Origin of the sequence: Pseudomonas sp. SORGH_AS_0199, assembly GCF_031453735.1 — a bacterium.
Lineage (GTDB): Bacteria > Pseudomonadota > Gammaproteobacteria > Pseudomonadales > Pseudomonadaceae > Chryseomonas > Chryseomonas aestiva.
Genome location: NZ_JAVJAE010000001.1, coordinates 4,761,683 through 4,819,353 on the forward strand (window position 1 = coordinate 4,761,683; position 57,671 = coordinate 4,819,353).

Sequence of the window (57,671 nt, forward strand, 5' to 3'; positions counted from 1 at the left end):
GCCGTGACCCAGTCGGCCGTCAACGAAGCCGTGAGCGGCGGCGGCAACCAGTTCGCTCCGATCGAGACCAAGTCGGCCCAGGACAAGTGGACCCAGGCCCAGGCGGCCCTGTCCAACGAGAAATACGACGAAGCCAAGCAACTGGCCGAGCAGGCCGAGTGGGATGCCCGTCTGGCGACCCGCAAGACCCAGGCCGCCAAGGCCGCGGCGGCGCTGCAGGATGCCCAGAACAGCATCCAGCAGATCCGTGAGGAAGGTCAGATCAACCTGCAGCTGCAACAGAATCTACAGAAAAAGGTGCAGCAGTAAGGCTGCCCGCTCTCTTGAAGGACGAAACCATGCGTAAACGTTTTCTGCTCCCGCTGATGTCGGCGCTGACCCTGACCCTGGCCGCCTGCGCCACCCCGCCCAACCCCAATCTGGAAAAGGCGCGCAACGACTACGCCGCCCTCGAATCCCAGCCCCAGGCCACCCAGCTGGCGGCACTGGAAACCAAGGATGCCGGCACCTGGCTGGCCAAAACCGACAAGGCCTACAAGGACGGTGAGAACGAGCGCACCGTCGACCAGTTGGCCTACCTGACCCAGCAACGCATCCAGACCGCCATGCAGACCATCAAGCTGCGCATGGCCGAGGCCGAGCTGAAGAAGGTCGACGCCCAGCGCGGCGAAACCCGCCTGAACACCCGCACCGAGCAGCTGCAGCAACTGCAGAAGGCGATCAAGTAAGGTTCAGGGCGCAGGGTTCTTTCGGGAATCCTGCGCCCCCTGCCGTGGTCCTCTACTGACCTGCGAGCGTCCTGCTCGCCACAGTCAGGAGGATCTCTCATGCACGCCATACGCCTACGCAAACCCGGTGGTCTGGACCAGCTGGAAGCCTGCGAACTGCCTGATCCCGGGCAGCCGGGGGCTGGTGAGATCCGGGTGCGGATCAAGGCCAGCTCGCTGAATTTCCATGACCTGGGCGTGGTGCTGGGCAAAATGCCGACCGCCGATGGGCGCATTCCCATGTCCGATGGCGCCGGCGTGGTCGAGGCCGTGGGCGCCGGGGTCAGCGAGTTCGCCGTGGGCGATCACGTGGTCTCGACCTTCTTTCCCCACTGGCTGGATGGCGAGCCGCCCATCGATGACTTTTCCACGACCCCTGGCGATGGCGTCGACGGCTTCGCCTGCGAGGTGGTGGTACGCCCGGCCACGGCCTTCACCCTGGCGCCCAAGGGCTACAGCCATGCCGAGGCGGCGACCCTGACCACCGCCGGACTCACCGCCTGGCGCGCTCTGGTGGTGGATGGCGGACTCAAGGCCGGCGACAGCGTGCTGGTCATGGGGACCGGCGGGGTGTCGATCTTCGCTCTGCAGATGGCCAAGGCCATGGGCGCCACGGTGATTGCCACCTCCTCCTCGGACGAGAAGCTGCAGCGCGCCTATGCCCTGGGCGCCGATCACCTGATCAATTATCGCGACGAACCGGAATGGGGTGCCAAGGTGCAGGCCATCACCGGCGGCCGTGGCGTCGACATCGTGGTGGAAGTGGGCGGCCCGGCGACCCTGGCGCAGTCGATCCAGGCCGCGCGTATCCATGGTCACCTGGCGCTGATCGGGGTGCTCACCGGCGTCGAGGGGCAAGTCCCCACGGCCAATCTGATGCGCCGCCATCAGCGGCTGCAGGGGCTGATCGTCGGCAGCCGTCGCCAGCAGCAGGAGATGATCAAGGCGCTGGAAGGCAACGGCATTAAGCCGGTCATCGATCGCAGTTTTCCGCTAGACGAAATTGCCGCGGCCTTCGCCTTCCAGAAGGACGGCAGCCACTTCGGCAAGATCGTCCTGGAGTTCTAACAATGGTCAGACAAAAGCCGGACTGACGCCGGCAAGGCTCTGCTAGACTTCCGGAATCGTCTCGTCGCGTTCCGGAAGTCTCGATGACCTCGCCAGATCCCCTTCCCTATCTCGTCGTCATCGAAGACAACAGCCTGCTCGCCGAGCTGCTGAGCAACCATCTCGAAGACCGCCTCTGCTGGACCTGTCGGCAGTTCGACAATGCCGACGATGCCCTAGTGCATCTGCTCCAGCAGCAGCAGGCTCCCGGGCTGGTAATCACCGATCACCTGATGCCCGGCCAGCTGCGCGGCGGTGAATTGGCCGAAATGCTGCTCCAGCGCTGGCCCGCGCTGCCCATGGTCATCACCTCGGGCTATGGCTACGAGATCACCACGGCGCTGCCCCCGCAGGTGATCTTCCTGCAGAAGCCCTGGACGCTCGATGAGGTGGATTCGGCGGTACGCCTCGCACGCGCGCGTCAGGCGGGCGGTTAGACGCCCAGCTGGCCGCAGGCCTTCAGCAACTGGTCGATGGTCCAGGGCTTGGGCAGGAACAGCGCCCGGTCTTCGCGTTCGGCGTACTGCTGTCCGGTATAGCCGGACGACACCAGTATCGGCAACTGCGGAAAACGTTGGCGGACCTGTTTGGCCAGCGCGAGACCATCCAGTCGACCGGGCATGCGCACGTCGGTGAAGAGGAGATCAGGCGGCAGCGGGTCGGCTTCGAACCAGCACCAGGCGGCATCGGCGGTGTCGAACGACTGGACGGCATAACCCTCCATCTCGAACACCTCCGTCGCCAGCGATCGCAGTACAGGATCGTCCTCGACCACCAGCACAGTGGTAACGGCTGCGGAAGAAACTACATCGGTCATGGCAACGCTACTTCATTAGTACGACTAAATAGACCGAAATTACTCGAATTGGATCACAACCCTCGGATGGACGGCTGGCCGCTTGGTACCGGCACTTGTCTGATGCCGTAACGGCTACTTAATTCCCTGCCTGTCGGAAAAAGGTGCTGGCAGATCGCTAGCCGGCGCCCGACTCTCTTACTCTAAGGCTCTTGCTGGACGTCATTGGCGTCCGCTTCCGCTGCCCACGCGCTTGAAAGATCCCATGGCTGAATCCGCTCCCTCCTACGCTGAACTCCAGGCCGAAGTCCGCCGCCTCCGCGCCGCGCTCGACCAGTGCACCGCGCTGCCACCCCAGGACGCCCAGCGGCGCCTGGCGATCTTCGATGGCGCCATTGATTTCGCCATGGTCGTACTGGATCCGGCCGGGGTCATCACCGACTGGAACACCGGCGCCGAGCGCCTGCTGGGCTGGACCGCCACGGAGATCCGCGGCGCCCCGGCAGAGTGCTTCTTCACCCCGGAAGACAACCGGAACGGCCGGGCCGCGCTGGAAATGCGGCTGGCGCTGCAGGACGGTCGCGCCGAAGACGAACGCTGGCACCTGCGACGCGACGGCACCCGCTTCTGGGCCAGCGGCGAGATGCATCCGCTGCACGACGACGCCGGCCGCCATACCGGCTTCGTCAAGATCCTGCGCGACCGCACCCCCCAGCATCTGGCCGGCGAGGCCCTGCGTGACAGCCAGCGCCACGTCGGCGAGGTACAGCGGCAACTGGCGGAGAGCGAGCGCTACTGGCGCGGCCTGTTCGAGCAACTGGACGAGGGCTTCATCCTTGGCACCATCCTGCGTGATGACCAGGGCCATGGCCGGGACTGGCGCTACGACCAGGTCAACCGCGCCTGGTGCACCCACTTCGGCCTGAGCGCGGAGCAGACGATCGGCCAGACCGCCCGCACCCTGTTTCCCGAACTCGAAGACCTCTGGGTGGAGGATTTCACCCGGGTGGTAGATACCGGCCAGTCGTTCAGTTACGTGCGGCAATTCCAGTTCAACGGCCGCTGGTACGAAGGCCATGCGCACAAGGCTGGCCCGGACAGCTTTCTGGTGCTGTTCCTGGATGTCACCGAGCGCGAGCAGGCCGCCCAGGCCACCCGTGACGAAGAGCGCTATCGCCGCGCCCTGGCGGAGTTGGGCGAAGGCTTCAGCCAGCTGAACGACATCGAGGCGGTCACCGAACTCGCCTGCACCGCCCTGGGCACCATCCTGAATGCCCATCTGGTGGGCTACGGTCTGGTGGACGCCGAGACCGAGACCATCACCGTGGAACGCGACTGGACGATCCCGGGCGCCCGCAGCCTGATGGGCACGCTGAATTTTCGCGACTACGGCAGCTACAGCGAGGCCTTCAAGCGCGGCGAAACCGTGGTGATCGAGGACGTGCAGCAAGACCCTCGTACCCGTGACAACCTCGCGGCCCTGCAACGCCTGGAGACCCGCGCCCTCGTCAACCTGCCGCTGTTCGAGCACGGCAACCTGGTGGCCCTGCTCTATGTCTGTTCCAGTCAGCCGCGGCGCTGGACGCCGGCCGAGCTGCAGTTCATACGCGAGGTCGCCAATCGCACCCGCTCGGCCACGGCGCGACTGACCGCGGAACGTGCCTTGCGCGACAGCGAACTCAATCTGCGCCTGGTGGCCGACACCCTGCCCTGCCTGATCGCCTTCGTCGATCGCGACCTGATCTATCGCTTCGCCAATATCGAGGCGCCCAAGTGGTTCAGGGACGCGCCGCAGAGCATCCTGGGCCGCAGCATGGCCGAGGTGTTCGCGCCGGAACTGTTCGCCGCCCGGCGTCCGGCCATCCAGGCCGCCCTGGACGGTACCCCGGCGCGACTGGACCTGCCGTGGGCCTGGCCGGATGGCCGCCGGCGCATCGCCGACATCCACTACCGCCCACGGCGCGATGCGCGCGGTGCGGTGGACGGCTTCTATGTCTTCGCCCAGGACGTCACCATCCAGCGCGACGCCCAGGCGCTGATCCAGGCGCAGAATCTCAGCCTCAGCCAGGAGGTCCAGGCCCGTACCGCCGAGCGCGACCGGCTCTGGGCGCTCAGCGAAGACCTGCTGCTCACCGCCGACTTCACCGGGCAGCTCCTGCGGGTGAGTCCGTCCTGGTCGCGCGGCCTGGGCTATTCCGAGGCCGAGTTGCTCAGCCGCCCTTACACCGAACTCATCCATCCCGATGATCTGCCCGGCGTGCTGATGGCGCTGGACGAACTGCGCCGCAGCGGCCTGCCGGCGCGGGTGGAGAATCGCGTCCAGGCGGCGGACGGCAGCTGGCGCTGGCTGTCCTGGACGCTGTCGATGGACACCGAACAGGATCGCCTCACCGGCGCCGGGCGCGACATCACCCGGGAAAAGGACGCCGCGGAAACCCAGGCGCTGCTGGAAGAGCAGTTGCGCCAGTCGCAGAAGATGGAAGCGGTCGGCCAACTCACCGGCGGCCTGGCCCACGACTTCAACAACCTGCTCGCCGGTATCGTCGGCAGTCTGGACCTGCTCACGGTGCGCATCGGCCAGGGTCGGCTGAACAATCTCGAGCGCTACACCACCGCCGCCCAGGGCGCCGCCATTCGCGCCGCCGCCCTGACCCACCGGCTGCTGGCCTTTTCCCGCCGGCAGACGCTGGACCCCAAGCCCACCGACGTCAATCGCCTGGTGGCCGGCATGGAAGACCTGATCCGCCGCACGGTGGGGCCGGCGATCCAGATCGAGGTGGTGGCCAGCAGCGAGCTGTGGTCGACCCTGGTCGATCCGCCGCAGCTGGAAAACGCCCTGCTCAATCTCTGCATCAACGCCCGCGACGCCATGCCCGAGGGCGGCCGGATCTTCATCGAGACCGCCAATCGGGCGCTGGATGCGCGCATGGGCCGGGTCCGCGACCTGGACCCGGGCGAATACATCGCCCTCTCGGTGACCGACAACGGCTGCGGCATGCCGCCCGAGGTGATTGCCAAGGCCTTCGATCCCTTCTTCACCACCAAGCCGATCGGGGTGGGCACCGGGCTCGGCCTGTCGATGATCTACGGCTTCGTGCGCCAGTCCGGCGGCCAGGCACGCATCCATTCCCAGGTCGATCAGGGCACCAGCGTCACCCTCTTCCTGCCGCGCCATCGCGAAGTGGCCACTGGCGTTGACCTCGCCGCCAGCCAGCCGACCCTGCCGCGCCAGGGCCACGGCGAAACGGTGCTGGTGGTGGATGACGAACCCACGGTGCGGATGCTGGTGGTGGAGGTGCTGGAAGAACTGGGCTACGCCGCCCTGGAAGCGGCGGATGCCAGCTCCGGGCTGCGCCTGCTGGAATCCGATGTGCGCATCGACCTGCTGATCAGCGATGTCGGCCTGCCTGGCGGGATGAACGGCCGGCAGATGGCCGATGCCGCCCGCCAGCGCCGCCCCGGACTCAAGGTGCTGTTCATCACCGGCTACGCCGAAAACGCCGTGGTCGGCAACGGCCACCTGGAGCCCGGCATGCACGTGATGACCAAGCCCTTCGCCATGGACGCCCTGGCGGTGCGCATTCGCGATCTGATCGTAGGGACCTGAGGGCCACTTTTGAGTGGGTCCACCCTCACCCCAGCCCTCTCCCGGAGGGAGAGGGGGCGGTTGGGATGCCCTGGGTGGATAAGGGTGCAGCCTTCCACGAATGGAGGCAGGCTTGCCCAGTGGAAAACACTGCGCGGTTTTCCACGCTACCGTGACGCGGCCAAGGTGCACGAGCCACAACCCCGCACCCGACTTAATCGCCCCCTCTCCCTCCGGGAGAGGGTTGGGGTGAGGGCGCTCCAGCACAGAGGCTTCGCCGCGCTCAACCCAACCTACCGGATCTCCGTCGGTACCCGCACCCAGCCTTCCATCAGGCGGCGGGCGCTGCGGCTCATGCTGGCCTTTTCCACCTGCCAGATACCAGCGACCTCGCGGGCCTGGGCGCCGACCGCCACGGTGCCGGCGGTGTGCGCTATCCGTACCTGGCGACCGCCCAGGTCGCCGGTCAGGGCATGAACCAGGGTCCCGGGTAGCGCCGCGGCCACCGCCACGGCGACCGCGCCGGTACCGGGGATGGCGTGATGCAGACTGCCCATGGAGATCATCCGCGCGATGACATCGAGTTCCTCGGCCTGCACCTGCTTGCCCCCGGCCACCCGGTAGGTCTGGGGCGCGGCGACCAGGCACAGCTTGGGCGTATGCGGGCGTTCCGCCGTCGCCTGGGCAGCCGTGGCGGCCAGGCCCATGGCGACCGCGCCCGCAGCGCGCAGGGCTTCCAGGCGCGCCAGCAGCGCCGCATCGCCGTTGATCTGCGCCTGGGTCTCGGTGCCGCTGAGACCCAGGGTCTCCGCCCGCACGAAAATGGTGGGATTGCCGGCATTGAGCAGGGTCACCGGCAGTCGGCCCAGCTCCGGAACATAGAGTTCGTCAACGGCTCGCCCGGTGGGCAGCACGCTGCCATCGGTACCGGTGGGGTCGAGAAAATCGAGCACCACCTCGGCCGCCGGAAAGGCCACGCCGTCGAAGCGAAAATCGCCTTCTTCCTGCACCTCGCCATTGGCCATGGGGACATGGGCGAGGATGCGCTTGCCGAGATTGGCCTGCCAGATGCGTACCCTGGCCATGCCCTCGCGCGGCGCCTCGACCAGCCCCTCGCTGATGGCGAAGGGCCCGACGGCGGCGCTGAGATTGCCGCAGTTGCCCGACCAGTCGATCACCGGGGCCTCGATGGCCGGGGCGCCGAACAGGTAGTCGACGTCACAGTCCGGGCGGCTGGAGGGCGCGATCACCACCACCTTGCTGGTGCTGGAGGTGGCGCCGCCCATGCCGTCGATCTGCTTGCCGTAGGGATCGGGGCTGCCGATCACCCGCAGCAGCAGCGCATCGCGCGCCGGACCGGCCGGCGGCAGGTCGCGGGCATGGAAGAACACGCCCTTGCTGGAACCGCCGCGCATGTAGACGGCGGGAATACGCAGTTGCGGCATCTAAGGTCTCCGTCGGGGTGCCTAGGCGAGATAGCGCCCGAACCAGCCCAGGGTACGGTCCCAGGCCAGGCGCGCGGCGGCTTCGTCGTAGCGCGGGGTGGAATCGTTGTGGAAACCATGGTTGGTGCCGGCATAGCGATGCACCTCATAGGTCTTGCCGGCCGCCTTGAGCGCCGCTTCGTAGGCGGCAGCGCCCTCGTTGATGCGCGGATCGTTCTCGGCGTAATGGATCAGCAGCGGCGCCTTGATCGCGGCCACCTCCTCGGCGCGCGGCTGGCGACCATAGAAGGGCACGGCCGCAGCCAGTTCGGGATAGGCCACGGCGGCCGCATTGGCCACCCCGCCGCCGTAGCAGAAACCGGTGATGCCGACCTTGCCGGTGCTGAATTCGTGGCCCATCAGGGTTTCCACGGCGGCGAAGAAGTCGTTCATCAGTTTCTCGGGATCGACCTGCTGCTGCAGTTCGCGGCCCTTGTCGTCGTTGCCGGGATAGCCGCCCATGGAGGTGAGGCCGTCCGGCGCCAGGGCCAGATAGCCGGCCTTGGCCAGGCGTCGGGCGACGTCTTCGATATAGGGATTGAGGCCGCGATTCTCGTGGACCACAACCACCGCTGGCACCTTGCCGCTGGCCTTGGCCGGGCGCACCAGATAACCGCGGACCCGACCATGCCCCTTGGGCGAGGGATAGTAGACGTATTCGGCGACGATATCCGGATCGGTGAACTCGACCTGGGTGGCCAGGGCATAGTTGGGCGTCAGGGCCGCCAGCACTCCGGTGGCCGACAGCCCCAGCACCGCGGCGCAGGCGCCGGCACGGTCGAGGAAGTCGCGACGGCTGATGCGACCGTGCACATAGAAGTCGTAGAGTTCGAGCAGTTCGGGCGAGAAATCCTTGGCGGTGAGGCGGGTCATCGCGGCGCTCCTCTGGCGGGAAACAAGGCATCCGGCCCGATTGGCCAGGCGCCCTGGGGGCTCCCGAGTGTGCCGCGAATCATCTGACTATGCCACTGCCCGTCTTAGCTGGAGACCTGCAATGCGTGCAGCACGGCGATCAGCGCCTCGAAGCTGACCGGCTTGTTCAGATGCCGGTTGAAGCCCGCCGCCCGCGCCTTGTCGACGTCCAGCCGGGTGCCATAGCCGGACAGCGCCACCGCTGGGGTGCCGACGTTGCGATCGCCCGCCCGCACCTGGCGCAGGAATTCGTGGCCGTCCATCTCCGGCATGCCGATGTCGGAAAGGATGATGTCGAAATCCTGCGTCTGGGCCAGCAGCAGGCCCTGCCGGGAATCGGTGGCGGTAGTGACCCGCACGCCCTCCTCCTCCAGCAGCAGCTGCAGGGTCTCGACGATGTCGGGAGAGTCGTCCACCAGCAGGACCCGCAATCCGGCGATGGATTGGTCATCCGCGCGCGCCTCCGGCGCAAGCCGCCGCTCGTCCTCGCACAGGGGCAGCCAGACGCTGAAGCGCGCGCCCTGGTCGAGTCCGGCGGAATGGGCTTCGATGCGCCCGCCGTGGGCTTCCACCAGTTGTTTGACCAGTGCCAGGCCGATCCCCAGGCCGTGCTGGGCGCGGGCGGTGTACTTCATTTCCGCCTGGCCGAACATCTCGAACACCCGCGGCAGGAAGTCCGGCTCTATACCCTGGCCGGTATCGGTGACGTCCAGCCGGGCTTCAACGCCTTCGATCCCCAGGGCGATCTCCACCCGCCCACCGGCCGGGGTGAACTTGACGGCATTGTTGAGCAGATTCCAGACGATCTGGCCGACACGGGTCGCGTCCGCCTGCACAAACAGCGGCGCTTTCGGTAGCTGCAGGCTGCTGACCTCGACCTCACCCGCCAGCGGCCGGATCACCTCGACGATCTCGCGCAGCTGCTGCACCAGATCCAGGCTCTGGCGCTCCAGCTTGAGCTTGCCGGTACGGATACGCGACAGGTCGAGCAGGTCGTCGATGATCTGCGCCTGGCTGCGCACGGCGCGCTGGATGGCCTCGGTGGCACGCCGCGCCAGGGGCACGTCGCGCAGCACCGGCGAACGGGTCAGCAGCTCGCTGTTGAGCTGGATGAGATTGAGCGGGTGCTTGAGTTCGTGGGACATCACCGCGAAGAACTCGTCCTTGAGCTGCACCAGGGCGCGCTGCTGTGCCTGCTGATTGGCATTCTCGCTGGCACGGACGTGATCGGCGGTGGCGTCCCGGGCGATCTTGGCATAGCCGCGACCGCCCGAGGCATTGCTCATGCGACTGAGTACCCCGGTGCAATAGAGGCGGCTGCCATCCTTGCGCCTGAGCCAGCGTTCATCCTGAGCGGCGCCCTGCTCGTCGGCCTGGCGCAGCTCCGCTTCCGGAACCTGGGCGGCCAGGTCTTCCGGCGTGAAGATCAGGCCCATGGGCTGCCCCAGCGCCTCGCGTTCGCTATAGCCGAACAGCCGGGTGGCGCCCCCGTTCCAGCTGTTGATGATGCCGCCGGCATCCAGGGTGACGATGGCATAGTCATGGATGTTCTGCGCCATGAGGCGCATGTTTTCCTCGCCATCGCGGGCACGATCCTGGGCCTTGCGCCGCTCGGTGATGTCGATGAAGGTCAGCACCGCACCTTCGATGCGGTCCTCCGCGGTACGGTAGGGCAGCAACCGGGCCAGGTACCAGCGGTCATCGTGGCTGCGAACCTCCCGCTCGATCTGGCCGAGGGACTCGAAGACCTGATTGGCATCGGTGGCCAGCTCCGGATAGTCCAGGCGATGGGTGATGTCGAGCAGCGAGCGGCCGGTATCGCTGACGATGATGTTGAAGATGCTGGCGGCGCGCGGCGTGAATCGCTTGATGCGCATGCCCCGGTCGACGAACACCGTGGCGATGTCGGTGGAGGTGATGAGGTTCTGCAGATCGTCGTTGATCTTGCCGGTTTCCTCGATCTTGGACTTGAGCTCGTAGTTGACGGTGATCAGCTCTTCGTTGATCGACTGCAACTCTTCCTTGCTGGTCTCCAGCTCCTCGGTGGCCGAGCGCAATTCCTCGTTGATCGCCTGCAGCTCTTCGTTGGAGGCCTTGAGCTCCTCGGTGGAGGTCTCGGACTGCTCGATGGTCAGCTGCAGCTGCTCCTTGGTGCGCTGCAACTCGGCTTCCAGCTGGGTGAGTACGCTGTCCTTGGCTTCGACGTGATCGCTGACGGAATCGGCGCTCATGACATCTTCGACTTCATCGAAGAGCACCAGCAGGTAGTCGGTGTTGGTGTCGCTGTCGCGGAACGGCCGCACCACCATGTTGATGTAGTAGCTGCGGTCGTCGCGCTGGATATGCACGCGTCGCGCCTCAACGCTCTTGTTGCTCTGCAGCGCCTGAAACAGGGCGGTACGCAGCTCCAGGCGCAACTCCTCCAGCACCAGCGCCGGCAGGCTGTAGCTGGGCTCGCCGCCGACGTACCTCAGGAAGCGCCCGGCCCGCTCGGAGAGGTGCACGATGTTGGATTCGCGATCAACGATGATGCTTGGCGGGGCATATTGCTCCAGCACCCGCTGATGCACCTCGGCAAAGGACACCTTGTTGCGCCGACCGACCTGGTGCGGTGGCAGGCGCACGCTGTGCACACCCGGATTGAGATTGAGCAGCGGCGTGGGACGCACCACGCTGGTCGTGTGCTTGGCCCGATAGATGCGGGTTCTTCTTGTCGACCGTGGCGAACAGGCTGCTCTGCACATCGGCCGACTCGGAACTGCCGAGAAACAGGTAGCCACCCGGCTTGAGGGCGAAATGGAAGGTGTGCAGGATCTCGGCCTGCACCTCGCGATCCAGATAGATCAGCAGATTGCGGCAGCTGATGAGGTCGAGCCGGGAAAACGGCGGATCGCTGAGCAGGTTGTGCTGGGCGAACAGCACCTTCTCGCGCAGCTCCTTTTTCACCCGGTACTGATTCTGCTCCCTGAGCAGGTGCTGGCGCAGCCGGGCGGGGGCGACGTCGGTAACGATGGAACCGGGATAGACGCCATAGCGCGCCATCGCCAGGGCGTGCTCGTCGAGATCGGTGGCAAAGACCTGCAGGCGCGCGTCCGACTGGCGCAACTCGGCCTGCTCGGTCAGCAGCATGGCCAGCGAATAGGCCTCCTCACCGCTGGAGCAGGCGGCGCTCCACACCCGCAGCTCCTGATCTTCCCCGGCCGGCAGGTGCTCGAATAATTCCGGAATGACGTCGCGCTCCAGGGCCTCGAAGGCCTCGCGGTCGCGGAAGAAATTGGTCACGCCGATGAGCATGTCCTTGAGCAGCGCCGGTGTCTCTTCCGGATGATCATGGAGAAAACCGGCATAGGCCGGCATGTCGGCGATGGCGTTCACCTGCATGCGCCGCTCCACCCGGCGCAATACCGTGGCGGTCTTGTATTGCTTGAAGTTGTGTCCGGTACGGGTGCGCAGCAGGGTGAGGATGTCGCGCAGCGCCAGTTGCATGGCCTTGCTCGACGGACCTGGAATCCGGGCTTCGAGATCGAGCTGGTGCAACTCGCCCTGGCTCAGGGTACTGAGGGTGGCGGCCAGCTCCAGCAGCTTTTGCGGCATCTCCACCACCGGCAGGACGAAGTCCACCACGCTGGCGGTGATGGCGCTCTTGGGCATGGAATCGAATTCGGCATCTTCCGGCGCCTGGGCGAGGGTCACCCCGCCCTGCTCCTTGATGCGCCCCAGGCCCACCGAGCCATCGGCACCATTACCCGACAGGACGATGGCGACGGCATGGGTCTTGTGCACGTCGGCCAGGGCGCGAAAGAACAGGTCCACGGCGACATGATCGCCCTGGGGGCGCTCCGCCGGAGCCAGTCGCAGGTAACCGTCGTTCATGGTCAGATCGGAGCCGGGCGGGATCACATAGACGTGCTCGGCCTGGATGGGCACCGGCTGGGTGACCTGCTGCACCGGCAAGCGGGTCACCCGCTGCAGGATCTCGTCGAGATGACTCTGGTGCTCCCGCGACAGGTGCATCACCACCACGAAGGCCATGCCGCAATCGGCCGGCAGGGCTTCGAAGAAATGCAGCAGCGCCTGGATACCCCCGGCAGAGGCCCCAATCCCCACCACCGGAAACGGCAGGTCGCTGGGGGTCAGGTTCCTGGAGTTGTTGGGTCGGGCCACATCCGCCTGGTCGCTCATCTATCCGCCGTCTGCACATCCACAAGAAATCGTGATCGCCGCGTCCGCACCGATCCTGGCACGCCACCTATCCTTCCCACGGAAAAGACCTGTCGCCGGCCGGAGTATAACGAGCCCAGGCCGGGAGAGCGGGCATCATCCAGCAGTGAGACTGACCGGCGGCCGCACCGCCTAACTGAGACTGGCGCGTGCAGGGCAAGTGCGAGCGCAACGCGGGAAAGCCTGGGTGAGACGGTCTTATGGAGGATTCGCAGCGCTTGTCCTCGCCGCCGAGCCGCGTGGACGAGGCCTTGCCGTCATCCACCCTACCCTGGACCCACCACCCTGCGTCGAACCCGCCATTCGCACCGTGCCGCCCCCTCTCCCGCCTGCGGGAGAGGGTTGGGGTGAGAATGTTCCAGCCTGAGCGATTGGCCACTCCGGGAAGCCCGCGTGGATGAGGCCTTGCCGTCATCCACCCTACCCTGGACCCGCCACCCTGCGGAGAAACCGCCATCCGCACCGTGCCGCCCCCTCTCCCGCCTGCGGGAGAGGGTTGGGGTGAGGGTGTTCCAGGCTGAGCGCTTGGCCACGCCGGGAAGCTCGCGTGGATGAGGCCAGGCCGTCATCCACCCTAAACCGCTCCCACTCCAGACCGCGCTAGAACAACCCCATCTGCCGATCCAGCAACCGATCGAAGCGGTCGCCGACGAAGGGCAGGATGGCGTCGGCCACCGGGGCCAGCTGGCGCTGCACATAGTGATCGTAGTCCGGCGGCGCATGGGGCAGTTCGACTGGTTCGGCGCCCGAGGTGGTGATCAGGTAGCTGATCCAGCCGCCGCGGCGAAAGCGGCTGCGGCGTCCCAGGCGGGCGTTTTCCGCCTCCAGCAGCCGCGCCGCGCGGACCTGCGGCGAGAGGTTGCTCTGGTACTCCTCCAGCGGCCGGCGCAGGCGCTTGCGATAGACCAGCAGGTCGTCGAAGTCGCCGGCGCGGGTCTGGGCGACGAAGTCACGCACATAGTCCTCGTGGGGCTCGCCGGTGAAGATGCGCAGATACAGCTCGCGCTGGAAGCGCTGGGCCAGCGGCGACCAGTCGCTGCGCACCGTCTCCAGGCCCTTGAACACCAGTTCCGGCTGACCCTCGGCACCCGGTCGCAGCCCGGCGTATCTTTTCTTGCTGCCCTCCTCCGCGCCGCGGATGGTGGGCATGAGAAAGCGGCTGAAGTGGGTCTCGTACTGCAGCTCCAGGTGGCTTTCCAGTCCCAGCTCGGTCTGCAGCTGCGCGCGCCAGTGGGCATTGACCGCCGCCACTAGGTCGCGACCGATGCGCTCGGCCTCGGCTTCGGCATGGGCAGCCCCGAGCCAGACGAAGGTGGAGTCGGTGTCGCCATAGATCACCCGATGACCACGCGCCTCGATCAGCTCGCGGGTCTGGTGCATCACGGCGTGGCCGCGCAGGGTGATGGACGAGGCCAGGCGGTGATCGAAGAAGCGGCAGTGCGGGGTGCCCAGCACGCCATAGAAGCTGTTCATGATGATCTTCAGCGCCTGGGCCAGGGGTGCGTTGCCGGCGCGCTTGGCGGCGTCGCGCCCCTCCCAGACCCGCGCCACCATCTCCGGCAGGCAGTGCCGGGTGCGATGGAAGCGCGCGCCGCGAAAGCCCGGTACCGTCTCGTCCTCGGGCAGCGCCAGGCCCTCCACCAGGCCCACCGGATCGATGAGAAAGGTGCGGATCAGCGAGGGATAGAGGCTTTTGTAGTCCAGCACCAGCACCGAGTCGTAGAGCCCGGGCCGGGAATCCATGACGAAGCCGCCGGGGCTGGCCTCGGGCGGCTGGGCGCCGAGACTGGGCGCGACGAAACCCTGGCGGTGCATCAGCGGCAGATAGAGGTGGTAGAAGGCGGCGATGGAGGCGCCATGACGCTCCAGCGGCAGACCGGTGACACTGGCGCGCTCCAGCAGGAAGCGCAGCAGCCCGGTCTTGGCGAAGATCCGTGTGACCAGTTCGCAATCCACCAGGTTGTAGCGCGCCAGGGCGCTCTTCTCGCCGGCGAACATGCGGTTGATGGAGGCCATGCGGTCGTGGGGATTGTCGATGGCCTTGCCCTCGCCCAGCAGGCTGCGGCTGACATTCTCCAGGCTATAGGAGGGAAACACCCAGGTCGCCGACTTGAGCGCCTCCACCCCGTCGATGATCGGCCGTCCGGCCAGCAGGGCGTGGAAGGGACGGCCCTGGCCGCCGGGTTCGTAGCGATCGTCCTCGGCGGCGCCCCGGCCCAGGTGCAGCGGCACACCCAGCTTGCGCGCGTGCTCGTGGAGCACGCGGATGTCGAACTGCAGCACGCTCCAGCCGATGATGACGTCAGGATCATGGCGCGCCATCCAGGCGTTTAGGCGTTCGAGCAGAGTGGCGCGGTCGGCGACGTATTCCAGATCGAAGTCCACCGCGGCGTCTTCGCCGGTGGGGGGGCCAAGCATGTACACCTGGCGCTGGCCGCAGCCGTGCAGGCCGATGCTGTAGAGCTCGCCGCGCTCGCTGGTCTCGATGTCCAGCGACAGGGTCCGCAGCGTGGGGCGATAGTCGGGATCCGGCCGCAAGGGCGCGCCGTCGGCGGTGGGCAGCGTCACCGGCGCGGTGATGAAGCGTTCCATGAGAAAGCGATCCGCCGGGGCGATGTCCGTCTCGTAGACCTCGATGCCGGCGGCGGGGAGGCGCTGCTCCAGTTCGCGCAGGGTGCGATAGCGCGGCGCATAGAGCCCCAGGACGGGGCGCCGCTGGAAGTCCTGCAGCGCCAGCTCGCGGATCTCCACCCCGGCCGGCAGCAGGCGCTCGATGTCCGCCCGTCGCGCGGCCGGGGCGAAGGCCACCGCCTGCTGCCCCGGCACTCGCAGCTGGTGCGGACCGTTGTCGGTGGCGAACCAGAACACCAGCTCCATCCCGGTGGAAGTCTCGCGCCAGAGGCGTGTCAGCAAGAAACCCTGGACGGCGGCCAAAGCAATGGCACTCCTCGACATGGATGAAGGGGCCATTCTCGCAAGGCCAGCCGATACCGGCGACCTCGACGTGCCAGATGGTCCGCTCGTCGCCCCCGCCGAACGGCCTGTGTCCTGTGGCGATGATCTTGCATCGAATGCCCACACCCGTCGTAGAGCCGACTTGTCGACTTTTGGGCGCACCCTTGGTTATAGCTGTCAGGCCGTGTATGAATCCGTTGTCGTCGTCTTTCTCCAGCGCTGTCTCACCCCGCTACAACGCCCAGCAAGCACGGGTGCGCGAGCAGGCGCGCCGCTGGCTGGAGCAGGACGTCCTGGTGCTGGATACCGAGGCGACCGGGCTGGGCGAGGATGCCCAGCTGATCGAGGTGGCGGTCATGACCCTCAGCGGCCGGGTGCTGCTCGACACCCTGGTCCGCCCGAGCATCGCCGTACCGCGCGAGGCGACCCTGATCCACGGTCTGACCGATGCCCACCTGGCCCAGGCGCCACGCTTTCCCGAGGTGTTCGCCACCCTCTGGCCCCTGCTGCAGGGCCGCACCGTGCTGGCCTATGGCATGGCCTTCGACTATCGCCTGCTGGCCCACAATGCCCGCCGCCACGGTCAGGCCCTGCCGCCGGAACTGGAGCGCGAGACGCCGCCGGTACAACTGGTGGATGGCACCCGTCTGCACTGCCTGATGCAGCTCTATGCGCACTTCTGGCAGGAGCCGAGTCTGGACAGCCGCAGCCAGGACGGCTGGCGCCGCAAGTCCCTGGCCATGGCTGCCCGCCAGCAAGGCATCGCCGTGCAGGAAACCCATCGCGCCCTGCCCGATTGCCGACTCAAGGCCGCCCTGGTGCAGGCGCTGGGCGAGGACGCACCGGCTACCTGGAGCGGGCTGCAGGCCCTGGCGGGCTAGCCGGGCAGCAGTCCGCCGGCAACACCGGCAAGCAGACCGGCTAAATCCGCGCGGCTTGCCATACTGGAGGCGTCATCCAGCCCGAGGCACCGCCATGAAAGCCGTCGTCTATGAAGCCTTTTCCGCGCCACCCCGCCTGACCACGGTCGCGGACCCCACCCCCGAGCCCCACGGCGTCGTACTCAAGGTCATGGCCACTGGCGTCTGCCGCAGCGACTGGCACGGCTGGGTCGGCCATGACAGCGACATCGAGCTGCCCCATGTGCCAGGCCACGAACTGGCCGGGGTGGTCGAGGCGGTGGGCAGGGACGTGACCCTCTGGCGTATCGGCGACCGGGTGACGGTGCCCTTCGTCGGGGGCTGCGGCGCCTGTCCGCAGTGCCATGCCGGCCACCAGCAGGTCTGCGATCACCAATTCCAGCCCGGCTTCACCCACTGGGGGTCCTTCGCCCAGTACGTCGGCATCCACCAGGCCGATCTCAATCTGGTCGCCTTGCCCGAGCAGCTGGACTTCGCCACGGCGGCCAGCCTCGGCTGTCGCTTCGTGACGGCCTTTCGCGCGGTGGTCGATCAGGGCCGGGTCAGCGCCGGCCAGTGGGTGGCAGTGCACGGCTGCGGCGGCGTCGGCCTCTCGGCGATCATGATCGCCCGCGCCCAGGGCGCCCAGGTGGTGGCCATCGACATCACCGCCGACAAGCTGGCCCTGGCGCGTCGTCTCGGCGCGGTGGCGACGATCGATGCCACCCAGGTGGCCAGCGTGCCCGAGGCGGTGCAGGAACTCACCGGCGGCGGTGCGCACGTCTCCCTCGACGCCCTGGGGCATCCCACCACCTGCTGCAATTCCATCGCCAGCCTGCGCAAGCGCGGCAAGCACGTCCAGGTCGGGCTGCTGCTGGGTGACCAGGCGACCCCGGCGCTGCCGATGAACCTGGTGATTGCCCGGGAACTGGAGATCCTCGGCAGCCACGGCATGCAGGCCCATCGCTACGACGTGCTGATGGCCATGCTGCGCCAGGGCACCCTGGCGCCGGAGCAGCTGATCGGCCGCGAGATCAGCCTGGCCGAATCCAGCGCGGCGCTGATGCACATGGATACCTTCGCAGGCACCGGGGTGACCGTCATCACCCGCTTCGACTAATCCGCCTCCGCCGCCTGCAACACCCAGCGCAGGCCCTGCAGGTCCTCGGCGGTCAGGGTTTCGCGCAGGCGGCAGAGGCGATAGTGAACGCGGGTGTTCATGGCCACCCACTCCAGATCCTGGCGGGTGGGTTGGGCGACGAAATATTCACCGTAGCGCTCGTCCAGCCCGGCCATGCGGTACTGGCCCTTGAGCGGCAGGTAGATCTGGCCGTTCATCTCCCAGCGACTGGCGCTGCAGCCATTGAAGCGCACCTTGTCGCCGAAGGTGGAGAGCTGGGTGCGGAAATCGGTGGTGGCGTTGCCGGCACTGGTCTTGAACTGACTGGCGATCACGCTGAAGACGATGCCTTCCGGCGAGGGCGCGCCCCGCCATTCGATGACCCGGCGATTGAGGGCCGCGTCGAATCCATCGGTGAAGATACCGGCGGCCTGCGCCGTGAGCGTTGGCAGGGTCAAGGCACCCAGCAACGCCATCATTGTTTTCAAAACGAGCTCCTGGTGATGACCCCATCCTCCAGCCTGAGGCAGCAGGCCGAGGCGGCAAAGGGCCAGCTTCAGACTTTGGAGACCCGATTGGCTGAAAGGTGCCCCCAGCGGTCCGGATAAGCGGTATCTTTCACAGTCTAGGCTCTGTACGAAAGGTGCCTGCGCTCGGTGATGCTGCGTAAAAAATCAGCTCGGAATGCTCATTTACCCCTCGTAAACTCCGCTTCCTCGCCGATTTTTGTCTTGCCTGACCTTCGCTCGGCGACTTTTCATACAGAACCTAGCGACGAGCCTGCCTCGTCCACCCCCTTGAACCGTCGCCGGCGAGGCGTACGGCCCGACCACGAAACGACCGGCCAAGCCGCCGGAGAGCACTGCGAGGATCTATGAGCGCTGCGGACATCGATTGGAAGACCCTCGGTTTCGACTACATCAAGACCGACTTCCGCTATATCGCCACCTATCGCAACGGCAGCTGGGGACCCGGCGAGCTGACTCGCGACAACCAGCTGCATATCAGCGAAGGCTCCACGGCCATCCACTACGGCCAGCAGTGCTTCGAAGGCCTCAAGGCCTATCGCTGCCAGGACGGCTCCATCAACCTGTTCCGTCCCGATCGCAACGCCGCGCGCATGCACAGGAGCTGCGCCCGCCTGCTGATGCCGCCGGTCCCCACCGAGATGTTCATCGACGCCTGCCAGCAGGTGGTCAAGGCCAACGAGGCCTGGATTCCGCCCCACGGTACCGGCGGCGCCTTCTATCTGCGTCCCTTCGTCATCGGCGTGGGTGACAACATCGGCGTGCGTACCGCCCCCGAGTTCCACTTCGTGGTGTTCGGCATCCCGGTCGGTGCCTACTTCAAGGGCGGCATGACCCCGCACAACTTCGTGATCTCCGGCTACGACCGCGCCGCGCCCCAGGGCACCGGCGCCGCCAAGGTCGGCGGCAACTACGCCGCCAGCCTGATGCCCGGCGCCCAGGCCAAGGCCGAAGGCTTCGCCGACTGCATCTACCTGGACCCCCTGACCCACAGCAAGATCGAGGAAGTCGGTTCGGCCAACTTCTTCGCCATCACCGGCGACGGCAAGTTCGTCACCCCGCGCTCCGAATCGGTGCTGCCGGGCGTGACCCGCATGTCGCTGATGGACCTGGCGCGCGAGCGGCTGAACCTGGAAGTGGTCGAGGGCGATGTCCATATCGACCAGCTCGACCAGTTCGTCGAAGCCGGCGCCTGCGGCACGGCGGCGGTCATCACCCCCATCGGCGGCATCCAGTACGGCGAGAAGCTGCACGTCTTCCACAGCCTGACCGACGTCGGCCCGGTGACGCGCAAGCTGTACGAAGAACTGACCGGCATCCAGACCGGCGACAAGCCGGCCCCGGAGGGTTGGATCGTCAAGGTCTGACCTGGGGTTGGTTTGGTTCGAAAAAGGCGCCTCAGGGCGCCTTTTTCGTTGGAGAAGGGGTTGGCGGTAGGTTGGGTTGAGCGCAAGCGAAGCCCAACGCCAAAGGCACGGCGTAGGTTGGCGCTGAGCGCAAGCGAAGTCCAACGGATTGCGGTTAGGGTTATAGGTGCCCTAGCTATTTATCGCGATCTGTTCGTGGCTCTTGTTTCGCCCACCCGGGCGACTCACTTTTTTCAATCGCGAAAAAAGTAAGCAAAAACGCTTGCCCCGACCATCCGGCCCTACGCTTCGCTCCGGGTCCGCTCACGCCAGCGCCGTTCCGGGGTCGGCCTACACGGGCCGTCCATGGCCCGTTAGGCCTCTCGCCGCATCCATGCGGCTCGACCCACTCCACGACACTGGCGTTCACCCTGCTGAACGGGGCGATTCGCCAGCCTGAAAGTATTGGTGGAAGGACCTGTAGCGTGGACAACGGCGAAGCCTTGTCCACTTTTCGCGGTCAAGCACATCAGTGGAAAACGCTGCGCGGTTTTCCACGCTACGCCTTGACTCTACTGGAATCGCGGCCATGGGCCGCTCCTACGGGATATCCGGCTACTGTAGGAGCGGCCCATGGCCGCGATAAAGACAATTGGTTCGGCAGTTAAAGGCTGCCAGTGGAAAACGCTCTGCGGTTTTACACGTTACAGATCTTGTGAACGCCCAAGCTTCAGGCTTGCGCCCCGTCCCCGTCAGTGAGGCCGAGTGCAGGCGTTGCGGAGGGGGTTGCGAGGCAGGACGCCGAGCAAGGCGCGAGGGGCAGGAGGCCCCTTCGTGCCGTGCCCCCGGAGCGGCGCCGGAGCGAGGGGACCCGGAGCGCAGCGCAGGGCCGAAACGTGGGGCGTGCTTTCTTTTGCTTACTTTTCTTTGCACCGGGCGGCGATCCGCAAGCAAAGAAAAGTAAGTCGTCGGCTAGGCGAAACAGGGGCTACAAGCGAAACTCAACAACTAGCCGAAGCATCCAAGATCCAAGTCCGCAACGTTGGGCTTCGCTTGCGCTCAACCCAACCTACGCCGCCCTACCCTACACCCTCTCCCGCCGCCGCAGGATGGCGCGGGCGCCGATGAACAGCACCGCCACGCAGATCGCCGCCGCAAAGAACCACCGCTTCGACACATGATGCTCGGCGAAGAAGTCCCGCAGGATCTCGCCCACCGCATAACCGATGCCGGTCATGAAAAAGCCCCAGAGCAGCGCGCCGATGATGTTGAAGAACAGGAAGCGCCGCGGGCGTACGCCGCTGGCGCCGATCAGCAGCGGGCCGATCAGGCGGAAGCCGTAGGCGAAGCGGATACCGATGATCCACAGCGCCTCGTGGCGATGGATGCGGCTGCGCAACCAGTCGATGCGCGCCTGCTGACGCTTGAAGCGCCCCAGGATGCGGTCGCCATAGCGCCGCCCGAGAAAGAACAGCGTCTGGTCACCGATGAAGCCGCCCAGGGCCACACAGACGGCCGTGAGCGGATACAGCAGGTAGCCGTGGCGGGCGGCGATGCCGGCCAGGATGGCCACGCCATCGCCCTCGATCAGGGCGCCCAGGACAGCGGCGCCGTAACCGTAGTTGCTGATGACCTCGCTGTCGATCATGGTGCGTCCCTAGAGACCGAGAATGGTCAGCATGATGAAGGTGCCGAACAGCACGAAGTGGGTCATGCCCTCGATGGCGTTGGTCTCGCCGTCGTTGAGGTTGATGGCGGCGACGATCAGGGTCACGGCCATCATCACCGTCTGCACCGGGGTCATGGCCATCTGGATCGGCTGGCCATTGTACAGGGCGATGGCTTCCACCACCGGCACGGTGAGGATCACCGTGGACAGGCTGGCGCCCAGGGCGATGTTGATCACCGACTGCATGCGATTGGCCATGGCCGCGCGCAGCGCGGTGAGGATCTCGGGGCTGGCGGAGATCACCGCCACCACCAGCGCGGGGACCAGCGCTGGCACCGCCAGGCCTTCCAGGCCGGTATCCAGCGACTTGGACATCACCTCGGCCAGGGCCCCGGTGGCGACGATGCCGCCGATCAGCATGGCGATGGACAGGGTGGCGCTGCTTTCGCCATGGCCAGCGGTGGCGGGCTTCGCCCTCGACCGCCGGACGCTTGCGCTTCTTGTCCGGGTAGTTGTAGCTGAAGAAATAGCTGTGCGGGCCGGTCTGCATGCGCAGGAACAGGGTATAGAGCAGCGCCATGGCGCCGATGGTGAAGAAGGAATAGACGTGCCACTGGGCCGAAGGGATGAATTCCGGCACCAGCATGGAGATGCTCACCGCGGTGATGATCATCACCCCGTAGCTGCGGCTGGAATCGTCGTTGTAGGGCTGTTCGCCATGCTTGAGGCCACCGAGCAGGGCGGCCAGGCCGATGATGCCGTTCATGTCCAGCATCACCGCGGCATAGATGGTGTCGCGGGCCAGGGTCGGCGAATGGTCGTGGCTCATCATGATCGCCAGGATGATCACCTCCACCAGCACGGCGGAGAGCGTCAGGATCATGGTGCCATAGGGATCGCCGACCTTTTCCGCCAGCAGTTCGGCGTGGTGGGCCACGCGCATGGCCGCGCAGATGATGGCGGCGATCAGACCGCCAGCCGCGATCAGCGCCAGGGTCTGGCCACCGTCGAGCAGGGCGTGTTCGAACACATAGGCCAGCACCGTGGCGCCGATGGCGACCAGCAGCAGGGTTTCGTCTTTGAGGGCGGCAAGCATGGAAAGGGGCGTCCTTGGTTGAGCAATGCCTTGTTACGACCGCCATAGACGGCAAAACGCTCGCAAGCCGAGTCAGTACCTCTGCAACCCCGCCGTAGGCGGCCCGCTATGCTCGAAGCCGCCGCCGCGCTCATGCCGAGTTGATGTGCTCCTTGCAGTACAGCCGGCGGTAGGCGGCCGGTGTCATGCCGCGCTGGCGACGGAACAGTCGGCGGAAATAGGCACTATCGCCGAAGCCGCAGCGCTCGGCGATGCGCGCCAGTGGCAACTCGGCATTGAGGAGCAGGCGCTCAGCCGCGGTAATACGCTGGCGATGGATGGCTTCGGTCAGGGTAATGCCGAAGGTCTGGCGGAACACCCGGCCCAGGTAGTCGGGATTGCAGCGCAAAGCACTGGCCAGCGTTGCGGCGCCAAGGGCTTCGCCGAAGCGCGTGCCGATCAACTGGCGGGCACGATAAGCCAGGGCCACCCCGGCCCCCTGGGCGGCGCTGGCCAGCGGACTGCGCGCCAGGCGCTCCAGCAGCGCCAGCAGCAGCAGTTCCAGGGCCGCCGGTGGGGCGCCATCTTCCTGTTCGGCAAGAAACAGCCGCAGCAGGGCGACGAAGCGCTCCGGCACCTGCACCTGGGAACGCTGGGGTATCGCCAGGGCCTCTCCCGCGGCGGGCGCAGCGGCTAATTCGAAATGCAGCCAGTAAAAACTCAGGTCGGGATCGAAATCGCCTAGGCCTTCGTGCAAGCGCCCCGGCTGCAGCAACAGGGCTTCGCCGGCGCCCAGGACGAATTCCTCGTCCTCCTCGCGGAGCCTAAGGATGCCGCGGTCGACGTAGATCAGCTCATAGGAATCGAGGATTCGCCGTGGATGGCGTCCCACCCCGCGGGAGATGAAGTGGCCGCCGTTCTGTACCTGCAACGGGCTGGCGAAAATCAGTTGCAGCATGACCGCACCCTTGGCATTCGTCGATCCATCCAGCTTGGCACGATAAGTCGGAATCGTCCCGTTTTTATACGTCTCGGCTCTCTTGTCGGCCGCCGCCCACGGATGCCAACCTAGCGTCCAGGCCAACCGCTCCAAAGGCGGCAGGAACAGGCTCAGACCGTCCAATTCGACGGTCGCACTCCAATAATGACAAGAAAGGGAGAAGCTCGCATGACCACCTCGGTCCTTACCTCCGCACCCCTCGCGCCTGCCTCGTCTGCGGCGGAATTGTCTCGGACGGAAAAATTCGGCTATGGCCTTGGCGATGCCGGGGGCACCATCATCACCTGCCTCATCGCCAACTTTCTTACCTTCTTCTACACCGACATCTTCGGCCTCACCCCAGCCGTGGTCGGCACCCTGTTCCTGGTGCTCCGGGTCGTGGATGCCCTCGCCGATCCGCTGATGGGCACCCTGGCCGACCGCACCAACAGCCGCTTCGGTCGCTTCCGCCCCTGGCAACTGTGGGCCGCTCTGCCCATTGGGTTGGCCGGCATTCTGACCTTCAGCACCCCGGACCTCGATCCCACCGCCAAGCTGGTCTATGCCTTCGTCACCTACCTGGCGCTGTCGCTGAGCTACAGCGCCATCAACGTGCCCTACTGCGCCCTGATCAACGCCATGACCACTCGCCAGCAGGAGGTGGTGTCCTGCCAGACCTGGCGCTTCATGCTCTGCGGCCTCGCCGGGTTGCTGGTCTCGGTAGGTCTGCCCTGGATGGTCGTCGCGTTCGGCCACGGCGACCCAGTACGAGGCTATCGCTGGGGCGTCACCCTGCTTTGCACCGTGGCGGTGGCCATGTTCCTCTGGTGCTTTTTCAGCGTACGTGAGCGCGTACCCCTGGCAACCCTAGGTCACTTCAGGCTGCGCCAGCACCTCGCTGCGATGAAGCGCAACGACCAGTTGCTGCTGATGCTGGTGCTGTCCTTCCTACTGATCAACGTGTTCAACGTACGCGGCGGCGGCTACCTGTACTTCATCACCTACGTACTACACGGCAGTACGGCCTACACCTCGCTGTTCTTCGCCATGGTGGCCTTGGCCACCACCGGTGGCGCCCTGCTGGTTCCGCCCCTGTCGCGCCGGGTCGATCCGCTCCGGCTGTACCTGGGCGTCAACCTGTTGCTGGCGGTCTGGAGCCTGGGACTGTACCTGGTGCCCACCGGCACCGAGCACGCCCAGCTCTGGCTCGGCCTGATCTTCGCCACGTGCCTGGTGCAGGGCATGACGCTGCCGCTGCACTTCTCCTTCATGGCCTTCGCCGACGACTACGGTCGCTGGAAGACCGGGGTGCGCTCCTCAGGGCTAAACTTCGCCGCCAACCTGTTCTGCATCAAGCTGGCCTGGGCCTCGAGCGCCCTGATCATCAGCGTCCTCTTCACCCTGGTGGCCTACCATCCCGGCCAGGGCGCCCAGACCCCGGCCTCGCTGGCCGCCATCACCCTGCTGCAGACCCTGGTCCCCGCCCTGCTGCACCTGGCGCTGGCGGGCGTACTGGTGTTCTGCAAGCTGAATCGCCCTTTCATGCAACGCCTGGCCGACGACCTGCAGGCCGCCTGCTGATCTTCTGGAGGATTTCATGACCACTACCCTTCACGACACCCCGCGCGTCCGGCTCGACGACCCTTTCTGGAACGCCTATCGGCAACTGATCCGCGAAGTGGTCATCCCCTACCAGTGGGAGGCGTTGAACGACCGTGTCGACGCCGCCGAGCCCAGCCACGCCATCGACAACTTCCGCATTGCCGCAGGACAGCGCCAGGGCGAACACCACGGCATGGTGTTCCAGGACAGCGACGTGACCAAATGGCTGGAAGCGGTGGCCTACCAGCTCGCTCAAGCTCCTGATCCGGCGCTGGAAGCCACCGCGGACGAGGTGATCGCCCTTATCGGCGCCGCCCAGCAGCCGGACGGTTACCTCAACACCTACTTCACCGTGAAGGCCCCCGCCGCACGTTGGACCAACCTCGCCGAATGCCACGAGCTGTACTGCGCCGGCCACCTGATCGAAGCCGCCGTGGCCTACTACCAGGCCACCGGCAAGACCGCCCTGCTGGACATCGCCCGGCGCCTGACCGACCACATCGACCAGGTGTTCGGCCCTGGCCCGGAGCAGTTGCGCGGCTATCCGGGACACCCGGAGATCGAACTGGCGCTGATGCGTCTGTACGAGGCCACCGATGAGCCACGCTACCTGGCCCTGGGTCGCTACTTCGTCGAGCAGCGCGGCCAGCAGCCGCACTACTACGACGCCGAGTACGAGCGCCGTGGCCGCACCTTCCATTGGCCCAGCCACGGCCCGGCCTGGATGATCAAGGACAAGGCCTACAGCCAGGCCCACGCCCCCATCCTCAAGCAGGACAAGGCGGTCGGCCATGCGGTCCGCCTGCTCTATCTCTACACCGGGGTCGCCCACCTCGCCCGGCTCACCGGCGACGCCGAACAGGCCGCTGCCTGCCAGCGCATCTGGGACAACCTGACCCAGCGCCAGCTCTATGTCACCGGCGGAGTGGGCGCCCAGAGCCATGGCGAATCCCTGACCTGCGACTTCGACCTGCCGAGCGATACCGCCTACGCCGAAACCTGCGCCTCAGTGGCCTTGGTGATGTTCGCCCGGCGCCTACTCGAGCTCAGCCCGGAAGGCCGCTATGCCGACGTTCTGGAGCGGGCCCTGTACAACACCGTGCTGGCCGGCATGGCACTGGACGGCCGGCACTTCTTCTACGTTAATCCTCTGGAGGTAGACCCCGCGACCTTAGGCGGCAGCCACCGTTACGACCACGTTCACGCCGTGCGCCAGCGCTGGTTCGGTTGTGCCTGCTGTCCGCCGAACATCGCCCGCCTGCTGGGCTCGCTGGAGGACTATATATATCTGCAACGCGAGGACTGCCTGTATGTACACCTCTACGTAGGCAGCGACCTCGACTGCACCGTCGCCGGCCAGCGCTGGCACCTGCGCCAGCGCAGCGCCTACCCCTGGCAGGGCCGCATCGATTTCGAGTTGAGCGGGGAGGCCCAGAGCGGCACCTTTACCCTGGCCCTGCGGTTGCCAGACTGGTGCCCGGCGCCCGGGGTACGGATCAACGACGAGGCGGTCGAGGTTGCGCCCCTAGCGCGCGACGGCTATTGCCTCCTGCGCCGCAAGTGGCAGGCCGGCGACCGGGTTAAGCTGGACCTGCCCATGCCGACCCAACGCCTGCGCACCCACCCTCGGGTACGCCAGCTGGCCGGCAAGGTGGCCCTGCAGCGCGGGCCGCTGGTTTATTGCCTGGAGCAGGCGGACAACGGCGTCGATCTGCACAACCTGTCACTGCCACCAACGGCGCACTTCCATGAGATCCAGGGCCGTGCGCCGCTGACGCAGGTCGTGCAGCTGGAGACCGACGGATTGCGCTGGAACGGAGCAGGCAGCCCCGACCAGTCACTCTACCGCCAGGATCCGGCCTCGACTCAGGCAAGTCCGCAGCGACTCACTTTCATTCCCTACTACGCCTGGGCCAATCGTGGCGAAGGCGAGATGCGGGTCTGGGTCAACGAACGCTGAGGGGCATCAGGCGGTGTCTGCCGCCAGGCATGGCTGGATTGAAACCGGCGCGTTCACCGGCCTGACCTTCTGTCCTAGGCAGCCGGGCTCATTTGCCTCTCGGAGACGTAGGCATGAGCCCGGGCCTCTCACTGCGCTGACCTTTCCTTGCCCAACCTTCGCTCAGGTGCCCCTAGTTCGCTTCCGATCCACGCGGCGCCAGGCGCTTCCACACCGCCTTGGTACCCGAGGCGCAGGCCTGGCGATACCCCAGGGCATGGCGCTCCACCAGGAACCAGGAGACCACCGCCAACGGCAGGGTGATGCCGATCGAGAGCAGCACCATGGTCCAGGCCTCGATGCCGGGGATCACCGCCGCCAGGGTCTGCTGCACCGGGAAGGAATAGATGTAGAGCCCGTAGGAATAGTCGCCCACCTCGTTGAAGGCGCGGATGCGCCCGCCCGGAACGAAGGCGAGGTAGAGCAGCACGTAGCCCAGCGTCAGGTTGTAGACCAGGAAGAAGCTGTCACGGTCGGGGGTGGCCACCGCCAGCAGTGCCACGGCGGCAGCGAACAGCGCACGTGACAGCGGAATGTAGCCGCGCAGCACATAGAAGGCGCCCCCCAGAAAGAACATCTGGAACAGCCGCAGCAGGTGCGATTCGCTGGCGAAGAAGTAATAGGCGAACAGCTTGAACAGCACGGCACCGGCGGCGAACAGCAGGATGGCGCGCTGGAAGTGCCGGCTGTCCAGGCGCAGCCAGAGCACGGCCAGCCACAGCAGCGCCAGGGCGCCGTACATGCCCACCTCGAAAGGCAGCGTCCACAGCGAGCCGTTGACGATGGTCTGTAGCGGATTACCCTCGAACAGCCCGGGCAGGTCGAATTCGGCACCGGCGATCAACCCGGTGTTCTTCAGCAGATAGAACCAGGTCTGGGGATCGCTCAGATAATCCTGCAGCGGTGCCCGGGTCAGCCAGGCGCCGAGGCCGAGCACCGTCAGCATCAGCATCACCAGCAAGCCTGGCACCACGCGCAGGGCACGGCCCCAGACGAAGTCGATGATGTCGGCGCGGCTGAGCAGACTCTTGGTGACCAGGAAACCGCTGGTGATGAAGAAGATGTCGACCGCGATATCGCCGAGGGTCATGCCCAGGCTCTCGCGCCCGGGTTCCGCCGTGGCGGTGCCACTGGAGATGGCGAAACTGTGGCTGAAGACCACGGCGAGCGCCGCGATCATGCGAATCAGATTGAGATTGTTGTTCTTGCCGCCAACGTAATCCTGAACGGTCTGCACGGATACCTCACGCCTGGTGTTTGGAGCCATGCGTCCCGATTGTAGTCAGATCCGGACCCAATGCAGGTGTTATGGCCCTTTGCTGGCCCAAAGCGTGGAATGCTGGGAATTTCTAACCGACGAAGCCACCGTACATCGGTCAGCGGGAACCCGGATGCCTGCGGAAAACCCGGCAAAGCGTGCGACAATCGTCCATCTTTTTCCGATTCAAGCTATCCCGAGGCTCCCATGTACGACTGGCTCAACGCCCTGCCCAAGGCCGAACTGCACCTGCACCTGGAAGGCACCCTGGAGCCCGAACTGCTGTTCAAACTGGCCGAGCGCCATGGCGTCGCCCTGCCCTGGGGCGATGTCGAAGCCCTGCGCGCCGCCTACAACTTCGGCAACCTGCAGGAATTCCTCGACCTCTACTACGCCGGTGCCGACGTGCTGCGCACCGAGCAGGACTTCTACGACCTGACCTGGGCTTATCTGCTCAAGTGCAAGGAGCAGAACGTCATCCACACCGAGCCCTTCTTCGATCCCCAGACCCACACCGATCGCGGCGTTCCCTTCGAGGTGGTGGTGCGCGGCATCACCCAGGCGCTGAGCGACGGCGAGCGGCAGCTGGGCGTGACCAGCGGGCTGATCCTGAGCTTTCTGCGCCACCTCTCCGAAGATGCCGCCCAGGCCACCCTGGACCAGGCACTGCCGTTCCGCGACCACTTCGTCGCCGTCGGCCTGGACAGCTCGGAAAAGGGCCATCCGCCGAGCAAGTTCAAGCGTGTCTTCGCCCGTGCCCGTGCCGAAGGCTTTCCGGCCGTCGCCCACGCCGGCGAGGAAGGTCCGCCGGAGTACATCTGGGAAGCCCTCGACCAGCTCGGCGTGGTGCGGATCGACCACGGCGTGCGCGCCTTCGAGGACGAGCGGCTGATGGCCCGTCTGGTCGACCAGCAGATCCCGCTCACCGTCTGCCCGCTGTCCAACACCAAGCTCTGCGTGTTCGACGACATGAGCCAGCACACCATCCTCAAGATGCTCGACCGCGGCCTCAAGGTCACCGTCAACTCGGACGACCCGGCCTACTTCGGCGGCTACGTCACCGAGAACTTCATGGCCCTGCACGAAGGCCTGGGCATGACCCAGGAGCAGGCCCGGCGCCTGGCGCAGAACAGCCTCGACGCCCGCCTGGTGAAATGAGCATGAGCCTGACCGCTGCCGAGATTTCCTACTACGAACGCTTCGCCGAGCGCCTGGCCGACGCCGCCGCCGTGGCCATCCAGCCCTACTTCCGCGCCCAGCTGGCGGTGGACGACAAGGGCGACGCGGCCATCGCCGGTCGCCGCTACGACCCGGTGACCATCGCCGACAAGGCCGCCGAACGGGCCATGCGCGAACTCATCCAGGCCGAGCATCCGGATCACGGCATCCTCGGCGAGGAAGAAGAGAACGTCGCCGGCGGCAGCCCCCTGAGCTGGGTACTCGATCCCATCGACGGCACCCGCGCCTTCATCACCGGCCTGCCGCTGTGGGGCACCCTGGTGGCGCTCAACGACGGCAACCGTCCGGTGATCGGGGTGATGAACCAGCCCTTCACCGGCGAGCGCTACCTGGGCACCCCCGCCGGCGCCTGGCGCAACGGCGCGGCCCTGCGCACCCGCGCCTGCGCCAACCTGGCCCAGGCCCGGCTGATGTGCACCAGCCGCGACATCTTCGACACTCCCGAGCGCCTGGCCGCCTTCGACGCCGTGGCCGCCGAGGTGCAGCTGGCCCGCTTCGGCGGCGACTGCTACGCCTACTGCATGCTCGCCTCGGGTTTCGTCGACGTCATCATCGAAGCGGGCCTGCAGCCCTACGACGTCCAGGCGCTGATCCCCATCATCGAAGGCGCCGGCGGCCGCATGACCGCCTGGGATGGCGGCGATGCCCAACAGGGTGGCGCCATCCTCGCCTGCGGCGATCCGCAGCTGCATGCGCAGCTGGTGGAGCGGTTGCAGCACCTGGCTTGAGGCTTGGCAGGCGGGTCCGTAGGTTGGGTTGAGCGCAGCGAAGCCCAACGCGGAGTTTGCCGTGATGCCTTGGTTTATCAGTGCCCTATTTGCTTATCGAGTGCTCGGATGGATTTTGTTTCGCCCCCTCAGGCGAGTCACTTTTGCCAGTCGCGGCTGCGCGCCCCGGACAAAAGTAACCAAAAACGCTTGCCCCACCATCCGGCCCTCCGCTGCGCTGCGGGTGATTCGCTGCGCTCACCCTTCGGGCCAGCCTGCGGCTGTTACTTCGCTACGCTACGTTTCGCTCACGCCAGCGCCGTTCCGGGGTCGGCCTATACGGGCCGTCCATGGCCCGTTAGGCCTCTCGCCGCATCCATGCGGCTCGACCCACTCCACGACACTGGCGTTCGCCCTCCTGAACGGGGCGCTTCGCCAGCCTGAAGGTGTTGGTTGAAGAACCGTAAGCGATCGTAGCGTGGACAACGGCGAAGCCTTGTCCACTGATGGTTTAGGTGCCCAGCAGTGGAAAACGCTGCGCGGTTTTCCACGCTACGAATCGCGATGGCCTCTCTGCAAGCGCTCCCTAAATTCCAGGCTGGCGCCTAGTCCCCGTTAGTGAGGCCAAGTTCCGGTGTCGTGGCGGGGGTTGCGAGGCAGGACGCCGAGCAAGGCGCGAGGGGCAGGACGCCCCTTCGGGCCGTGCCCTCGCCACGGCGCCGGAGCGAGGGGACCCGGAGCGCAGCGGAGGGCCGAAACGTGGGGACAGCGTTTTTGGTTACTTTTGTCGCGACTGACAAAAGTGACTCGCCCGGGTGGGCGAAACAAGAATCTCCAGCAGACCTCGATAAGCAGCCAAGACACCCAAAGCAATCGCGGCCATGGGCCGCTCCTACAGGCCCAATCCAACCCTGTAGCAGCAACCGCATCGACGGACCGTCACAGCCGCGATCGTCCCACTGGCTCCTACGCCAATCATCCCCCGCCAACCCCTTAAGCCCCCTCTAAGCCAACTCCCGTATACCGGCAGGATTCCACCAAGAGTCCCTGCCGTGCGCCCCTCTTCGCCCCCTGCCTCCTCCAGAGCCGCAAAGCTGGAGCGGGCCCTGCTGCTCGGCTGCCTGGCCGCCTACCTGCTCGCCGGTCTGTTCGGCCGTGGTCTGTGGAAGGCCGACGAGCCCTACTCCTTCGGCATGCTGTGGAATTTCCTCACCACCCCGGACTGGCTGATTCCCCGGGTCGGGACCGCGCCCTTCATGGAAAAGCCGCCGCTGATGTACTGGACCGGCGCCCTGGCCGCGCGGTTGTCCGCGCCCTGGCTGAGCGTCCCCGACGGCGCGCGGCTGGCGGTGCTGGGCTGGATGCTGGTAACCCTGGCCGCCCTCGCCTGGCTGACCCAGCGGCTGCTGCCAGGTCGCCGGCGCGAGGCCGTGCTCGCCCTGCTGGGCATGTTCGGGGTGGTGCAGCACAGTCATCTGCTGATCGCCGACGTGCCCCAGCTGGCCGGCGCCACCCTGGGCCTCGCCGGGCTGGCCGCGCACCTGCACGACAACCGCCACCCCTGGCGCCAGGGCCTGCTGTTCGGCAGCGGCCTGGGTATCGCCTTCATGAGCAAGGGTCTGCTGGTGCCCGGGGTGCTGGGCCTCACCGGGCTGCTCTGCGCGCTCTGCTGGCCGCGGCGGCTGGTCGAGCCGGAAGGGCGTCACTGGCTGCTCGCCGCCAGTCTGGCCGCCCTGCCCTGGTTGCTGCTCTGGCCGGCGCTGCTCTGGCACCGGGCGCCGGAGCTGTTCCATACCTGGCTGTGGACCAACAACATCGGCCGCTTCTTCGGCCTGGAGGCGCGCAACAGCGATACCGATGGTCTGGCTTCCAGCCTGGAGGATCTGCTGGCGCTGTCCTTCCCCACCGGGCTGATCCTGCTCGGCGCTACCCTCTGGCAGCTGTATCGCCGTGGCGGCAGCCCGCTGAAGCGGCTGGGTCGGCATCCGGGACTGGCCACGGTGGTGCTCTATGCGCTCGTCTGCCTGGCGGTGCTGCTCAAGTCGGCGGTGTTTCGCAGCCTCTATCTGCTGCCGCTGTTTCCGGCCCTGGCGCTGCTGGCGGCAAGGTTGCAGCCACCGCCGGTCATCGCTCGCCTCGGCCGTGATACCAGCCTGGCACTCTGGACGCCGCTCATCGTCCTGCTGGCCCTGGGCGGTATCGGCCTGGCCCTGGGTTGGGCCCTGCCCTGGCCGCAGCTGATCCGCGAGCACTTGCCGATCACGGAACGCCTGGCGCCGAGTCCCCTGGCCTGGGCGGTCGCGCTGCTGGCCCTGGTAGGCTGGGGCGTCACCCTGGCGCTGCGTGTACAGCTGGCAGCCGCCAGCGTCTGGTTCGTCGGCCTGACGGTCAGCTGGACCCTGGCCAACAGCCTCTGGCTACCCTGGGTCGACCTGGGCAACAGCTATGCGCGGCCCTTCACCGCGCTGCAGCGGGTGCTCCCCGCCACGGATTGCGTGGCCAGCTACGGCCTGGGCGAGTCGGAGCGCTCCATGCTGCACGTCTACAGCGGCTATCCCCCACAGGAGCTGAGCGGTCTGCACCAGGTGCCCTGCCGGGTACTGGTAATGCAGGACGAGTGGCACGAAGCCGTGACGGTACCGCCAGGCTGGCAGTTGCTCTGGCAGGGCGCCCGCCCCGGCAATCTCAAGGAGCGCTTCCGCGCCTTCACGGTGTTGCCGAGGGTGCCCAGCGACTCCAGGCCATCACCTTGGCCACCACGGTTTCCGACTGTTGGGCTTCGGCAATAGAGCCGCCTCAACCCAACCTGCGGCGCCTCCCGCTCACACCACCCGACCAACCCCTCTCCTCGCAGGAGAGGGTTGGGGTGAGGGCCACCCTGCACAGACGCCACAAACGACAACGCCCGTGCCGGCATTGCCGGACACGGGCGTTGGGGGAGCCTGTTGCCAGGCTTAGTGCTGGTGACCGCCTTCGCCATGGATGTGGCCGTGAGCGATTTCTTCGTCGCTGGCCGCACGCACGTTGACCACCTTGACGTCGAAATTCAGACGCTGACCGGCCAGGGGATGGTTGCCGTCGACGGTAACCTGGTCGCCGTCGATGTCACGCACGGTGACGATCTGCATGGCGCCATCCGGGCCGGAGGCGTGGAACTGCATGCCCACTTCCAGCTCGTCCACGCCTTCGAACATTTCCTTGCCCAGGGTGGCAACCAGTTCGGGGGTGTATTCGCCGTAGGCGTCTTCCGGCTCGATGGCCACCTTCAGCTCGTCACCCGCCTGCTTGCCGGACAGGGCGCGCTCGAGGCCGGGAATGATGTTGCCCGCGCCTTGCAGGTATACCAGCGGAGCACCACCAGCGGAGCTGTCGATGACTTCGCCGGCGTCGTTGGTCAGGGTGTAGTCGATGGATACTGCCGTGTTCGCCGCGATCTGCATGGCCAGAACCTTCATGCTGGGAAAAAAATAGGATGACGCATCAGTCTACGCGTCCAGCCTAGCAATTGCGAATGCGTTCGGTCAGTCCCCTGGCGCCCGGAGGCATCTGGAGGGCGCCTCTGCAAGGGTGCCCGACCGCTCGTCACGCAATCGCCATGGCCGCTTCACGGCGCTGTCATCCCGGCTACCTAGGGTTTGCTGCATACCCACTGCCGGAGCCCTGCCATGCCGATTCCAGTGTCCGCACCGCCCGCGCTGCGCGCCGAACGCCTGTCGACCGCCGCGGATATCCGCGCTGCCCAGCGCCTGCGAGCTGCGGTCTTCGGCAGCACCTACGGCGTGCATTTCGCCGACAACCTCGACCAGGACGCCTACGACGCCCACTGCCTGCACCTGGGGGTGCGCGACCTGCGCAGCGGCGAGCTGATCGCCACCACGCGGCTGCTCGACGGGCGCCGCCGCGAGCGCCTGGGCAGTCTCTACAGCGAAAGCGAATTCCAGCTGGAAGGCCTGGATGGCCTGCAGGGTCCGCTGCTGGAAATCGGCCGCACCTGCGTGGCACCCGGGCATCGCACCGGCGCCGCCATCGCCCTGCTGTGGGCGGAGCTGGCCGAGATCATGGCCTGCGGCGACTATCGCTACCTCATGGGCTGCGCCAGCGTGCCCATGGCCGACGGCGGTCTGCAAGCCGCCGCCCTGCTGCGCCAGGCCGCGCGGGACGAGCGTATCCCGGCGATCCGCGCCACGCCGCGGCGCCCGCTGCCCTTCGTCGCCGTGCCCGACAACCTGGTGGTGCAGCTGCCGCCCCTGCTCAAGGCCTATCTGCGCCTGGGCGCTCAGGTCTGCGGCGCGCCTTGCTGGGATCCGGAATTCGGCGTGGCCGACGTCTTCATCCTGCTCAAGCGCGAAGACCTCTGCCCGCGCTATGCCCGTCACTTCAAGGCTGCGGTATGAGGCGACTCCGCCTCGCCCTGCGGCTGCTGCCGGTCCTGGCCGCGCTGCTGCTCGGGGCGCTGTTCGCCCTGACGGTGGCGCTGGCGGTAGCGCTCAGTCGCAGGCCCTGCCTGGGGTTGCGGCAACGGCTGACGCGACGTTTCTTCCAGCTGCTGGCCCGGACCCTGCGCCTGCGCCTGGAGGTCCGCGGCGAGGTACCACGCGGCACCCACCTCTGGCTGGCCAATCATGTGTCCTGGCTGGATATCGTCGCCCTCGGCAGCTTGCGGCCGCTGGGCTTCCTGTCCAAGGCGGAGGTGGCGGAGTGGCCCTTCGCCGGCTGGCTGACGCGCCAGGCCGGCACCCTGTTCATCCGCCGTGGCGCCGAACGCGGTGACGCCCTGGGCGAGGCGCTGACCACGCGCCTGACCCAGGGCCTGTCACTGGCGCTCTTTCCCGAGGGCACCACCACCGACGGCAGCGTGCTGCGCACCTTTCATGGCCGGCTGCTGAGTCCGGCCATCGCCACCGGCACCCCGCTGCAACCCGTGGCGCTCAGCTACTGGCGCCATGGCGAGCCAGACCGGACCGCGGCCTTCATCGGCGACGACGACCTGGTGAGCCACCTGCTGCGCCTGCTGGACAACGGCGGCACCACCCTGAGGATCGAGTTGCTGCCAGCCATCCCGCCCCACGGTCGGCCGCGCCAGGTGCTGGCAGGTGAATGCCAGGCGGCCATCGCCGCCCGCCTCGGGATTCAGCGGGAAACGCGCGCCGCACGCTCGGCGGCGGCGAACGCCTGCAGCTGCGGATAGAAGTCGCGAAAGTCTGCCAGCAGGCCGTCGTAGGCGGCCTCCAGCTCGGCGAAGGCGCCGGCCAGCAGTTCCGGACGCGACAGCCGCCGCGCCATGCCCTCCACCACCCGCTCCAGCACGGCGAAGTCCCGGTAGCTGCCCAACCAGTCCTGATGCGCCATCAGGGGTGCGATGCGGGCCAGCCGTGGCGGCAGTTCCGGCTCCTCCAGCAGGGTCTGGTAGCAGTCCGCGACGAAACCCGGCAGCGGCTGCTCGGCATAGTCGTGCCAGAGGCGCGCCAGGCAGTGATCGAAGAAGACATCCACCAGCAGTCCGGCCACCCGCCGCCGCGCTGCGGGCAACCGGGCCTTGGCCCGGATCACCAGAGGGTGGTCGTCGGTATAGACGTCGATGCGCCGGTGCAACCGGATACCGGCGGCGATTCCAGCGGGCCAGGCGTCCGCCGAGCCCTTGACGAAATCGCCATAGAGGCTGCCGAGGCGATCTTCACGGCTGGGGCCGCCCAGGTGCAGGTGCGCGAGATAATTCATCCCTTCAGCATACTCCAGCCGCGAGCGGGCGGTTTTCCTGGACGACCCGCGGCTGCTAGGCTCGGACCTCCCTTCCTTTTTCCGCTGGAGTCGTCATGCCCGTTCGCGCCGTGTTCCTCGACTATGCCTCTCTCGACCTCGGCGATCTGGACCCGGCGCCCTTGCGCGCGGTGTTCGACGAGCTGGAACTCCATCCGGCGAGCGCCCCGGACGAGGTCGCGACGCGCCTGGCCGGCGCCCAGGTCGCCATCGTCAACAAGGTGGTGCTGGACGCCGCCATCCTGGCCGCCTGCCCGGACTTGAAGCTGGTACTGGTCAGCGCCACCGGCACCAACAACATCGACCTGGAAGCCGCGCGCGCCCAGGGCGTGCGCGTCTGCAACTGCCAGGGCTATGGCACCGCCTCGGTCGCCCAGCACACCCTGGCGCTGCTGCTGGCCCTGGCGACCCGCTTGCCGGACTACCAGACAGACGTCCGTGCCGGTCGCTGGCAGACCGCCAGCCAGTTCTGCCTGCTCGACCACCCCATCGTCGAGCTGGAAGGCAAGACCCTCGGCCTGCTCGGCCTCGGCGAGCTGGGCAGCGCGGTGAAGCGCCTGGCCGAAGCCTTCGGCATGCAGACCCTGGTAGGCCAGTTGCCCGGTCGCCCGGCGCGTCCCGGCAGCCTGCCGCTGGCCGAGCTGCTGCCCCAGGTGGATGCCCTGACGATGCACTGCCCGCTGACCGAGCAGACCCGCGGCCTGATCGGTGCGGCGGAACTGGCGGCGATGAAATCCACGGCCTTCCTGGTCAACACCGCACGCGGCGGCATCGTCGACGAACAGGCCCTGGCCGATTGCCTGAGGCGCGGCCACCTGGCCGGCGCCGCCACCGATGTGCTCAGCGTGGAGCCCCCGCGTGACGGCAATCCGCTGCTAGCCGGCGACATTCCGCGACTGATCGTCACCCCGCACAACGCCTGGGGTAGTCGCGAGGCGCGTCAACGGATCATCGGCCAGCTCGCCGCCAATGCCGAGGGCCATTTCGCCGGCACGCCGCACCGGGTGGTCTGCTAAAGTTCGCGCTTTTTTCGCCAGGTAGCCCCATGGATCCGCGCAGCGAAGTCCTCCTCCGTCACCCCGAGCGCTTTGGCGGCGCCTTGCTGCTCGCCGGCTTGCCGGCCGATGACCTGCTCGGCACCCTGCCCGCGGCCAGCGGCTGGAGCTGGCATGCGGGCGAGGCCGAACAACTGGTCCGGCGCTATCCGGGTCGCGTCAGTCTGGGGATCGAACCCCCGGCGGGCGACTTCGCCAGTGCCGTGCTGTTTCTGCCCAAGTCCCGCGAGGCCACCGACTTCCTGCTCACCGCCCTGACTCGCTGCCTGCCGGCCGAAGGCAGTCTCTTTCTGGTCGGCGAAAAGAAGGCCGGTATCGAACGCGCCGCGCGCCAGCTGGGTGCCTTCGGTCAGGCCAGCAAGCTCGACAGTGCCCGCCATTGCCAGCTGTGGGTGGTGCAGGGACCGCGCACCTCGGCCGATCCGCAGCCGGACGCCTGGCTGCAACGCCAGCCACTGGACCGGGCTGGGGTGAACCTGGAAATTCTCAGCCTGCCGGGCGTGTTCAGCCATGGCCGGCTGGATGTGGGCACGGCGCTGCTGCTGGAGCAACTGGATGGCCTGCCCGAAGGTGCGGTGCTCGACTTCGGTTGCGGCGCCGGCGTGGTCGGCGCCGCCCTGGCGCGCCGCTATCCTGCCAGCACCCTGCATCTGCTGGACGTGGACGCCTTCGCCGTGGCCAGCAGTCGTCAGACCCTGACGGCCAATGGTCTGAGCGGAACGGTGATCAGTGGTGATGGCATCGCCGCGGCGCCCATGGGACTGGCCGCCATCGTCAGCAATCCGCCCTTCCACAGCGGCGTGAAGACCGACTACCGCACCACCGAGACCCTGCTGGCCGAGGCGGTGCGTCATCTAAAGCCCGGCGGTGAATTGCGCCTGGTGGCCAACAGCTTCCTGCGCTATCCGCCACTGATCGAGGCGGCCTTCGGCAATTGCCGTACCCTGGCGGAACGCGACGGCTTCAAGGTCTACAGCGCCCGGCGACGGTAGAGACACCGAGCCCTGTTGGGCTTCGCTACGCTCAGCCCAACCTACGGCTATACCTCGGCGCCAGAGCCGCCCCCTCTCCCCCTGGGAGAGGGTTGGGGTGAGGGAAACCTCCTCTCCCAACCCAAAACCTCAGCCCTTCTTCGCCGCCTCGTACAGCGGCATCACCTTGGGAATCGCCGCCTGCAGGGCCTTGGTGCGGTTGGCGTCGGAGGGGTGGGTACTGAGGAATTCCGCCGGCTGCTTGCCCTGGCTGGCCTGGGCCATCTTCTGCCAGAGGGTGATGGCGGCATTGGGGTTGTAGCCGGCGCGCGCCGAGAGCTCCAGGCCGATCAGGTCGGCCTCGTTCTCGTTGCCGCGGCTGAACGGCAGGGTCAGGGCCACCTGGGACACCTGGTCGGCCAGCTGCATGCCGCCCTGGCCAACGCCCAGCAGGGCGCCACCGAGGTTCTCGCCCATCTGGATGGCATAGGCCCGCGACATCTGCTCGCGGCTGTGCTCGCGCAGGGCGTGGGCGATCTCGTGGCCCATCACCGCCGCCAGTTCGTCATCGGTCAGCTTGAGCTGATCGATCAGGCCGCTGTAGACGAAGATCTTGCCGCCCGGGCCGCAGTTGGCGTTGAGTTCATCACTCTGCACCAGGTTGACCTGCCAGTCCCAGTTCACCGCATCCGGGCGGAAGGCCGCGGTCTGCGGGATCAGGCGCTTGGCAATGGCGGCGACGCGCTTGCCGTCGGCGCTGTCATTGGCCAGCTTGCCGGCGGACTTGGCCTCGCTGACCGTCTTGGCATAGGACTGGGCGTACATCTGGTTGACCTGCTGCTCGGACAGCATGCTGAACATGTACTGCTTGCGCTGCACCCCGACCGCACCACCCGAGGTGGTGTTGACGGTCTGGCAGGCGACCAGCAGCAGGCTCAGGGACAGGCCTGCGAGGGGAAGGATACGGCGCATGGGAATCTCCAGGTATCGAGGCGGATACAGTCTAGAGAGGGGCGTCAGACCCGGCAACGTCCGGTAACGCCCGGCAACGCTCTCCTGCCAGGCGATCGGAGGCCTCAATGGATAGGCATCACCGCCGATAGCCCCGGCATCGAACGTTCCCGGAGTCCCCCATGAATTCCCGCTCCATCCGCACCTCCATCACCCTGCTGGCCGGGGCCTGCATCCTGGCGGTGGTCGCTGCCCTGATCGCCTATACCCTGTTCGCCGGTCAGCGCACCCGCGCCCTGGTCGACAGCCACACCGAGGCGCTGGCCGCCACCGCCGCCGAAGCCCGGCTGACGGCCGAGGCCGAGGCGGTGGGCAACCAGCTGCAACGCCAGCTGGACGTCCCCCTGCAACTTGCCAATCAGCTGGCGCAACTCAGCGTGGCCATGGGCAGTCCGGGCGACCAGCAGGTCGAGCTGGATCGCCAGAGTCTGGTGCGCCTGCTGGGCCAGAGTCTGAAGCGCCAGTCCGGCCTGCTCAGCCTCTATACCGTCTGGGAACCCAATGCCATCGATGGCCAGGACGACCGCCATCGGGGCGACGCCGCGGCCGGCTACGACGAGCAGGGGCGCTTCACCCCCTGGTGGCACAAGACCCTCGACGGCGATGTGACGGTGGAACCGATCGGCCCGACCGTGGAAAGCCAGACCCGTCTGCCCTCGGGCGTGCGCGAAGGCGAGTACTACCTCTGTCCGCGGGAAAATCGGACGACCTGCGTGCTCGATCCCATGCCCGACACGGTCAACGAGCAGCAGGTGCTGATCGCCTCCTTCAACGTGCCGATCCTGGTCGGCGGTGCCTTCAAGGGCGTGGTCGGTGCCGACGTGCCGCTGGACTTCATCCAGCGGCAGCTGGTCAAGGCCAATGGCCGCCTCTATGGCGGCGTGGGCCGCATGGCCCTGGTGGCCGGGCGCGGCACCCTGGTGGCCTACACCGCCGACGCCAGCCAGCTGGGCAAACCGGCCGAACCGGCGCTGGGGGCGACCCTGGCCGGCCTCAAGGACCTGGGCGAAGGCGTCACCCGTCGCTTCGACGCCCAGAGCGAGCGCTATCAGGTCTATCTGCCGCTGCGCTTCGCCGGCGACAACCGCCAGGTCTGGACGCTGATCATCGAATTGCCCCGCGCAGCCGTGCTGGCCGACCTCTACAGCCTCAAGGACACCCTGGGCAGCCAACGCCACCAGGACGTGATCGGCATGCTGCTGGTAGGCCTGGCGGTCGCCGGCGCCGGTCTGCTGGTGCTCTGGCTGATCAGCCTGCGCATCGCCCGGCCGCTGCGGCAGATGGTGACCATGCTCGACGCCATCGGTCAGGGTGACGGAGACCTCACCCAGCGCCTCGCCACCGAGCGCCGCGACGAGGTCGGCGCCATGGCCGGCGGCTTCAACCGCTTCCTGGCCTCGCTGCAGAGTCTGATCGGCAAACTGATCCATTCGGTGGGCGAAGTGGCCTCGGCCGCCGAGCACACCTCCCATATCGCCCAGCGCACCCGCGACGGCGTGGAGCGCCAGCTGCAGGAGATCGAGCAACTGGCTACCGCCATGCAGGAGATGACCGCCACCGCCCAGGACGTGGCCGGCAATGCCGGTCGCGCGGCGCGGGCTGCCACCGAGGCGGACGGCGCGGTCAACCAGGGCCAGCGCCTGGTGCAGCAGAACGTCGCCAGCAGCGCCGCCCTCGCCCAGGAGATCGAGCGCGCGGTGGAGCAGGTCCGCCGGGTCGCCGAGGACAGCGAGAACATCGGTTCCATCCTGACCACCATCAATGGCATCGCCGAGCAGACCAACCTGCTGGCGCTCAACGCCGCCATCGAGGCGGCGCGCGCCGGTGAGCAGGGTCGCGGCTTCGCCGTGGTGGCCGATGAGGTGCGCAACCTGGCGCAAAAGACCCAGGTGGCCACCGGCGAGATCCAGAGCATGATCCAGCGCCTGCAGCAGGGTACCCGCGAAGCGGTGACGGTGATGCAGGCCAGCGGTGCCCAGACCAGCACCCAGGTCGCCCAGACCGAGGCCACCCGGCACGCCCTGGACACCATCCTGGCGGCGGTAAGCGAGATCACCAGCATGAATCTGCAGATCGCCAGTGCGGCGGAGGAACAGAGCGCGGTGGCCGAGGACATCAACCGCAACGTGGTCAACATCGGCCAGAGCGCCCAGGCGGTCCACGGCGAAGCCGACAGCGCCTCCCGCGCCGGCCAGCAGCTGCGCGAACTCGCCGAGCAGCAACGCCAGCTGGCGGAGCGGTTCCGGGTCTAGCTCTCTACTCCGTCCCCCTCTCCCTCTGGGAGAGGGCTGGCCCAGGGACTTGCAACGCGCTTTGACGTCTAGGCGCTACAGCGGCGTCAGACACTCCGGCCCGTCCACCTCGGGTCGGTTGACGATGTCGGCCAGCACCCGCTCGCGCAGCGGCATGCCGCCCGCGGCCAGCAGCGCCTGCAGGGCTTCGGGCGTGCTGTCCGGATCCTGCCAGAGGGCACGCCCCGCTTCATCGAGCAGGATGGGCCGCCGCAACGGGCCGGCGGCCTGGGTGACCATGGCCACCGACAGCCAGAGCTGATCCCCGGCCGGATAGGCTTCCCAGAGCGCGGCGAACCAGGCCAGGGGTTCGCCATTGAGCATCCAGTAGGGTCGCTTGCGGTGGTTGCCGCGCCATTCATAGAAGCCGTTGGCCGGCAGCAGGCAACGCCGCAGGCGAAAGGGCTCGCGAAACATCGGCTGGGTGGCCAGGCTTTCGGCGCGGGCATGGGTGGGGGTGCGGGAGAGATCGGTGAGCCAGGGTGGGGTCAGTCCCCAGCGGCCACTGTCGACCCGCTCGCCATCCGCGGTCCGCCGCTGCAGCAGCACCTGCTGATGAGGGGAGATGTTCCAGCGCGGCGGATGCTTTTCGGGGAATCCCGGCAAGCCAGCGAATTCGGCGGGCCAGCGGAACAGGGCGTAGCGTCCGGACATGAAAACCTTTTAGGTTCTTTACGAAAAGTCGCCGAGCGAAGGTCAGGCGAGGCGAAAAGCTGAGGAAGCGGATCGGGCTCGCGAACGAGTTTACAAGTGGTAAATGAGTATTACGACCGGGCTGGCGTGCCAGGCGTTTTTCAACGAAGCATCACCGATGCGTAGGCACTTTTCGTAAAGAACCTAGCAGACGAGGATGCCCTGCTCGGGGGAGGGATCCTCTCCCGGCAAAGGCGTGGCGGCATTGTACGCGGCGATCAGCGCCTGCGCGCGCTGGGCCTCCTCGTCGTCGACCAGCAGGCCGAGCAATCCTGCCGCTGGCAGGTCACCGATGCCACCGAGCAGGTGGCGACCGGCGAGGAAGCCACTGATGCCCTCGCTGGCGAGTACCGCCAGGAGCAGTTCGCCCTCGTGCAGTGACCCCGGCTCATAGATGCGGCGCATCAGTCATCCTCCCGCCGAACCTCGAGATTCCAGTCCTCGCCATCGGTATGCAGGCCGAAGCGGATCGGTCGGCAGCAGACTTCGCAGTCTTCGTAGTAGTCCTGATCACCGCCGCTGAGGTCGAGCACCACCTCGCCCGGTTCGCCGCAATAAGGGCAATCGTATTCCTGGCTTTCCAGCATCTGCCTGCACTCCTTGACCGCCAACCTGCCGCCCATCCGGCCCCTGGCGCTTGCATCTGGCGCCACGCCCACTACTATGGCCGCCGGAATTTCTACAAGAGAACACCATGGGCGAGTTCGAAGCCATTCGACCCTATAACGACGCGGAAGTCCCCGGGGTTCTGGCCCGCCTGATCGACGACGACCACTTCATCGGCATCCTCGCCGGCTACCGGTTCCCGCGCCTGTCCAAGGGACTCGGCTGGGTAGTGCGCCCCCTGCTGCGCACCCGCCTGCGCCAGGAACTGAGTGGTATCCAGAGCGTCGCGGCGCTGCAGGACAAACTCGAACCCTATGTGGATCGCGCCATCGAGAAGGCCTCGGACGGCGTTACCTACTCCGGCATCGACCAGCTGCGCAGCGGCCGCGCCTATCTGTTCCTGGCCAACCACCGCGACATCGTGATGGACCCGGCCTTCGTCAACTATGCCGTCTACCACGCCGGTCTGCCAACGCCGCGCATCGCCATCGGTGACAACCTGCTGCAGAAGCCCTTCGTCAGCGACCTGATGCGGCTGAACAAGAGCTTCATCGTGCACCGCTCCATCAGCGGCCGGCGCGAAAAGCTGGCGGCGTACCAGAATCTGTCCGCCTACATCAATCACTCGATCCGCCAGGACGGCCAGTCCATCTGGATCGCCCAGGCCGAGGGCCGGGCCAAGGACGGCGACGATCGCACCGATTCGGCCATCCTCAAGATGTTCCACATGAGCTGCAAGGACGAGCCCTTCGCCGAGCTGGTCAAGGCGCTGAACATCGTACCGGTGTCCATCAGCTACGAATTCGATCCCTGCGACCAGGCCAAGGCCCGTGAACTGCACACCCGCGCCACCACCGGCAGCTATGCAAAGGCGCCGGGCGAAGACGACGTCAGCATCGCCCGGGGCATCACCGGCTACAAGGGCCGGGTGCACGTGGCCTTTGGCGAGCCGGTCACGGGTGAGTTCGAGGATGCCAAGGCGCTGGCCCAGGAAATGGACCGGCAGATTCTCGGCAACTACCGGCTGTTCCCGGCCAGTTACCTGGCCTATGCCGCCTGGGAGGGCCGCGATCCGGACCTGGCCGTGCCCGCGGTGGACAGCCTGTTTCCCGCCGAGGAAATCGCGGTCGCCCGCAGCGAATGGGAAAGGCGACTGGCCGAGTGTCCGGCGCAGTACCGAGAGCAACTGGTGCGCCAGTACGCCCAGCCGGTGCTGAACAAGTACCGCGTCCTGGCCGGTCTGGAATAGCCCAGGCGCGCTCATGAAAAAGCCCGGCACGAGCCGGGCTTTTTTGTGGACGGTCGCGGCTCAGTGGCCGCTGAGCACCTGCACCACGGTCGGATCCTTGAACACCCGGGTCAGGGCATCGCTCAGCACATCGCTGACCAGCTTGGTGTTGGCCTCGGCGTTGGGCGCCATGCCGAAGCGCTGGTTGAGGCTGGCGCCATAGCGACCCTTGTAGCCGCGCTGGCTGTTGCGCACCTCGACCTGGAAGGCCGCGGCGACGTCGGACGCGGTGACGTACAGCTCCTTGGGCGACTGATAGTTCAGTTCGGCCAAGGTCAGGGTCAGCTGGGGCGCACCGGGACCGGCATTGGGCGACGGGGTGAAGCCCATCTGGCGTACGGCCTTCTCGGCTTCTGCCTGCAGCTTGGGAATCACGTCCTGGGTCTGCACCACCACCACGCTGGTGTCGGGATAGAGACCGCCGCGGGTGCCGAGGGTGAAGGAGGAACGGCCGTCGACCACCCGGACCGAGACCGGCTGGCCCTGGCCGACCGGCGCGATGGGCGCGGTGATCTGGGGTTGCGGACTCAATTGCTGAGGGCTGCTGGCGCAGCCGGCCAGGGTCAGACCAGTGGCGGCGAGCAGGCCGAGCAACAGGCGATAGCGCATGCAGAGACTCCGAAGAAAGGGACAGGGGGCAGTATACCCAGCCCCCCAGCGGCGTCGATAGACCGGCCTTCCGGACAAGGAAACGCCGGCACGGGGCCGGCGTCGTTCAGACCAGGCGTTACGGCTTGGCCGCCAGCGGCGGCCGGGTCTGGCTGCGTTCCAGCCAGCCGCCACCGAGGGCCTTGTACAGGGTGACCTCGCTGTTGAGCTGGTTGAGCCGGTCGGTGATCAGCTGCTGCTGGGCGCTGTACAGCGAGCGCTGGGCGTCGAGTACCGTGAGGTAGTTGTCGATGCCCTGGCGATAGCGCAGGTTGGCCAGGTCGTAGTACTCCTGGCTGGCCTGCACCAGCTCCTGCTGGGCCTGCAGCTGGTCGTCGTAGGTGCCCTTCGCCGCCAGGGCATCGGCCACCTCGCGGAAGGCGGTCTGGATCGACTTCTCGTAGGTGGCGACGTTGATGTCCTTCTGGATCTTCGCCGCATCCAGGCTGGCCTTGAGGCTGCCGGCCGTGAAGATCGGGATGTTGATGCTCGGCGAGAAGGTCCAGTAGCCGGAACCGGCGTCGAACAGGCCGTTCAGGTCCCGGCTGGCCGTGCCGCCCTGGGCGGTCAGGCTGATGCGCGGGAAGAAGGCTGCCCGGGCCGCGCCGATGTTGGCGTTGGCGGCGCGCAGCTGCAACTCGGACTGGAGGATGTCCGGACGCTTCTGCAGGAGATCCGACGGCAGATTGGCCGGCAGGTCGGCGAGCAGATCGGTACCGTCCAACCCCTTGCTCTGAGGCAGCTCCGCCGGGATCGAGGTACCCAGCAGCAGGGCCAGGGCATTGCGATCCTGGGCCACCTGGCGGGTGTATTGCGCCAGATTCGCCCGCGCCCCTTCCAGGGCGGTGCGCGACTGGCGCAGGTCCAGGCCGCTGGCCACACCGTTCTCCACGGTCTGGCGGGTCAGGTCGTAGGAGCGCTGATAGGCCGCCAGGGTCTCGCGGGTCAGTTGCAGCATGCGCTGGTCGGTGAGCCAGGCGTAGTAGGCGTTGGCCACTTCCGAGACCAGCGAGATCTGGGTGCTGCGGCGTCCTTCGCTGGTGGCGAAGTAGTTGAGCAGCGCCTGCTCGCTGAGGCTGCGCAGGCGACCGAACAGGTCCAGCTCATAGGAGGTGAACCCCAGGGTCACGCTGTACTGGCTGCTGATGCTGCCACCACTGCCACCCGCGCCATTGGCGCTGTTGCCGGCGAGCAGTTCGCGAATGGCGGAGACCTGGCTCAGGTCCTCCGGCTGGCGGGTACGGGTCCCGGTGCCACTGACCGCGATGTCGGGAAACAGCTCGGCGCGCTGCACGCGGTATTGCGCCTGGTAGAGGCGCACGTTCAGCGCGGCCTGGCGCAGGTCGCGGTTGTTGTCCAGCGACAGCTGGATCAGCTGCTGCAGGGCCGGGTCGCGATAGAAATCGCGCCAGCCGATGTCGGCTGCCTGCTGGTCACGATTGACCGTCAGGGCATCGTAGGCCTGGCCATGGGGCCAGGCGTTCTCCACCGGCGCATTGGGTCGCTGGTAATCGGGGATCAGGCTGCAGCCGGACACGGCCAGCATGCTCACGACCACCGCCAAGACAGACTTCTTCATATCAGTGTCCTTCCTTGCCATGGGCTTCCTGGTCCTTGGTGGCCTTGTCCTTGAACAGGCTGCTGACCACCACATAGAACATGGGAATCCAGAAGATCGCCAGGATCGTGGCGGTGAGCATGCCGCCGATCACGCCGGTACCCACGGCGTGCTGACTGCCGGAACTCGCGCCCGAGGAGATCGCCAGGGGCACCACGCCCAGGATGAAGGCCATGGAGGTCATGATGATGGGGCGCAGGCGCATGCGCGAGGCTTCCACCGCCGCATCGACGATGTTCTTGCCGCCCTCGTGCAGCTCCTTGGCGAATTCCACGATCAGGATGGCGTTCTTCGCCGCCAGGCCGATGGTCGTCAGCAGACCGACCTGGAAGAAGACGTCGTTGGCCAGGCCACGGAAGTAGGTGGCCAGCAGGGCCCCCACCACCCCCAGCGGCACCACCAGGATGACCGCGATCGGGATCGACCAGCTCTCGTACAGCGCCGCCAGGCAGAGGAACACCACCAGCAGCGACAGCGCATAGAGCGCCGGCGCCTGGGAGCCCGACAGGCGCTCCTCGTAGGACAGACCGGTCCAGGCAATACCCACGCCCTGCGGCAGGTCCTTGGCCATGCGTTCAATCTCGGCCATGGCGTCACCGGTGCTGTAGCCGGGCGCCGCGGAGCCGAGGATCTCCAGCGAGGAGATGCCGTTGTAGCGCTCCAGCTTGGGCGAGCCGTAGATCCACTCGCCGCGGGCGAAGGCCGACACCGGCACCATCTCGCCGGCGCTGTTGCGCACGTACCACTTGTTGAAGTCCTCGGGATTCATCCGCGCGCTGGCTTCGCCCTGCAGGTACACCTTCTTCACCCGACCGCGGTCGATGAAGTCGTTGACGTAGCTGGATGCCCAGCCGATGGACAGCGTCTGGTTCACGTCGCTCTGCGACAGGCCCAGGGCGCGCACCTTCTCGTCGTCGACGATGAGCTTGAATTGCGGCTCGTCGTTGAGGCCATTAGGACGGGTCTGCACCAGCTTGGAATTCTGCGCGGCCATGCCGAGCAGCTGGTTGCGCGCGGCCATGAGCGCCTCGTGGCCGATGCCGCCCTGGTCCTGCAGGTAGAAGTCGAAGCCGGTGGCGTTACCCAGCTCCAGCACCGCCGGCGGGACGATGGCATAGACGATGGCGTCCTTGATGCCCGACAGGTAGCCCATGGCCCGACCGGCCACGGCGCTGGCGCCGTCCTTGGCGTCCGGGCGCTGTTCCCAGGGCTTGAGCTGGATGAACGCCAGACCCGAGCTCTGACCACGACCGGCGAAGTTGAAGCCGTTGACCGTGAACATCGAGCTGACCGCGCTCGAATCGTTCTTCATCATCATCTCGCGCATGGTGTCGAGCACCTTCTGCGTCCGCTCGGCACTGGAGCCCGGCGGCGTGGTGACCTGGGCGAAGATCACGCCCTGGTCCTCTTCCGGCAGGAAGGACGACTGGATGCGGGTGAAGAGGAACACCATGACGCCGACGATCAGCAGGTACAGCAGCAGGAAGGGCACCTTGTGCCGGATCACCGCGGCCACGCTGCGCTCGTAGCGGTGCTGACCGCTCTCGAACTTGCGGTTGAACCAGCCGAAGAAACCGCGCTTCTCGTGGTGCCCCTGCTTGACCGGCTTGAGCAGGGTGGCGCACAGCGCCGGGGTCAGGATCAGCGCCACCAGCACCGAGAGCACCATCGAGGAGACGATGGTGATGGAGAACTGGCGATAGATCACCCCGGTGGAGCCGCCGAAGAAGGCCATGGGCACGAACACCGCCGACAGCACCAGGGCGATACCGACCAGGGCGCCCTGGATCTGGCCCATGGACTTGCGCGTCGCCTCCTTGGGCGAGAGCCCCTCCTCGGCCATCACCCGCTCGACGTTTTCCACCACCACGATGGCATCGTCCACCAGCAGGCCGATGGCGAGCACCATGCCGAACATGGTCAGGATGTTGATGGTGAAACCGGCGGCCAGCAGCACCGCGAAGGTGCCCAGGAGCACCACGGGGACGGCGATGGTGGGGATCAGGGTGGCCCGGAAGTTCTGCAGGAACAGGAACATCACCAGGAACACCAGCAGGATCGCCTCGCCCAGGGTCTTGACCACCTCATGGATCGAGGCGGTCACCACCGGGGTGGTGTCATAGGGATAGACCACCTCCATGCCCGGCGGCATGAACGGCTTGAGGCGCTCGATGGTGGCGCGGACCGCCTTGGCGGTGTCCAGGGCATTGGCCCCGGTGGCCAGACGCAGCGCCATGCCGGAGGCCGGCTTGCCGTCGAACTGGGCATCGATGGAGTAGTTCTCGCCACCCAGCTCGACCCGCGCCACGTCACGCAGGCGCACCTGGGCACCGCTCTGGTCGACCTTGAGGAAGATCTTGCCGAACTCCTCGACGCTGGTCAGGCGGGTCTTGCCGATGATGGTGGCGTTGAGCTGCTGCCCCGGCACCGCCGGCAGGCCGCCGAGCTGACCGGAGGCGATCTGCACGTTCTGGCTCTGGATGGCGCTGCTGACGTCGACCGGCGTGAGCTGGTACTTCACCAGCTTCTGCGGATCCAGCCAGATGCGCATGGCGTACTGGGCACCGAATACCTGGAAGTCGCCCACACCGCTGGTCCGCGCGATGGGATCGCGCATGTTGGAGACGATGTAGTTGGACAGGTCTTCCTTGGTTAGGGAGCCGTCCATGGAGACCAGGCCCACCACCATCATGAAGTTGCGCTGGTACTTGGCGACGCGCATGCCCTGCTGCTGGACTTCCTGCGGCAGGAGCGGCGTCGCCAGCTGCAGCTTGTTCTGCACCTGGACCTGGGCGATGTCGGAATTGGTGCCCTGGTTGAAGGTCACGATGATGGTCATGCTGCCGTCGGAGTTGGACTCCGAGGAGATGTACCTGAGGTTGTCGATCCCGTTCATCTGCTGCTCGATGACCTGGACCACGGTGTCCTGCACCGTCTGCGCCGAGGCGCCCGGGTAGCTCACCTGGATCGAGACCGCCGGAGCGGCGATGTTCGGGTACTGGTTAATCGGCAGCGTGAGGATCGACAGAATGCCGGCGAGCATGATCACCAGGGCGATTACCCAGGCGAAGATGGGCCGGTCGATGAAGAACTTGGACATCAGGCGCTCCCCTTACTGACCCTGATCCGCCGGCTTCTGCTCGGCGGAGGCGATGTTGCTCGCCGGCTTGGTGGTGACGGTGGCACCCGGCTTGATCTTCTGCAGACCTTCGGTGATGACCTTGTCACCCGCCTTGAGGCCGTCGGTGACCAGCCATTCGGCGCCGACGGTGCGCTCGGTCTTGAGGATCCGCTGCTCGACCTTGCCTTCGCCGTTGACCACCATGGCGGTGGGCTGGCCCTTGAGATCGCGGGTCACACCCTGTTGCGGCACCAGCAGGGCATTCTGGCGCACGCCGGATTGCAGCTCGGCACGCACGAACATGCCGGGCAGCAGCAGCTTGTCGGGGTTGGGGAATTCGGCGCGGATGGTCACCGAGCCGGTGCCCTGGTCCACCGAGACCTCGGCGAACTTGAGCTTGCCGGGACGGCTGTAGGCAGTGCCGTCTTCCAGCATCAGCTTGACCTGGGCGGCGTTCTCGCCCTGCACCTTCTGCAGCTGACCGCTGTCCAGCTCGCGGCGCAGGCGCAGCAGATCGGTGGCGGACTGGGTCACGTCGACATAGATGGGATCGAGCTGGGTGATGCTGGTCAGGGCGCTGGTCTGGTCGGCGGTGACCAGGGCGCCTTCGGTCATCATCGAGCGCCCGATGCGCCCGGAGATGGGCGCGGCGACCTTGGTATAGGCTAGGTTGATCTCGGCGTTGCGCAGCGCGGCCCTGGCCGATTCCACCTGGGCTTCGTTCTGCCGCTGCATGGACAGCGCATCGTCGGCTTCCTGCTTGCTGATCGCCTGCTCCTTGACCAGGGCGCCATAGCGCTGGGCCTTGAGCCGGTTGGAGGCCAGGGTCGCCTGGGCCTGGGCCAGGGAGGCCTTGGCGGAATTGACGTTGGCCTCGTAGGTACGCGGATCGATCTGATAGAGCTGGGTGCCGGCCTTCACGTCGGCGCCTTCGGTGAAATAGCGCTTGAGCAGGATGCCGCTCACCTGCGGCCGCACCTCGGCGATGCGGAAGGCGGACGTGCGCCCGGGCAATTCGTCGGTCAGGGTGACGGTGCGAGGCTGCATCGTCACCACCCCGACCTCCGGGGGCTTCTGCTGCTGTTGCTGCTGGTCCTTGTTGTCCTGCTTGCCGCAGGCACCCAGGGCCAGGGCCACGGCCAGCAGGGCGGGAGCGAAAAAGGCATGCGCCGGCTTGATCTGCATATCAAAAGTCCTTGAAAGCGGGGAAATGAGCATGCGCAGCGCGCCTTGTGGATCCGCACCGGCTCGAGCATAGGAATTATTATCAGACAAATATACTTACGTTCACGACTGTTTGTAAATAACCCAAGCGCCTTACTCGGGTATCTCGCCGGCTACTCCGACGTCTCGTGAAAATGGCTATGCCGACAGAAGTCAGGCCAGTGCGACCGACCTCGGTAGCAGACCATGAGGCGGGAGGCGAGTTCTGCCGGGGAATCCCGGTGTCGCCCGCCTCGTCGGCAAAAACGACCAGGCATAAAAATGCCGGACGAATCCGGCATCTTTGGTTACAACCTGCGGGCGTCCCGTTACTGGCGCACGCCTTCGAAGGACAGCATGAATTCCACTTCCTGGGATTTCGGGCCGAGGTCCTTCTGGATGTTGAAGTCCTTGAGCTTGAGGGTGGTGGTGCCCTCGAAGCCGGCGCGGTAGCCACCCCACGGGTCCTTGCCCTCGCCCATGAAGTGGGCCTTGATGGTGACCGGCTTGGTCACGCCGTTCAGGGTCAGGTTGCCGGTGACGTCGGCGGTGCCATCGCCGGTGGGAGTGACCTTGGTCGATTCGAAGCTGGCCTGGGGATGGGCGGCGACGTTGAGGAAGTCGGCGCTGCGCAGGTGCTTGTCACGCTCGGCGTGGTTGGTGTCGACGCTGTCGGTGTTGATGGTCACCTTGACCTTGTCGGCGGACGGATCCTTGGCATCGAAGCTGAAGTTGCCGTCGAAGTCCTTGAAGGTGCCGTACAGCCAGCTGTAGCCCAGGTGCTGGATGCGGAACTGGATGAAGGCGTGCTGGCCCTGCTTGTCGATCTTGTAGTCGGCGGCCATGGCCTGGCCAGCGCCCAGCAGAGCGGTACCCAGGGCCAGGGCGGCAACGGTTTTCTTCAGCATTGGATGGAGCTCCAGGTGGTGGTGGGAAGCGAACATCAGGAAGGAGTGTGGACCCGACCGAGCATGCGGACCAGGGTGCCGTCGCGGTCGACGAAATGGTGCTTGAGCGCGGCCACCACGTGCAGACCGGCCAGGACGATCAGCGTCCAGGCGAACCAGAGGTGGATCTTGCCGGCGGTATCGGCCTGATCCGGCAGGCCGCTCAGGGTCGCCGGAACCTTGAACCAGCCGAAGACATCGATGGCCACGCCATCGGCGGTGGAGATCAGATAGCCGGCCACCATGACGCTGAGCATCAGCCCATAGAGCAGGAAGTGCCCGGCACCGGCGGCGCGGCGCACCAGGGGGCTGCCCTCCACCGGCGGCGGCGGACTGACCAGGCGCCAGAGCAGGCGCAGCACCAGGGCGATCAGCAAGAGGATGCCGGCGCTCTTATGCAGTTCGGGGGCGGTGTGGTACCAGGTGTCGTAGTAGTCCAGGGTGCGCATCCACAGGCCGGAGGCGAACATGGCGACGATCGCCAGGGCCATGACCCAATGCAGAACCAGACTTACCAGACCGTAGCGAAGGCCATCGTTGCGCCAGTGCATCGCTTTTCTCTCCTGAAAAAGCTTTGCCTAAGCCTAGCCGCAAACGTATCGATGGAAAGCGGAAAAAGTATCGAATCAATATCGAAGGAATCGATGGATCGGACGGCGCGCGAAGGCCCCGTCCGCTCCGACCCAGACGCTGCGCGATGGCAGCGCCCGGGCTCAGGCAGGGATCAGAACGACCAGTGGAACAGCTTCCAGAAGAAGCCGTGCTCGCCACTGTCCTTGGCCGTCGCAGCGGCGGCGGCCTTGGGCGCAGCAGCCGGCTGGGCAGCGGTCTTGGCACTGGCCACGACCGGCACCACGGCCTTGCCGGCCTTGAGATCGCGGACCTGACCGGCAGCGCGCTGACCGCTGGCCAGGGCGCCTTCCAGGGTGCCCGGATGCAGCGGATCGGTGTGCTCGCCAGCGAAGATCACCCGGCCGGCGGGCTTTTCCCACAGCCGCCAGTAGCGGGTGATCTGGCCCGGACCATAGGCCAGATAGGCACCGCCCACGCCCGGATCGCGGCTGTAGCGACGGACTTCGTAGCCGGAGAAGGCACCCCGCGCCTTGGGGTAGAAGGCGTGGAAGCGGATCAGCACCTGATCGACCATCTGCTTGTCGCCAAAGGCCTGCACCAGACGCGCGCTGTCACCGGCCAGGTTAACCAGCACATTGGCGCCGCCCTTGACGTCCGGCTCCACCCACAGCATGCCCAGGCCCTGGTCGCTGTAGATCTCGCCGCTCATGCGCGACTTGCTGTCCCACACCGGGGTCTTGAACTTGAGCAGGATCTGGTCGCGCCAGCCATAGGTGGTGCCCTTGATCGCCGCCTGCTGGGTAGCATCCAGCGCCGGGGTCATCTGCACCTGGCCGAGGGCGCGCAGCGGCACCGCCATCACCACGTAGTCGGCCTTGTAGCCGGTGGCACCGGCCTTGACCACGACACCATCCTTGTCCTGGACGATGCTGGAGACCTTGTTGTCAGTCTTGATCGTCTTGATCTGCTTGACGAAGGCCTGGGCCAGCACCTCGCTGCCACCGGGCAGACGGGAGGCGCGCAGGTCCTTGTCGTCGACGCCGCGATAGACGCGGGTCTGCTGGGCCAGATAGAGCAGCGACAGCCGCGAGGGCTCGTCGTAGCGGACGCGGATGCGCTGGTTGATCAGCTGGCGCGCCACCGGCGGCAGATTCTGCTTGTCCAGCCAGGTGGCGGCGTTGATCTGGTCGAGGGCGTGCAGGGTCGGGGTGGCGGTCGGCTGCAGCGGATCGCTGATGGCGGCAGCCAGATCGTCCAGGGACTTGTCGACGCGTTTGAGGGCATCGGCCACGGCCGGCATCTTCTGCGCCAGGTCTTCCTGGGAAAAGTACTGGCCTTCGATCAGATAGCCCGGGGTGCGCACGAAGGACGGCGCGTCCACGGTCTTGAGCTTGAAGGTGTCCAGGTAGTGGTTGAGCACCGGCTGGGCCTTGGTGTCGCCGATCCATTCGCTGGAGGCGAGACCGGAACGACCGCCGACGCGCGCGCCGGCTTCCAGCAGGGTCACGTTCCAGCCGGCCTGCTGCAGTTCATAGGCCGAGGCCAGACCGGCCATGCCGGCACCGACCACGATCACCGAGGGACCACTGGGCGCTACGGGTGCCGCGGTAGCCTTTTCCGGCGCCTTGTGCGTCTCTTTATGGGCCTTCTCGGCAGCGCCTGCGCTCAGGCTGGTAGCGAATACGCCGGCTGCCAAGCAGACGGTAAAACCTGTCCAACGCGACGACATCTTTTCTAGACTCCTGGGACCGGGAAACGGCGGTGGCGCAGCATACGCCAGCGGCCCCGGGGCAACCAGACGGCGCCATGACCGGCAATCGGCCCGCGCCTTGCTCCCGTCGCGCGCCCTGGCTTAGGCTTGCGCCCCCTTTTTATCGCCGGGCCCGCCGCCAGGAGACGCCAATGACCAATCACGACTGGATGCGCCGTGACCTGGAGGTGCTCTGGCACCCCTGCACCCAGATGAAGGATCACGAGCAGCTGCCGGTGATCCCGATCCGCCGTGGCGAAGGCGTCTGGCTGGAGGACTTCGACGGCAAGCGCTACCTGGATGCCGTCAGTTCCTGGTGGGTCAATGTCTTCGGCCACGCCAATCCGCGCATCAACGAGCGCATCAAGGCCCAGGTCGACCAGCTGGAGCACGTCATCCTCGCCGGCTTCAGCCACCAGCCGGTGATCGAACTGTCCGAGCGCCTGGTCGCCCTGACCCCGGCCGGCCTCGACCGGGTGTTCTATGCCGACAACGGCTCCTCGTGCATCGAGGTGGCCTTGAAGATGAGCTACCACTACTGGCGCAACGTGGGCCAGCCGGAAAAGCGCCGCTTCGTCACCCTGACCAACAGCTACCACGGCGAGACGGTCGCGGCCATGTCGGTGGGTGACGTGGCGCTGTTCACCGAGACCTACCAGGGTCTCTTGCTGGACACCCTCAAGGTGCCCAGTCCCGATTGCTACCTGCGCCCCGAGGGCATGGACTGGGAAGCGCATTCGCGGCAGATGTTCGCGCACATGGAGCGCACCCTGGCCGAGCACCACGCCAGCGTCGCCGCGGTCATCGTCGAGCCGCTGATCCAGGGCGCCACCGGCATGCGCATGTACCACCCGGTCTATCTGCGCCTCCTGCGCGAGGCCTGCGATCGCTATGGCGTGCACCTGATCCACGACGAGATCGCCGTGGGCTTCGGTCGCACCGGGACGATGTTCGCCTGCGAGCAGGCCGGCATCCGTCCGGATTTCCTCTGCCTGTCCAAGGCCCTCACCGGCGGCTACCTGCCGCTGGCCGCCTGCCTCACCACCGATGCGGTCTACCAGGCCTTCTACGACGACTACCACACCCTGCGCGCCTTCCTGCATTCCCACAGCTACACCGGCAATCCGCTGGCCTGCGCCGCCGCCCTGGCGACCCTGGACATCTTCGCCCAGGACGACGTCATCGAGGCCAACAAGCCCCTGGCCCGGCGCATGGCCGAGGCCACCGCGCACCTGGTCGTTCATCCCCACGTGGGCGAGGTGCGCCAGACCGGCATGGCCCTGGCCATCGAGATGAGCGCCGACAAGGCCCGCCGTACGCCCTACCCCTGGCAGGAGCGCCGCGGTCTCGCCGTCTATCAGCACGCCCTCTCCCGTGGCGCCCTGTTGCGACCCCTGGGCAACGTGGTCTACTTCCTGCCGCCCTATGTCATCACCCCCGAGCAGATCGACTTCCTCGCCGAGGTGGCGAGCGAAGGCATCGAGCTTGCCACCCGCACCTCGGTCAGCGTCGCCCTGAGCGACCTGCACCCCAACCACCGCGATCCCGGCTGATCTGGAGTCCGCCATGCGTCTAACCCGCTGCCACCTCGACCTGCCCCTGGCCCTCGGCCACCTCGACCTGCCCGAGGCTCAGGCCCACTACCTGGGCCGCGTGCTGCGCCTGGCGCCGGGGGATGCCATGCAATTGTTCGACGGCAGCGGCCGCGAATACCTCGGCCAGGTCACCGCGGTGGGCAAGAAGACCCTCAGCGTCGAGCTGACCGAGGAACTGCCCGGCCAACCCGATTCGCCGCTGCGCATCCACCTCGGCCAGGGCCTGTCCCGCGGCGAGCGCATGGACTGGGCGATCCAGAAGGCCACCGAACTGGGCGTGGCCGAGATCACCCCGCTGGTCAGCGAACGCTGCGAGGTGCGCCTCAAGGATGAACGCGCCGACAAGCGCCTGCAGCACTGGCGCCAGGTCGCCATCAGCGCCTGCGAACAGTGCGGTCGCTCCACGGTGCCGCTGATCCATCCGCCGCAGCTGCTGGCCGACTGGCAGGCCGGGCTGGACGCCGATCTCAAGCTGGTCCTGCACCCGGTGGCGGAGCCTCTGGAAAGCCATGCCCGCCCCACCCGCCTGGCCCTGCTGATCGGCCCGGAAGGCGGCCTGAGCGAGGCCGAAGTCACGGCCGCCCGCGCCGCTGGTTTCCAGCCGGCCCGCCTGGGACCGCGGGTGCTGCGCACCGAGACCGCCCCGGTGGTGGCCCTGAGTGTGGCCCAGCAACTCTGGGGTGATTTCCAGACCCCCTGATCTGCCCGCGGGCCGCTGCCCACGGCGGTCCGTCCCTTCCCCACGGATAGTTTTGGAGCCCCGGATGACCCTGCCCTCTCGCCCCTACGCCGCCTTCCTGTTCGACATGGACGGCACCCTGCTCACCAGCGTGGCCTCCGCCGAACGCGCCTGGAGCACCTGGGCACTCGGCCACGGCCTCGATCCGGCGGACGTCCTCGCCGTGATGCACGGAGTGCGGGCCGTGGAAACGGTGCAACGCTTCGCTCCGGCGGGCGCGGACATCGACGCCGAGACCCGCGCCATCACCGAACTGGAGATCGCCGACGTCGCCGACATCCAGGAAATCCCCGGCGCGGCGGCCTTCCTCGCCAGTCTGCCAACCGGCAGCTGGGCGCTGGTCACCTCGGCCTCGCGCCGGCTGGCGGAAGTGCGGCTCGCCGCGGCCGGCATGGCCCTGCCGCCGGTGATGATCTGCGCCGAAGACGTCACCCAGGGCAAGCCCGCGCCGGACTGCTTCCTGGCGGGTGCGCGCAAGCTGGGAGTGGCGATCGGCGACTGCCTGGTGTTCGAGGATGCCCACGCCGGCTTTGCCGCGGCCAAGGCGGCCGGCGCCGATGCCGTGGCCATCACCGCGACCCATCGCCAGCCGCTGGACCTGGGGCTGCCGACCCTGGCGGATTACCGCGGAGTCGCTGTCAGCCTGGATGAAAACGGCAAGATGCGCCTCACCCGGCAGTCCTAGAACACACCAGCAGCGGCCAGCCGTTCTTCTACGCCGATCAGATCGGGAATGCGCGCCGTGCCGCCTTCGTAGGCCACGGCGCCCAGCTCCAGGGCGGCCAGGGGCACCTCGGCGGCGACCAGCTCCGGGGTGATGCGCAACGAGCGCGGAATGCTGCGGATCAGCAGCGCCAGGAAGCGCACCCGCTCACGCCCACCCAGGGCGTTGAGGATGGCCACCCGCGCATGGCGATCGCCATCGAATTGCGCGGCACTGCCGCTGGACAGCGCTTCGAAACTGATCAGCGGCAGGCGCAGATCGCGCCAGGCGACCTGGCCCAGGCACCAGTCCGGCTGCACCGGCAGCGGCCGGATCTCGCGACAGGGCACCAGCTCGGCGACCGCCGCGTTGGGCAGCAGCAGGGTACGATCGGCCAGGGTCAGCAGCAGACCGGTCAGGTGTTCGGCGGGAGCGGCGGTCGACATGGGGAATTCCTTTAGCTTCGCTGCTCGGCCAGGCGCGCCACCAGGGCTTCGGCCAGGCCGCGGGGATCGGCGGTAAGGGTCGCAAGACCCGATTCGCGCAGGCTTTCCGGCATGCTCGGGGCGATGCAGGTGCTCGCCGACTGGGTCCAGAGCGTGCCACCGCGACGCCGCACATAGGGCGCCGAAGCGGTGCCGTCGTTGCCCATGCCGCTGAAGACGATGACCCCACAGCGCGCGCCGAAGTGCTGCGCCAGATTGAGCATCATCTGGCTGATCGACGGCGTATAGGGCTCGGGCCAGGCGCGCTCGACGATGTCCAGGGCACCAGAGGCGCGAAAGGTCAGCTCCTGCTGGGTCGGCACCACCACCACCTCGCCGCAGCGTACCGGCTCACCCGGGCGCGCGCCC

Annotated in this window: 44 protein-coding genes and 4 pseudogenes (2 of these 48 running past the window's edge); 23 read left to right on the plus strand and 25 right to left on the minus strand. The window is 66.8% G+C overall.

Annotated elements, in window-relative coordinates:
- The 4 genes and pseudogenes from QE444_RS22295 to QE444_RS22310 form a co-directional block, all read left to right on the plus strand.
- Positions 1 to 309 carry the 3' portion of a DUF4398 domain-containing protein gene (locus QE444_RS22295; RefSeq protein WP_187980324.1) on the plus strand. Its footprint begins 123 nt before the window's first position, so only the last 309 of its 432 coding nucleotides appear in the window; the start codon falls outside the window, past its left edge; its stop codon occupies positions 307 to 309.
- Between the two features lie 29 nt (positions 310 to 338).
- Positions 339 to 722: pseudogene (locus QE444_RS22300) on the plus strand (DUF4398 domain-containing protein); the annotation flags it as partial.
- 105 nt (positions 723 to 827) lie between these two features.
- Positions 828 to 1,835, plus strand: coding sequence for an NAD(P)-dependent alcohol dehydrogenase (locus QE444_RS22305; RefSeq protein WP_285389687.1), 1,008 nt, complete (start codon positions 828 to 830; stop codon positions 1,833 to 1,835).
- Positions 1,836 to 1,918: 83 nt separating this feature from the next.
- On the plus strand, positions 1,919 to 2,311 hold the full coding sequence (locus QE444_RS22310) for a response regulator (RefSeq protein ID WP_187980332.1): 393 nt from the start codon (positions 1,919 to 1,921) through the stop codon (positions 2,309 to 2,311).
- Here QE444_RS22310 and QE444_RS22315 read toward each other — a convergent pair.
- A complete protein-coding gene (locus QE444_RS22315; RefSeq protein ID WP_051226123.1) occupies positions 2,308 to 2,691 on the minus strand; it encodes a response regulator in 384 nt (127 codons plus the stop codon). The two genes, QE444_RS22310 and QE444_RS22315, sit on opposite strands and share 4 nt — an antisense overlap.
- Positions 2,692 to 2,935: 244 nt before the next feature.
- Between QE444_RS22315 and QE444_RS22320 the strand changes: the two genes are divergently transcribed.
- A complete protein-coding gene (locus QE444_RS22320) occupies positions 2,936 to 6,277 on the plus strand; it encodes a PAS domain S-box protein (RefSeq protein ID WP_280308834.1) in 3,342 nt (1,113 codons plus the stop codon).
- Positions 6,278 to 6,549: 272 nt separating this feature from the next.
- Here QE444_RS22320 and prpF read toward each other — a convergent pair whose 3' ends face one another.
- The 4 genes and pseudogenes from prpF to QE444_RS22340 all read right to left on the minus strand — a co-directional run bounded on the left by prpF (position 6,550) and on the right by QE444_RS22340 (position 15,807).
- On the minus strand, positions 6,550 to 7,701 hold the full coding sequence (prpF, locus tag QE444_RS22325; RefSeq protein ID WP_187980334.1) for a 2-methylaconitate cis-trans isomerase PrpF: 1,152 nt from the start codon (positions 7,699 to 7,701) through the stop codon (positions 6,550 to 6,552).
- 21 nt (positions 7,702 to 7,722) lie between these two features.
- The gene (gene yghX / locus QE444_RS22330) at positions 7,723 to 8,613 is read right to left on the minus strand and encodes a YghX family hydrolase (protein WP_133861411.1); all 891 of its coding nucleotides are present in this window, start codon (positions 8,611 to 8,613) and stop codon (positions 7,723 to 7,725) included.
- 104 nt (positions 8,614 to 8,717) lie between these two features.
- Positions 8,718 to 12,834 (minus strand): annotated as a pseudogene (locus QE444_RS22335) (CheR family methyltransferase).
- A 639-nt stretch (positions 12,835 to 13,473) separates the two neighbouring features.
- On the minus strand, positions 13,474 to 15,807 hold the full coding sequence (locus QE444_RS22340) for a DNA polymerase II (protein WP_285389693.1): 2,334 nt from the start codon (positions 15,805 to 15,807) through the stop codon (positions 13,474 to 13,476).
- A gap of 209 nt (positions 15,808 to 16,016) precedes the next feature.
- On the opposite strand from QE444_RS22340, the gene QE444_RS22345 reads away from it, so the two are divergent.
- Entirely contained in the window at positions 16,017 to 16,709 is a 693-nt protein-coding gene (locus QE444_RS22345; RefSeq protein ID WP_285389695.1) for a 3'-5' exonuclease, read from the plus strand.
- 94 nt (positions 16,710 to 16,803) lie between these two features.
- Positions 16,804 to 17,847: a zinc-dependent alcohol dehydrogenase family protein gene (locus tag QE444_RS22350; protein ID WP_285389697.1), complete on the plus strand. Its 1,044-nt coding sequence runs from the start codon at positions 16,804 to 16,806 to the stop codon at positions 17,845 to 17,847.
- Here QE444_RS22350 and QE444_RS22355 read toward each other — a convergent pair.
- Entirely contained in the window at positions 17,844 to 18,335 is a 492-nt protein-coding gene (locus tag QE444_RS22355; RefSeq protein WP_178083908.1) for a hypothetical protein, read from the minus strand. The genes QE444_RS22350 and QE444_RS22355 overlap by 4 nt on opposite strands.
- A 386-nt stretch (positions 18,336 to 18,721) precedes the next feature.
- On the opposite strand from QE444_RS22355, the gene QE444_RS22360 reads away from it, so the two are divergent.
- Positions 18,722 to 19,741, plus strand: a complete 1,020-nt coding sequence (locus QE444_RS22360; protein ID WP_133861416.1) for a branched-chain amino acid aminotransferase — start codon at positions 18,722 to 18,724, stop codon at positions 19,739 to 19,741.
- A gap of 1,063 nt (positions 19,742 to 20,804) precedes the next feature.
- On the opposite strand, the gene QE444_RS22365 is transcribed toward QE444_RS22360, so the two are convergent.
- The 3 genes and pseudogenes from QE444_RS22365 to QE444_RS22375 all read right to left on the minus strand — a co-directional run bounded on the left by QE444_RS22365 (position 20,805) and on the right by QE444_RS22375 (position 23,422).
- Positions 20,805 to 21,368: a DedA family protein gene (locus tag QE444_RS22365; protein WP_133861417.1), complete on the minus strand. Its 564-nt coding sequence runs from the start codon at positions 21,366 to 21,368 to the stop codon at positions 20,805 to 20,807.
- A gap of 9 nt (positions 21,369 to 21,377) precedes the next feature.
- Positions 21,378 to 22,485: pseudogene (locus tag QE444_RS22370) on the minus strand (calcium:proton antiporter).
- 130 nt (positions 22,486 to 22,615) lie between these two features.
- Positions 22,616 to 23,422, minus strand: coding sequence for an AraC family transcriptional regulator (locus QE444_RS22375; RefSeq protein WP_273862934.1), 807 nt, complete (start codon positions 23,420 to 23,422; stop codon positions 22,616 to 22,618).
- A gap of 210 nt (positions 23,423 to 23,632) precedes the next feature.
- Here QE444_RS22375 and QE444_RS22380 point away from each other — a divergent pair, with 210 nt between their 5' ends.
- Positions 23,633 to 25,024, plus strand: a complete 1,392-nt coding sequence (locus QE444_RS22380; protein ID WP_273862935.1) for an MFS transporter — start codon at positions 23,633 to 23,635, stop codon at positions 25,022 to 25,024.
- A gap of 16 nt (positions 25,025 to 25,040) precedes the next feature.
- On the plus strand, positions 25,041 to 27,005 hold the full coding sequence (locus QE444_RS22385) for a beta-L-arabinofuranosidase domain-containing protein (protein ID WP_285387821.1): 1,965 nt from the start codon (positions 25,041 to 25,043) through the stop codon (positions 27,003 to 27,005).
- Positions 27,006 to 27,177: 172 nt separating this feature from the next.
- Here QE444_RS22385 and QE444_RS22390 read toward each other — a convergent pair whose 3' ends face one another.
- Entirely contained in the window at positions 27,178 to 28,281 is a 1,104-nt protein-coding gene (locus QE444_RS22390; protein WP_280308809.1) for an acyltransferase, read from the minus strand.
- Positions 28,282 to 28,509: 228 nt separating this feature from the next.
- Between QE444_RS22390 and QE444_RS22395 the strand changes: the two genes are divergently transcribed.
- From QE444_RS22395 to QE444_RS22405, 3 genes are all read left to right on the plus strand, one after another.
- Positions 28,510 to 29,460 carry an adenosine deaminase gene (locus QE444_RS22395; protein WP_133861420.1) on the plus strand — a complete coding sequence of 317 codons (951 nt, stop codon included), beginning with the start codon at positions 28,510 to 28,512 and terminating at the stop codon, positions 29,458 to 29,460.
- 2 nt (positions 29,461 to 29,462) lie between these two features.
- Positions 29,463 to 30,269 (plus strand): histidinol-phosphatase, encoded by an 807-nt coding sequence (hisN, locus tag QE444_RS22400; protein ID WP_285387817.1) that lies wholly within the window; start codon positions 29,463 to 29,465, stop codon positions 30,267 to 30,269.
- A 1,031-nt stretch (positions 30,270 to 31,300) separates the two neighbouring features.
- On the plus strand, positions 31,301 to 33,037 hold the full coding sequence (locus QE444_RS22405; RefSeq protein ID WP_285387815.1) for a glycosyltransferase family 39 protein: 1,737 nt from the start codon (positions 31,301 to 31,303) through the stop codon (positions 33,035 to 33,037).
- Between the two features lie 165 nt (positions 33,038 to 33,202).
- On the opposite strand, the gene QE444_RS22410 is transcribed toward QE444_RS22405, so the two are convergent.
- A complete protein-coding gene (locus QE444_RS22410; protein ID WP_017639847.1) occupies positions 33,203 to 33,688 on the minus strand; it encodes a peptidylprolyl isomerase in 486 nt (161 codons plus the stop codon).
- A 225-nt stretch (positions 33,689 to 33,913) separates the two neighbouring features.
- On the opposite strand from QE444_RS22410, the gene QE444_RS22415 reads away from it, so the two are divergent.
- Together QE444_RS22415 and QE444_RS22420 are read left to right on the plus strand one after the other, a co-directional pair.
- Positions 33,914 to 34,642 carry a GNAT family N-acetyltransferase gene (locus QE444_RS22415; protein WP_007162722.1) on the plus strand — a complete coding sequence of 243 codons (729 nt, stop codon included), beginning with the start codon at positions 33,914 to 33,916 and terminating at the stop codon, positions 34,640 to 34,642.
- Positions 34,639 to 35,436 (plus strand): lysophospholipid acyltransferase family protein, encoded by a 798-nt coding sequence (locus tag QE444_RS22420; protein WP_285387809.1) that lies wholly within the window; start codon positions 34,639 to 34,641, stop codon positions 35,434 to 35,436. The genes QE444_RS22415 and QE444_RS22420 overlap by 4 nt, the downstream gene beginning before the upstream one ends.
- Here QE444_RS22420 and QE444_RS22425 read toward each other — a convergent pair.
- A complete protein-coding gene (locus tag QE444_RS22425) occupies positions 35,379 to 35,966 on the minus strand; it encodes an ACP phosphodiesterase (protein WP_285387807.1) in 588 nt (195 codons plus the stop codon). The genes QE444_RS22420 and QE444_RS22425 overlap by 58 nt on opposite strands.
- A 95-nt stretch (positions 35,967 to 36,061) precedes the next feature.
- On the opposite strand from QE444_RS22425, the gene QE444_RS22430 reads away from it, so the two are divergent.
- Together QE444_RS22430 and QE444_RS22435 are read left to right on the plus strand one after the other, a co-directional pair.
- Entirely contained in the window at positions 36,062 to 37,021 is a 960-nt protein-coding gene (locus QE444_RS22430) for a 2-hydroxyacid dehydrogenase (RefSeq protein ID WP_187980348.1), read from the plus strand.
- Positions 37,022 to 37,050: 29 nt separating this feature from the next.
- The gene (locus QE444_RS22435) at positions 37,051 to 38,052 is read left to right on the plus strand and encodes a class I SAM-dependent methyltransferase (protein WP_280308785.1); all 1,002 of its coding nucleotides are present in this window, start codon (positions 37,051 to 37,053) and stop codon (positions 38,050 to 38,052) included.
- A gap of 129 nt (positions 38,053 to 38,181) precedes the next feature.
- Here QE444_RS22435 and QE444_RS22440 read toward each other — a convergent pair whose 3' ends face one another.
- Positions 38,182 to 39,003, minus strand: a complete 822-nt coding sequence (locus QE444_RS22440) for a M48 family metallopeptidase (protein ID WP_133861428.1) — start codon at positions 39,001 to 39,003, stop codon at positions 38,182 to 38,184.
- Positions 39,004 to 40,235: 1,232 nt separating this feature from the next.
- Between QE444_RS22440 and QE444_RS23740 the strand changes: the two are divergent.
- A pseudogene (locus tag QE444_RS23740) lies at positions 40,236 to 40,436 on the plus strand (HAMP domain-containing protein); the annotation flags it as partial.
- Positions 40,410 to 41,294: a methyl-accepting chemotaxis protein gene (locus tag QE444_RS23745; RefSeq protein ID WP_405046491.1), complete on the plus strand. Its 885-nt coding sequence runs from the start codon at positions 40,410 to 40,412 to the stop codon at positions 41,292 to 41,294. The pseudogene QE444_RS23740 and the gene QE444_RS23745, both read left to right, overlap by 27 nt.
- Positions 41,295 to 41,369: 75 nt before the next feature.
- Here QE444_RS23745 and QE444_RS22450 read toward each other — a convergent pair whose 3' ends face one another.
- The 3 genes from QE444_RS22450 to QE444_RS22460 form a co-directional block, all read right to left on the minus strand.
- Positions 41,370 to 41,987, minus strand: coding sequence for an SOS response-associated peptidase (locus QE444_RS22450; protein ID WP_187980352.1), 618 nt, complete (start codon positions 41,985 to 41,987; stop codon positions 41,370 to 41,372).
- Between the two features lie 183 nt (positions 41,988 to 42,170).
- The gene (locus tag QE444_RS22455) at positions 42,171 to 42,431 is read right to left on the minus strand and encodes a putative signal transducing protein (protein ID WP_133861431.1); all 261 of its coding nucleotides are present in this window, start codon (positions 42,429 to 42,431) and stop codon (positions 42,171 to 42,173) included.
- The gene (locus tag QE444_RS22460) at positions 42,431 to 42,613 is read right to left on the minus strand and encodes a CPXCG motif-containing cysteine-rich protein (protein WP_017639858.1); all 183 of its coding nucleotides are present in this window, start codon (positions 42,611 to 42,613) and stop codon (positions 42,431 to 42,433) included. The genes QE444_RS22455 and QE444_RS22460 overlap by 1 nt, the downstream gene beginning before the upstream one ends.
- Positions 42,614 to 42,720: 107 nt before the next feature.
- Between QE444_RS22460 and QE444_RS22465 the strand changes: the two genes are divergently transcribed.
- Positions 42,721 to 43,881: a 1-acyl-sn-glycerol-3-phosphate acyltransferase gene (locus tag QE444_RS22465; RefSeq protein ID WP_187980353.1), complete on the plus strand. Its 1,161-nt coding sequence runs from the start codon at positions 42,721 to 42,723 to the stop codon at positions 43,879 to 43,881.
- 60 nt (positions 43,882 to 43,941) lie between these two features.
- Here the strand turns inward: QE444_RS22465 and QE444_RS22470 are convergent, their stop codons facing one another.
- From QE444_RS22470 to QE444_RS22500, 7 genes are all read right to left on the minus strand, one after another.
- Complete coding sequence (locus tag QE444_RS22470) at positions 43,942 to 44,529, minus strand: YajG family lipoprotein (RefSeq protein ID WP_133861433.1); 588 nt, start codon at positions 44,527 to 44,529, stop codon at positions 43,942 to 43,944.
- Between the two features lie 118 nt (positions 44,530 to 44,647).
- A complete protein-coding gene (gene adeC, locus QE444_RS22475; RefSeq protein WP_285387799.1) occupies positions 44,648 to 46,147 on the minus strand; it encodes an AdeC/AdeK/OprM family multidrug efflux complex outer membrane factor in 1,500 nt (499 codons plus the stop codon).
- A 1-nt stretch (position 46,148) separates the two neighbouring features.
- On the minus strand, positions 46,149 to 49,286 hold the full coding sequence (locus QE444_RS22480; protein WP_133861435.1) for an efflux RND transporter permease subunit: 3,138 nt from the start codon (positions 49,284 to 49,286) through the stop codon (positions 46,149 to 46,151).
- A gap of 12 nt (positions 49,287 to 49,298) precedes the next feature.
- The gene (locus tag QE444_RS22485) at positions 49,299 to 50,492 is read right to left on the minus strand and encodes an efflux RND transporter periplasmic adaptor subunit (RefSeq protein ID WP_285387797.1); all 1,194 of its coding nucleotides are present in this window, start codon (positions 50,490 to 50,492) and stop codon (positions 49,299 to 49,301) included.
- Positions 50,493 to 50,839: 347 nt separating this feature from the next.
- On the minus strand, positions 50,840 to 51,418 hold the full coding sequence (locus QE444_RS22490) for a YceI family protein (protein ID WP_059313566.1): 579 nt from the start codon (positions 51,416 to 51,418) through the stop codon (positions 50,840 to 50,842).
- A gap of 35 nt (positions 51,419 to 51,453) precedes the next feature.
- Positions 51,454 to 52,008, minus strand: a complete 555-nt coding sequence (locus QE444_RS22495) for a cytochrome b (protein WP_064307485.1) — start codon at positions 52,006 to 52,008, stop codon at positions 51,454 to 51,456.
- A gap of 173 nt (positions 52,009 to 52,181) precedes the next feature.
- On the minus strand, positions 52,182 to 53,759 hold the full coding sequence (locus QE444_RS22500) for a flavin monoamine oxidase family protein (RefSeq protein WP_273860881.1): 1,578 nt from the start codon (positions 53,757 to 53,759) through the stop codon (positions 52,182 to 52,184).
- A gap of 173 nt (positions 53,760 to 53,932) precedes the next feature.
- Here QE444_RS22500 and QE444_RS22505 point away from each other — a divergent pair, with 173 nt between their 5' ends.
- The 3 genes from QE444_RS22505 to QE444_RS22515 all read left to right on the plus strand — a co-directional run bounded on the left by QE444_RS22505 (position 53,933) and on the right by QE444_RS22515 (position 56,799).
- Complete coding sequence (locus tag QE444_RS22505; protein ID WP_309741764.1) at positions 53,933 to 55,333, plus strand: adenosylmethionine--8-amino-7-oxononanoate transaminase; 1,401 nt, start codon at positions 53,933 to 53,935, stop codon at positions 55,331 to 55,333.
- 13 nt (positions 55,334 to 55,346) lie between these two features.
- Complete coding sequence (locus tag QE444_RS22510) at positions 55,347 to 56,075, plus strand: 16S rRNA (uracil(1498)-N(3))-methyltransferase (RefSeq protein ID WP_273860882.1); 729 nt, start codon at positions 55,347 to 55,349, stop codon at positions 56,073 to 56,075.
- Between the two features lie 64 nt (positions 56,076 to 56,139).
- Entirely contained in the window at positions 56,140 to 56,799 is a 660-nt protein-coding gene (locus QE444_RS22515) for an HAD-IA family hydrolase (protein ID WP_273860883.1), read from the plus strand.
- Here QE444_RS22515 and QE444_RS22520 read toward each other — a convergent pair.
- Both QE444_RS22520 and QE444_RS22525 read right to left on the minus strand, forming a co-directional pair.
- On the minus strand, positions 56,796 to 57,263 hold the full coding sequence (locus tag QE444_RS22520; protein WP_007161686.1) for a chemotaxis protein CheW: 468 nt from the start codon (positions 57,261 to 57,263) through the stop codon (positions 56,796 to 56,798). The genes QE444_RS22515 and QE444_RS22520 overlap by 4 nt on opposite strands.
- 11 nt (positions 57,264 to 57,274) lie before the next feature.
- Positions 57,275 to 57,671, minus strand: the final stretch of a protein-coding gene (locus QE444_RS22525; RefSeq protein WP_273860884.1) for a chemotaxis protein CheB. 623 nt of this gene lie beyond the right edge of the window; the window shows 397 of its 1,020 coding nt (coding positions 624–1,020); the start codon falls outside the window, past its right edge; its stop codon occupies positions 57,275 to 57,277.

Bases quoted from the DNA above. Each gene is read 5' to 3' on its own strand.
- QE444_RS22305 (WP_285389687.1), top strand. From the start codon at position 828: ATGCACGCCATACGCCTACGCAAACCCGGTGGTCTGGACCAGCTGGAA.
- QE444_RS22310 (WP_187980332.1), top strand. From the start codon at position 1,919: ATGACCTCGCCAGATCCCCTTCCCTATCTCGTCGTCATCGAAGACAAC.
- QE444_RS22315 (WP_051226123.1), bottom strand. From the start codon at position 2,691: ATGACCGATGTAGTTTCTTCCGCAGCCGTTACCACTGTGCTGGTGGTC.
- QE444_RS22320 (WP_280308834.1), top strand. From the start codon at position 2,936: ATGGCTGAATCCGCTCCCTCCTACGCTGAACTCCAGGCCGAAGTCCGC.
- prpF (WP_187980334.1), bottom strand. From the start codon at position 7,701: ATGCCGCAACTGCGTATTCCCGCCGTCTACATGCGCGGCGGTTCCAGC.
- yghX (WP_133861411.1), bottom strand. From the start codon at position 8,613: ATGACCCGCCTCACCGCCAAGGATTTCTCGCCCGAACTGCTCGAACTC.
- QE444_RS22345 (WP_285389695.1), top strand. From the start codon at position 16,017: ATGAATCCGTTGTCGTCGTCTTTCTCCAGCGCTGTCTCACCCCGCTAC.
- QE444_RS22350 (WP_285389697.1), top strand. From the start codon at position 16,804: ATGAAAGCCGTCGTCTATGAAGCCTTTTCCGCGCCACCCCGCCTGACC.
- QE444_RS22360 (WP_133861416.1), top strand. From the start codon at position 18,722: ATGAGCGCTGCGGACATCGATTGGAAGACCCTCGGTTTCGACTACATC.
- QE444_RS22365 (WP_133861417.1), bottom strand. From the start codon at position 21,368: ATGATCGACAGCGAGGTCATCAGCAACTACGGTTACGGCGCCGCTGTC.
- QE444_RS22375 (WP_273862934.1), bottom strand. From the start codon at position 23,422: ATGCTGCAACTGATTTTCGCCAGCCCGTTGCAGGTACAGAACGGCGGC.
- QE444_RS22380 (WP_273862935.1), top strand. From the start codon at position 23,633: ATGACCACCTCGGTCCTTACCTCCGCACCCCTCGCGCCTGCCTCGTCT.
- QE444_RS22385 (WP_285387821.1), top strand. From the start codon at position 25,041: ATGACCACTACCCTTCACGACACCCCGCGCGTCCGGCTCGACGACCCT.
- QE444_RS22395 (WP_133861420.1), top strand. From the start codon at position 28,510: ATGTACGACTGGCTCAACGCCCTGCCCAAGGCCGAACTGCACCTGCAC.
- hisN (WP_285387817.1), top strand. From the start codon at position 29,463: ATGAGCCTGACCGCTGCCGAGATTTCCTACTACGAACGCTTCGCCGAG.
- QE444_RS22410 (WP_017639847.1), bottom strand. From the start codon at position 33,688: ATGCAGATCGCGGCGAACACGGCAGTATCCATCGACTACACCCTGACC.
- QE444_RS22415 (WP_007162722.1), top strand. From the start codon at position 33,914: ATGCCGATTCCAGTGTCCGCACCGCCCGCGCTGCGCGCCGAACGCCTG.
- QE444_RS22420 (WP_285387809.1), top strand. From the start codon at position 34,639: ATGAGGCGACTCCGCCTCGCCCTGCGGCTGCTGCCGGTCCTGGCCGCG.
- QE444_RS22425 (WP_285387807.1), bottom strand. From the start codon at position 35,966: ATGAATTATCTCGCGCACCTGCACCTGGGCGGCCCCAGCCGTGAAGAT.
- QE444_RS22430 (WP_187980348.1), top strand. From the start codon at position 36,062: ATGCCCGTTCGCGCCGTGTTCCTCGACTATGCCTCTCTCGACCTCGGC.
- QE444_RS22435 (WP_280308785.1), top strand. From the start codon at position 37,051: ATGGATCCGCGCAGCGAAGTCCTCCTCCGTCACCCCGAGCGCTTTGGC.
- QE444_RS22440 (WP_133861428.1), bottom strand. From the start codon at position 39,003: ATGCGCCGTATCCTTCCCCTCGCAGGCCTGTCCCTGAGCCTGCTGCTG.
- QE444_RS23745 (WP_405046491.1), top strand. From the start codon at position 40,410: ATGGCCGGCGGCTTCAACCGCTTCCTGGCCTCGCTGCAGAGTCTGATC.
- QE444_RS22450 (WP_187980352.1), bottom strand. From the start codon at position 41,987: ATGTCCGGACGCTACGCCCTGTTCCGCTGGCCCGCCGAATTCGCTGGC.
- QE444_RS22455 (WP_133861431.1), bottom strand. From the start codon at position 42,431: ATGCGCCGCATCTATGAGCCGGGGTCACTGCACGAGGGCGAACTGCTC.
- QE444_RS22460 (WP_017639858.1), bottom strand. From the start codon at position 42,613: ATGCTGGAAAGCCAGGAATACGATTGCCCTTATTGCGGCGAACCGGGC.
- QE444_RS22465 (WP_187980353.1), top strand. From the start codon at position 42,721: ATGGGCGAGTTCGAAGCCATTCGACCCTATAACGACGCGGAAGTCCCC.
- QE444_RS22470 (WP_133861433.1), bottom strand. From the start codon at position 44,529: ATGCGCTATCGCCTGTTGCTCGGCCTGCTCGCCGCCACTGGTCTGACC.
- adeC (WP_285387799.1), bottom strand. From the start codon at position 46,147: ATGAAGAAGTCTGTCTTGGCGGTGGTCGTGAGCATGCTGGCCGTGTCC.
- QE444_RS22480 (WP_133861435.1), bottom strand. From the start codon at position 49,286: ATGTCCAAGTTCTTCATCGACCGGCCCATCTTCGCCTGGGTAATCGCC.
- QE444_RS22485 (WP_285387797.1), bottom strand. From the start codon at position 50,492: ATGCAGATCAAGCCGGCGCATGCCTTTTTCGCTCCCGCCCTGCTGGCC.
- QE444_RS22490 (WP_059313566.1), bottom strand. From the start codon at position 51,418: ATGCTGAAGAAAACCGTTGCCGCCCTGGCCCTGGGTACCGCTCTGCTG.
- QE444_RS22495 (WP_064307485.1), bottom strand. From the start codon at position 52,008: ATGCACTGGCGCAACGATGGCCTTCGCTACGGTCTGGTAAGTCTGGTT.
- QE444_RS22500 (WP_273860881.1), bottom strand. From the start codon at position 53,759: ATGTCGTCGCGTTGGACAGGTTTTACCGTCTGCTTGGCAGCCGGCGTA.
- QE444_RS22505 (WP_309741764.1), top strand. From the start codon at position 53,933: ATGACCAATCACGACTGGATGCGCCGTGACCTGGAGGTGCTCTGGCAC.
- QE444_RS22510 (WP_273860882.1), top strand. From the start codon at position 55,347: ATGCGTCTAACCCGCTGCCACCTCGACCTGCCCCTGGCCCTCGGCCAC.
- QE444_RS22515 (WP_273860883.1), top strand. From the start codon at position 56,140: ATGACCCTGCCCTCTCGCCCCTACGCCGCCTTCCTGTTCGACATGGAC.
- QE444_RS22520 (WP_007161686.1), bottom strand. From the start codon at position 57,263: ATGTCGACCGCCGCTCCCGCCGAACACCTGACCGGTCTGCTGCTGACC.